The organism is Gammaproteobacteria bacterium (genome assembly GCA_029862005.1).
Lineage (GTDB): Bacteria > Pseudomonadota > Gammaproteobacteria.
The window spans coordinates 114,658-171,744 of the sequence record JAOTYD010000005.1; the positions used below are offsets into that span (position 1 = coordinate 114,658).

Here is a 57,087-nt window from a genome sequence, read left to right on the forward strand (position 1 = left end):
TATGCGGAGATACTATTGATTTGTATATTTAATTGATTTTATTATTTTAATATATTATATCTATCATTTAGTTGCGCTACGAGATAGCAACACTTCGGCATTGCGAAATGCTATGTTTTCGGCGATTTCTCGCGGCAGGTCTTGCAGCCAGCCGCGCGACCAGTCCGCATATTCACCCACGTAAAACCAGCGCTCCGGTGTGTAGGTATCGGTACCGAGTAAAAAACGGGTTGGAAACTGCTTAAACATCTCACGCCACTCGTCTTCGACTGTTCCCCGAAATGCGAATTCTTCTCGAAACGACAGATCGGCCCACAGGTTGGGATACTGTTGCAGCGTGTTAGCGATCACCTCGGGCGATTCGAATCCTGCATGCGCCCACAGCACCAGCGCATCCGGATTGGATTTAAAGATCCGATGCACTGCATCTACATCGACATGCGCATGCAGGAATAAATTGTACTGCTTTGCCAGCGCGATCACGTGCTGCAACACAGGCAAATCGATTTGCTCGCCGTTGGCGTGAAACTCGCCGATCCCGGCATAAAAATAAGTTGCCAGCCTGTCGGACAACATCGATTTTACCGATTCGTCATGCATCCAGCTCGAGAGCTCACCGCGCTTACGATAGGGTCGTAACACCGGCACAACCAGTTCGGGGGCAAGGCGGTATAATTTTTGTGTTCCTTCATCGCTGGAACTGGACACCAGCGCTTTTTTCAAGCCCGCTGTTTTCATAATTTCAATGGCCCTTTCCGGTGATAGCACATCCCAGGCATCGTGGCTGTAATGAATGTGCGCATCGACCAGCGGTATTTCTTCGGCTCCGGTCGGCAGACTTAATGCCAACAGTATTATGGCGTTAAAGAATTTCAAACAAGGCTTTTCAAGCACGCCCATTCTCCTCCCTTGTTTTACGTTCCCCGATCAGGTAAAGCGAGGTAACCAGCAGCAACGCGCTGATCCACATTAGCGGGCTCGGGCGCTCTGCGAAGATCAGCATTCCCCACATCACACCACTGATCACCATGAAGTAATTCGCGTGCGATGTATAAATCGGCCCTTTGAGCCGAATCAGTTCAAAATAGATATAAATATCGATCAGCGCAATCGTCGCCATGAACAGAATTGCGCTATGCCCCTGGTTCCAGGATTGCACGTCCTGCCACTGCCAATGAAACATTGAAAAAGCGACCATTAGCACGCTCGCGTATATCGCTTCACCACAGGCTACCTGGTAGGAATCAGAACCCGAAGGCCAGCAGCGCGCAGTAAAATTGTGGTGAATTGCATAACTGATCGGCACCGTCGTGGCCAGCAACAACCAGTACCAGGCAACGGCTTCGTTGATGTGGGTATCCGGCAACAGGATCGCAAAAATTGCAACCGCCCCAACCAGAACACCGACCACCCTTGGCATATTGATAGTGTCGGTTTTCATTATCCAGGCAATTAACAACGTAGCCAACGGCGAGATACTGACGATCAGGGTTAAAACACTGGCAGGCATGTGGGCAATCACCAATAGCTCGGCAATCATCGGCAACAGGTAACCGGTTAACGCGCAAACCAGGTAGAAGAGGTGATGCCTGGCGCTAAACTCGGGTTTGCGGCGACGCAGCAGTGCAATCGTGATCATCCCGGCGCCGACACCCAGGGTTGTCAGGGTAATAATCCCGATATAGGAGATTCCGGACAGCGCCGCGACCTTCAGCATGGAAAAGTACAAGCCCCAACTGCTGCCGAGGAACACCAGGTAGATAATCGGGCGTAGTTCTATCGTCGAGAGCATGGAGACGGGGTCATAGCGGCGCAGCGAGCAAGCCTAACGTAGTTCGAATTCGTTTGATACCCGTCACAGTTTCCAGAAGCAATGGTAATCTTCAGCTTAATTTCAGTTTGTTTTTCTAGGCTAGCTATTATTAGGGAAATGCTGCCCTCGGCAGATTACTTTGGTATGACGGGGAGGAGTATACTTAGACGGAGTTATAAAACGATCATGAAATTATTACTGGTAGAAGACTCGGAACGTTTGCAGCGCTCGCTCTCCACGGGACTTAAAAAGCATGGCTTCGCCGTGGACCAGGCCTTCGATGGTGAACAGGCGTTATCCTATATCGCGGTCAATCAATACGACTCCATCATCCTCGACCTGATGTTGCCCAAAATCGATGGTTTAACCGTACTCACCAAGCTGCGCAGTGACGGTAAAGACTGTCATGTGTTGATCCTGTCGGCCAACGACCAGACCGAAGACCGCGTGCGCGGTCTCGATCTTGGTGCGGACGATTACCTGGTGAAGCCATTCGCATTCGACGAGCTGGTGTCGCGCCTGCGTGCGTTGAATCGGCATCGTTCAGGTGTCAAGAATCCGGTGATCGAAATCGACGGCGTCAAGGTTGATTCGGTGACACGGCAGGTGCTGTTCGACGACAAAGAAATCGCGCTAACCCCGCATGAATACCAATTGCTTGAATTCCTGGCTCGTCGCAGAGGACGGGTGTTTTCGCATGACCAGCTGATCGATCAACTTTACGATGCGAGCAGCTATGTCACCCGCAATGCCGTTGAAGCACACGTCAGCGCATTGCGTAAGCGTCTAAGAATCGCGGGTGCTCCTAAACTGGTTCAAACCCGCCGCGGTTTTGGATACCTGATCAAGTAGCGTTCATGTATTCGATTCGCAACAAGCTCAATTTTACCATCATGGCCAGCATGATCGTGGTGTTGTCTGTAACCGCAGCGTTTCTCTACCTGCGCGTTGCAAGCCACGTCGAAGCGGTTTTTGATGGTGCCGTGCTTAACAAGGCCCACTCGCTAATTTCGTTGACCGAACTTGACGAGGAGGGACTCGAGTTCGATTTTGCCGAGGAAGGCGTGATGCTGGAATTTCAGCAAGGCGAAAACCTGGAGTACTACCAGCTATGGGAACAGGGAATTGATTTGCTGATTAAATCGCCATCACTGGAGGAAGCCGATCTGCCCCGCCTGTCAACCGTGCTCGGTCAACATCAGTTTGCGGATTTGCCATTACCCGATGGCCGTGCTGGCCGCTTGATCGAGATTAATTTCATGCCGCGCGTCGAGATCGAGGATGACCCGGATGATGAGGATTACGGGGCTGAAATCCCCCCGGCAAAACCGGTCACGATGGTATTTGCGCGCGAGCGCGAGTCACTGGACGATACGCTCTTTGTCATCGGCAGCACGATCTTCGGAGTAATATTGATCGTGCTTATGATCGTGGGACTGCTGGTCTGGCGACTGGTCGGCAGTGGCTTGTCACCGCTGTCGAACCTGGCAAAACAGGTCAGCGAGATCGATGAATCGAAACTCGACACCAGGCTTATCCACGAAGGCGATCAAAGTACCGAAATTGCACCGATCGAAAATCAGCTGAATCACCTGCTTGAACGTTTGCAGTCGGCGTTCGAGCGCGAAAAACGGTTTTCGTCTAACGCCGCACATGAATTGCGGACCCCGCTGGCCGAGCTGAAGACCCTGGCCGAAGTTGCCAAAATGGTGCCGGACGATCCGGAGCAGGTGACTTCATTTTTTAACGATGTCGGCGAAATTTCCGGGCAAATGGAAAAAGTGGTTACGACTTTGCTCGAGCTGGCTCGCTCCGAGGCGGGTCTGTTGCGGGTTGATCCTGAAGATATCGAGCTGTCGCGTTACTGCGATGAAATATGGCAACACACAGTCAATGGCGGCGCCGGCAACAGGTCACTGGTCAAACATATGCCCGAAGACCTGGTTATCAATACCGACCGCGATAAACTCGGCATGATACTGAGTAACCTGTTTGGCAACGCGGTCAGTTATAGCCCGGACAATGCCGAAATTGAAATTGCGGCAGAAATCCGCAACAACAATATCGTTCTCGAGGTTAAGAATGCTTCAACCGATTTAAAACCCGAGGATATCGTGCATATGAAAGATCGCTTCTGGCGCAAGCATAAAATACAGGGAGAAAACGGTCATTCGGGACTGGGGCTCACCCTGGTCGAAGCGCTCGCCAAAATCATGAAACTGGAGGTTAGCCTGCGACTCGACAACCAGCACACCTTTATGGTTACGATTTCGGGATTACACCCCGCGCTACAAAAGTAAGCCTTAGAATTCGTACTCGAGCTCGATCTTCCAGAATTGACTGGTTTCGCCATCGTAATTACGGCCGGGCTCAATATTATACGCTTTGCCCGCCTTAAATTCTGCCACGACTAGCCGCAGCTCCATACCGTCGAAAGCTTCCACCGTGAGTACCAGGTCGATTTCCTCGCCGATATCCTTGCTGGTGCCGTTAAGCTCAAAGTCGATAGCGGCATCTCTTAGCTCGTCGATGACGCGGTCTTGCGCGTACTCGAAAGCCAGTAACCCGATCTCAACATTCTCGTTGATCTCATATTCGACCCCGATGGTTTCGACAACCAGGTTGCCGAGTTCCGGCTGGAACAATTCGCCGAACACTTCGGAGTCACCTTGCAGTCCATTTTGTCTGTATTCACGCTCGCCCTCTGCCCGGCCGAGGATAAAAGACCAGTCATCCGCCTGTGCGGGTGACCAGTTGATCAGAAAGCCGCGCGCGGATCCCCTGACTCGACTTTTCAAGGGATCACCGTCGACATCGGAAGTCCCGCCGGGCATCGCTTCGAATTCGTAAACGGTTTCGTCACCGCTAACCCTGGCGTAATGTAACTCGACTTCAAGCTCACCCATCGTGTCGTCTTCGAACTCACCCAGATAACTGATTCCGGTCCAGGTCAGATCTGCATCCTCTTCATCTTCCTTATCCGTATCGATGGTTTCGCCGTCGATGAATGACGAGGAGTCGTCCTGTTGGTCCAGGTAATAAAAATGCAATGACTGATTATCGGCAATTTCCCAACCCAGGCTTGCGAGAATACGTTGAATTCCATCGGTCTCGGGGTCGATAAAATCCTGGTCGGTGTTTTCACGTGATTGTTCTTCAGCCAGGCCGATCAAGGCTTCGAAATTACCATAACTGGATTCCAGCTTGACGGCGTCGAGCTCTTCATCCCACCATAACCACCATTCACCGATACCGAGGAATTCAACCCGACCAATACTGAAATCCGAAGCGATTTCATCCCCGAATTCCACCCCGATTCCGATTTGCTTGCGTTCGAATCCAGAAATATCCTCTTCTTCCAGACCGGCAGGTTCGATGGTTTCGACTTCATCTTTCAGACTACCGGCGAAAAATGCGTACCAATGATCATCGATTTGATACAGGAGATCGAACTCGAATTCATACTCCTCGATTTCGAGCCGCTTTTCCGTAGGCTCGTCGCCAAGGGTCAAGTCATCCAGTTCGGATAATTCAGCACTGATCAGAAATTCGTATTCGAGCGGAAACCCTTCTTCGGCGCTCACTACAGAGCAAACCCAGATACTGGTAAAAATGATTAAAATAAGTTTTCGCATGGATCGATCCTCAGTTTTTCTTCAGATTGGCGGGCTAGCATCGTCCCTGAAGCTTGAGACTCGTGTGGACAGGTTTCGGCTTGCTGCTGGATTAATCCAGAATCAATAAAATTATAGCGGAGGAAGAATACAAAACCTGCGAAAAGCATAACAAACGAAAAAGTCTATTAGCAACTGCTATCTGCCTTGCCTTTGGCCGAATGATTCGCGGACCAGGGCACCGGGCATTATTGCCCATTTACCGGCAAGTAATGCCTAGTCGTCTATCCCAACCTTCACGATTTCGCCGTCAAGGCTAATGATGGCTTCGAGTTTCTGGCCTTCATGTTTGAAGTCGACCTCGTAGATTTTTTTGCCTTTGTAGGTCTCCTTTTCGATTTCGGTGATCTTCGCGCCAGGGTAGGCGGCTTCGATAATTTCCTTGACGTCCTTTTTACCAATCGCGGACGCTGGTCCGCATAACATCACCAGGCCAATGGCAATATAGAAGGCTTTATTCATATTTGTCGATTCCCTCTGCAACATTTAAGCTACGCCGATGTTACACGAATCAACCGAAGCTGCCACGCATTCGATCGATAGCCGGCACGGCTACGCGATGTTGCTGATGGTGATCGGTTCGATCGCGATCAGCTTCGGTGGCCTGGTGCAGCGTAACATTGAAGTAGCCGACCCCTGGCAAATCAATGTCTATCGGTCCCTGGGCATGCTCCTCGCGATTGCGCTAATTATCGCCATTCAAAACAAAGGCCGGATTATTCATACCCTGCGTGGGATTGGGCGCTTCGGCCTCCTCGCGGGAATCCTGCTTATGGTTGCCGGAATTTGCTTCATCCAGGCGTTGACCCACACCACGGTTGCGAACGCATTGTTCGTGCTCGGTGCAATACCCTTCTTTGCGGCTTTGCTGGCGCGCATATTTCTCGGCGAAAAACTGCGCAACGCAACCCTGGTGACGATGCTGTTTGCCGGCTGCGGGCTTGTTCTGATGATACTCAATGGCATCAGTGTCGGTTCGGGCTTCGGTAACCTGATGGCCCTGGTGACGGCGCTCAGTTTCGCCAGCTACGCGGTGGTGGTGCGATACCGGCGCAAGATTGAAATGTTGCCCACGCTACTGATCTCGTCGCTACTCATTATTATCATTTCATTGACGGTTAGCGGTGGCGACATGGATATTCCACTAAACGATATTTTGCTATCGCTATTCTGGGGCGGCTGCCTGTCGGGTTTCGTCAACTGGATGTTCATCTTCGCGTCGCGTCATCTCGCCGCCGCCGAAGTCACGCTTATCATGCTGCTCGAATTCGCGCTCGGGCCGATCTGGGTATGGCTGTTTGTCAACGAGGTTCCGACGCGCTGGACACTGATCGGTGGTGCGGTTGTCATTACCGCGGTGGCGGTGCGGGCCATCCTCGAGTTAATGCATAAATCGCGCCCCGAGCAAACCCCGAGCCAACCGGTCTAGGCGCTCAGACTGGCTACCATCGGATCGGAAAACACGGTGATTTCACCGGTCTCACGATCGTATAGGTTGATGTTGTCGAGGTAAGGCGAATAGATGTGCAGGGTGACGAGGTTGCCGTCACCGTTATTGCGAATTTCGTGAATGTCGTCGTCGAACGAACCACAGACTTCGCCGGCCCGCATCGTCGTCACCGATTTCTCGACCAATCGACTGTTCTCCCTGGCGAAACTGGTTTCCGTCGCGACACCCTCGATCACGCGCACCCCGCAGGAGGCGCCCTTATGATCATGAATCGGACTCGCCTGCCCCGGCTTCCAGCACAGCACCAGCGCATAAAATTGCGGCCCGTACGCCAGCAGGTTACGGCTGTAGCGCTCGTCTGAAAAATGAATATGATCCGCCAGCAGTTCAGCCGAAATAGAATCGTCTTGCAGGCGGTCTGTCAATTCATCCAGCGAAATCTGCTGCTCAAATGAACGCAGCCAGCCAGTCAATTCTTCGATATCGCGCATATCAATATCCCAGTTCCGGGCGCACCACGTTCAACAGTTCATCTCCTGCCAGGTAGCGCTGCAAATTTTTGAAAAACAACTCCAGCGTAATCGGTACGTAATTGTCGCCATCATCGGCCGATACGTGCGGCGTGACAACAAAATTCGGCGCAGACCACAGAGGAGAATCATGCGGCAATGGTTCTTCATCAAAAACATCGATGACAGCGCCCGATAAATCACCACTGGCCAGTAAATTAGCGAGTGCTTCGTAATCGAAGGTCGAACCTCGACCCACGTTGACAATACCGGCACCCGCTTTTAGTGATTGCAAGCGTTGCCGATCAAACAGGCCACGGGTCTCCGGCGTGGACGGCAGGGATACGAATATATAGTCCATCCGCGGTAATACCGCGTCCAGCTGATCCATTGCAACCATTTCATGCACGTGGGGATGAGGCTGGCCATGGCGACTGACACCGATAATATGCACTGGCATCTTGTCGAGCTGCTGGGCAGCACCACCACCGATACTGCCAACACCGATCAGGCCTACGGTCTTGCCCTCGATCGGCGTCGAAAACAGGGAATTCCAGGTCGCAGTGCGCTGGTTACTCAGGATCGCCGGCATTTTATTGTGCAGCATTAAAACCGCCATCAGGGCGTATTCACCAGCCTTGTCGGCATGCGCGCCCTTGTTATTGGTAATCGTTACACCTTCGGGGACCCAGTCCATCGGGCACAGGTGCTCGACCCCGGCACCGATGCAGTGAATCCATTTTAACCGTGGCGCGACTTCGGCAAGATTCTCAGTGGGCAAATCCCAGGTCAGCAATATCTCGGTGTCACGCATCGAATCGGCCCAGTGGTCGGTATCCCAGTCGACAAAAACCTCGAGTTGCGTCGCAAGCTCGGGGTAGCGCTGGGCAACCTGCTGATACCTGTCCATCGAGATCGTAAACACCGGTTCGCTTTCGGGTGTAGATGGAAAGGTATCCGGACCCGCATGATTGTTCTTGATATGCAGCTTGATGGTCATTCGCGGTATCCGGATTCAAGTGTTTTGAGTGCGTCGATGACGCTTTCAACCCGTGCTTCGCCAGTCAACGACTCGGCATCAAACTGGAAACGCATGACCTGCTCACCGATCGCGTTCAAGCGACTGCTATCATCATTCGCGTCCTCGTCTATATTCAGCACCGTATCACCACCATAGGTCGGCACCGGACTGGGCCAGAAATCAGTGACATGGCCAGGTTCGATGCCGCTTTCCAGGTCGCGACAAAGCTTACGCAGTTTCTTGCGGTACTGGATAATGCCCTTGTCACTCGACACCAGGTGTTCCATTTTCTGGTCGGCAATACGGCCCATACCCTCGACAGCCTCGGCATCACCGGGAAATCGTTGTCTCTGATCATAGCTGCGATCCATGCGTTCTCCCTGTTCAATCAGCTCCGGACCTTCGGGCGTATTGTATTCCTCCGGATCGGCCCGATCGCCAAAGATCGCCCATGCAAACGCGGTGCTGTTTTCATCATCGATCGGCACCACCCAGCGTGAAAAAGCAGTTCGACCATAATAGATTGGCCGAGTGCCGTCGGCTGAAAACGCCGCACCCGCTTGCGTGAAGTTGGGCAGCATCAACTCGTTGACCCGAACCCAGACATGATCGTTGACCCGGCGCACATTGGCGCCGAGGAAGGTCATTTCGCGCTCGTAAAACAATAGTTCGCCAAGTTCGCCCATGCCCTCAGAAAATTGCGGCCGACTCATGCGGGAATGCAGAAAACTGGTGTGGATCGGATCGAGAATCGCATCCAGTACTTGCAGCCAGTTGCAGCGGTAGTCGGCACGATAAGGTACCAGGGTCTGGCCTTCGATTTCGAAGGTATCGTAAAGCGGAAACTCCGGCATGCGCTCGATCGGTCCCAGGTAGGCAAACACCAGCCCCCGGTATTCCCTGACCGGGTAGGCACCGAGCCGTGTCTGCTGCTTGACCAGGTCGGATATTTTTTCCGGTTGCCCGGGTATCTCGATAATGCTGCCATCGATATCGAACAACCAGCCGTGGTAACAACACCGGATGCCTTCGTCCTCACAGATCCCGAACTCCATCGATGCCCGTCGATGCGGACATTGCCTGTGAACCAGGCCGTAGCGCCCGGTCTTATCGCGGAATAAAACCAGTTCCTCGCCGAGTAGTTTAATCAGGCGCGGAACCTCCTCGACTTCGCGGGTTAACGCAACCGGTTGCCAGTAGCGGCGCAAGTATTCGCCACAAGCACTACCCTTCGATGTCCTGACCAGGATTTCGTCGCTTTTACCATGCTGAATCTCGGTGTAACCCCGGTAGTCAAGCTTGTCAGACAATGTTTTGCATTTCCTCGTGCCGAGGCGAAAAAACTTACCCCATGCTTAAGCATGGCGCAACTACAGTTTGGATCTACCGCGCACCGTGGACCGTGGGCAAAGAAAATAGATTTGTCGAAAATGCGGTGCTCGCGACTACGCGTGTTTGTGGCGAGTATATTTACCGGACCTAGTTCCCGTCGACTATTCCAATGCTTTGTTTGACTTCGTCGGTCAGCCGCTGGCGACTCTCCTCCGAGGCAAAAAACCATGTCAGGATCCATCCGATCATAACCAGGACCACTAGAATCTTAAGGAAGGCTGCGACTTTCTGATTGGCCTTGAGCGCTGCAACACGGGCGCGATTGGCGGTGTAGGTACGGTAAAAAAATCCAATGACCTTGAAAAAGGGGCCATAAAGGAAGTCAAACCACTTGGCGTAGGATTTTTGCACATTTACAACCCGGGCTTGCGTGCAGCGATATTGCGAAACGGTATCTTACCTGCGATATGGCTTCATTGATAGAAAAGCCCGATAGCTCTTAATACGGTACCTTTGGTATTGAATTTCAATACATTCAATGAAAGGTATTGCCATAGGGCCTTCGACAGCTATGCTTGTAACGATTTATGCGGTTTATCTTTGTGGGCTTTTAATGATCAGTGACTTGCTTTCGTCAATACTGAGTTAGTGCCCGAATCCCTGGCTGTATAGTTGTGTAAACCTACTATAATCAGAAACTTATATGGACTTCTTCTCATTAATTATCCCTTCAGTCGTGCTGTTGTGGGTCGGACTGCCGGTCGCGGTAATCGTGCTGTTATGGATCACACGCAGCAAGACAAACCGCTTACAGCAGCAGATAGACGCCTTGCGTCATCAGGTTGCAGACCTGCAGATACAAACCGCACAAGGCCCCGAAGCCCATAGCGAAACAGTCGACGAACCGGCCGCAGACGAAAAAGTCGAAATCGAAGAACGGCTCGAGCCTGAAACGACCCAGGTCCCACCGGAAATCGAAGTTCCGCAAGAACCCCTACCTGCAGCAGCCGCAGCCATGGCACCCGCTGCTGCCAGCCCGGCGCACGATACGGGTACACGTGCCAGGAATCCGGTCGATCAATTCGAAGACTTTTTGCGGCGCATCGGTAACGCGGTGGCTTCCTATTTCACCGACGGCAACATTTTCGTACGCATCGGCATCCTGGTGTTATTTTTCGGTGTCGCCTTTTTGCTCAAGTACGCGGCCGAGAATTCGCGCATTCCACTCGAGTTTCGCTTCATGGGCGCCGCCTTCGGCGGGCTGGTGTTGCTGTTGCTTGGTTGGCGCCTGCGCCTAAGCAAAACCATTTACGCCCTGTTACTGCAGGGTGGTGGCATCGGCGTCATTTATATCACGATATTTGCCGCATTTCGACTTGCCGACCTGCTGCCGCCGGCGCTCACCTTCGCGTTACTGGTCTTCTTTTCGGCTTTCGCGGTTGCGCTGGCAATCCTGCAGGACTCGAAGGCGCTTGCAATTTACGCCGTGCTGGGTGGTTTCCTGGCACCATTCCTGGCGTCGACCGGTAGTGGAAACTACATCGGCCTGTTCAGTTATTACAGCGTTCTGAATGCGGCGGTGTTCGCAGTCGCGTGGTTTCGTGCCTGGCGTTCCCTTAACCTGCTGGGCTTTATTTTCACCTTCGGGGTGTTTGTCCTGTGGGTGGCATTCGACTACCGCACCGAACACTTGCTGCCGACCAGCGCGTTCCTGCTGCTGTTTTTCCTGATGTACAGCCTGATCGGCGTGCTCTACGCGCTGCGCCAGCCCGAGCACATGACCGGACTGGTCGACGGCACGCTCGTTTTCGGAACACCGGTAATCGTGTCCGGGCTGATGATGGTAATGCTGCGCGAATACGACTACGGTATCGCCGGGGCGTCGGCAGGCATGGGCTTTTACTATATTCTGCTGGCGCGTTACGCGTGGCGACACGTTGGTGAGGACTTTCGCATGCTGGCCGAAGCGATGCTCGCGATCGGCGTTGTTTTCGCAACCCTCGCAATCCCTTACGCACTCGACGGACACTGGAGCAGTGCAGCCTGGGCGCTGGAAGCCGCGGGTATTTTATGGGTATCGATTCGCCAGAACCGATTTTATGCGCAATGTTTCGCCATCGCACTGCAGGTCGGGTCCGGTATCTTGTTTTTTCTGCGCAACATTGACGACGTCGGCAACATGGCCTGGTTCAATCCGGCTTTTCTCGGAGGTATTTTCATCGCGCTCGGTGCATTTATATCCGCGCGTATGCTCTACCTTCAAGCACCCGGTTTTAAGCTGCGTCTGTTGCACATTCCGTTTTACATCTGGGCGATGGCCTGGTGGCTGATCAGCGCGCTGGTTCAGATCGACGAATATGCTCACCATGAGGTCAGCGCCTGGCTGCTATTGTTTGGCGCAACCGCGGCGTTACTGGTCTACCTTGACCGCCTGCGGGAGTGGAACTGGAGGCCGGCTGCAATCAATGCTGCGTTGTTGCTGCCCGTGTTACTCCTGATCGCACTCTATTCCCTGTTTGACAACGGACGCATCCTGACCACGCCGGACCTTTATTTCTGGATTGCGGTACTGGCGACGAACTACTGGATCATTGAAAAACTCGAAACCGTGGCCTGGCCTTCGTGGGTGAACATTGCTGCACATACCGGTCTCATTGTATTTACGTCGCTGATTCTGTCAGTGGAACTGGTCTGGTTGTTTGAAAACAGATTAGATGTCCCTGGCCAGGGATACTACGCCGTGTTTGCGGTGGTGCCGTTAATCGCTATGCGCGTTGCGCAAACTGAAATATTTCCCGCGATCAAACGCCTGGGTGTGACCCTGCAGCTGAGCATGATAGGCACACTGTCAGGTTTGCTGCTGCTGTGGAACCTCATCATCAACCTGACTAATAGCGGCGATCCAGCACCACTGCCCTATGTTCCGTTTATTAATCCGGTCGATCTCACGCACATTGTTTTCTTCGTGCTGGTTTTGGGCAGTTTGAAGCTGGTCAAGCCTCCGATGAAACTGCAGCGCGATCACATTGTAATCATCCTCGCTGGTTTGTGTTTCATCTGGCTGACTGCGGTATTGATCCGCAGCATGCATCACTATCTCGATATTCGCTTCGATCTGTCGGCGATGTCGGTTGATACCCGGGTGCAGTCCGCGATTTCAATCCTGTGGACCCTGATCGGTATGGGCGCTATGCTATTTGCGTCACGTCGCCAGTTGCGACCCTTGTGGATTGTCGGTGCCGGGTTAGTCGGTGCCGTGTTGATAAAAATGTTTTTCGTCGACTTTGGCGCCAGCGGCACGGTCGAACGTATCGTGTCATTTCTCGTGGTCGGCAGCCTGCTGGTGGCAACGGGATACTTTTCTCCGATTCCACATAGAACTTCGGAGCCTGACCGGGAATACAAAGAGTCTTCGCATGCGTAAATTACTTTACCCGTTGATCATACTGCTGTGGATTGGGTCGGCGCAGTCGCAGGCCATTCCTGAGGACTATGCCTACAAGGCACGACTTGGCGAATCCGAACAGACATTACAACGAGTCGAGTTACCGATTGATGTCATTCTCGCAGTGACGCGTTCCGATTTAGCCGACCTGGCTGTTTTTAATTTCCGCGACGAACCGATACCGCACGCGCTTACACACAGGCCTAAAACCGTTATCGAACACAGGCCCGAACTTCCATTTCATGAATTCGACCGCTACCTGCAGCAGAATTCAAAAACGGTCACCACGCGTCAGCAAAACCAGCAGGAAAATTCATTGTCTGAACTCGAGACTACGGAAACGGTCGCGGTGCAGTCGGTGCGCAAGGATTACCTGATTGAACTATCGGTCGACGGCGAGATTCCCAGGTTCGATCGCATCGAATTGACCTGGAACCACGAGCCCGCCGGCCAGCTGCTCGAAGTCAGGGTCGAGGCCGGCAACGAACTCGATAAACTGCGCGTTATCAAGTCCCGCAAGAGCCTGACCAACCAGGAATCCAAAGACCTCGACTGGCGCAGCATCAAGGGCATCCCCCGTAATAAAAAGTACCTGCGTCTGACCCCGGTAAACGAGGTCACCAGCTTCGAGCTGCAAAGCGTACGCGGGCATTACCGGGAAATCGAGGAAGCACCAGCGTTGACTTATCCAATAGAGCCTGGTGTGACCGAGGAAGACACGGGCCGATTTTACACCTTCGAATTTCCCTCGGTTGTCCGGGCGCAGGCGATGCGAATTGCGCCAACCGATGCCAACCGGGTTATCAAGGGTGATCTTTATGGGATCTGGGGTAAGAACGAGTCCAGGCAACCTATCCGAAGCGGCTACCGTCAGCACAATCTTCGCGCTGACGACGTCAAGCCCAGCAAACCGATCGGTCTGCCTAGCCGCGGCTATAAAAGTATCTGGTTTACCACCCAGGCAGATCTAATCGAAGCACCCCGGGTTGAGCTGATTTACCCCAAATACGAAGTGATATTCCTCGGTGATGACAATGGACCCTATACGCTTGCCTGGGGAAACCATGAAATCAAGGGCCCAACCACCGATTTGACTGGAATCCTCAAGGGCAGCCTGAAACAGGCACAGCATCAGAGCACGCTGGTGACCATTGACGCCATTCAGGAATCCGGTGGATCCTCACGCCTGGCGCCGCAGCCCGCTCTGCCGTGGAAAAAATGGCTACTCTGGACACTGCTGATCCTGGCCGCTATTGTTACCGGACGCATGGCGCTCAAACTTTATCATGAAATGATCTACGCCTAGTCAACCACGTCGCCGCGAGGAAATCAGTATGCGGGATAAACCAGTCGTTCTGGTAACGCGCAAATTACCCGATGCAGTCGAGCAAAAACTGGCGCAAAGCTTTACCACTATCCTGAATCCCGAAGACAGGCTTTTTGGCACCGAAGAATTACTGCAGGTGGCTGAAAACGCGGACGCCATTCTGCCCTGTCATACCGAAAAATTTAGCGCTGAAACCATCGCGCGATTGCCCGCACGGATAAAAGCGATCGCCAACTTTTCGGTCGGTGTCGACCACGTCGACCTCGAAGCCGCGAAGCAAAAACAGATCATCGTCACTAATACGCCCGATGTGCTCTCAGATGCCACCGCCGAAATCGCGATATTACTGATGCTGGGCGCTGCGCGGCGCGCCAGTGAGGGTGAACGCCTGGTGCGCTCCCAACAATGGAAAGACTGGAGCCCGGCTTTCATGGTGGGACGCCAGGTGACCGGTAAGCGTCTTGGCATCCTGGGCCTGGGTCGGGTTGGCCAGGTAGTGGCCCGACGCGGGCGCGGTTTTGACATGACGATCCACTATCACAATCGTAATCCGCTGGACTCGGACCAGGCTGATGATTCGATCTACCATGATAGCGTCGAAGCGCTGTTGACGAATATCGATGTATTGTCGATTCACTGCCCGGCGTCGGAGGCTACCCGTGGATTAATGAACCGCGAACGAATCGCATTAATGCATCGCGACGCTATTCTTGTGAACACCTCGCGTGGTGGGGTTATAGACGATGATGCCCTGGTTGCAGCATTGCAGTCGGGTGTGATTGCAGCCGCGGGGCTCGATGTCTTCAACGGCGAGCCCGATTCGATTCACCCCGGCTACCGGGAGCTCGACAACGTATTCCTGCTGCCGCATATTGGCAGCGCCACCCATGAAACCCGCGACGCAATGGGCTTCAGGGCAATCGACAACTTGATCGCAATATTTAACGGCGACGAGCCCGGCGACCGCGTGGCCTAGTCGCTATTCAGCAACGCTTGAAGAAAACAGTGATCCACCGAGTAAATAACGCTGTAAATCGAGCGTTGCTAACAATATACTCTAACCGCACAATAGATCTGCCCTGCGAGACGACAGCGGAGAGCAATCCTGAACAGGATAATCTGGTATACAATATACAGATATGCTTTAATCCCTTTTCAGTCACTCGCATAGCAACAATAACAGGCACTGGTGATTCGAAATATTGTTCTTCAGAACATGACCCTATGCGTAATCGACTCAATAATAACAATCGCCAGTTACAATTATTTCTAAAAAAATGAGGACACCAGCTATGACCGATAAAACGACATCTCGTCGCAAATTTTTAACCACCGGCGCCGCAACCATTGCAGGCGGAGCAGCGGCAGCTGCATTTCCCAATATTTCAGTTGGGCAAAGTCCCACAGTACTGAAAGTACAGGCTGCCTGGGGCGGCGGTATCTTTCTTGAGTTCGCCCAGGACTACGTTAAACGGGTCAACGAAATGTCGGGTGGTTCGCTAAAGATCGACTTACTCGGCGTGGGTGCGGTTGTCAAAACCGCCGAAATGCAGACCGCGGTTCACAAGGGCGTGCTCGATGGTGCGCACCTGGTAACTGCATACTGGTATTCAAAAAGCCCGGTTGCCTCACTGTTCGGCACCGGCCCCTGTTTCGGCTGGTCAGCTAACGAACTGATGGGCTGGATTCAGCACGGCGGCGGCAAAGACCTGTATTATGAACTAATGCATGACAAGCTGAGACTCGACCTGGTCGGTTTCTTCTCCGGCCCAATGCCAGCGCAACCACTGGGCTGGTTCAAGGAACACATCACCAAGAGCAGCCAGATGAAAGGCCTTAAGTATCGTACCGTGGGCCTCGCGGCTGACGTGCTGCAGGAAATGGGCATGTCGGTAGTGCAACTGCCCGGTGGTGAAATTCAGCCGGCGATGAAGAGTGGCCTGATCGATGCGGCCGAGTTCAACAACCCGACCTCCGACAAGGACTTCGGCATGCAGGATGTTTCCAAGCATTATCACCTGGGTAGTTTCCACCAGTCGCAGGAATGTTTTGAAATAATCTTCAACCAGACACGTTTCAAGAAGCTCGCCAAGGAACACCAGGCGATTCTGGAATACGCTTCCGAGGCGGCATCAGCGGATATGGCCTGGAAAGCGATGGAACGTTACTCGCAGGACCTGGTAGTGCTGAAAGAGAAGCACGGTGTCAACGTTTACAAGACTCCTGATGCGGTTATGGATGACCAGCTCAAAGCCTGGGATATTATCGTCAAGAAATTCAATAAGTCCGATCCGTTCTTCAAGAAGGTCATCGACTCGCAAATGGCCTGGGCGAAGCGGCACGGAGCCTACGCATTGAATAATTCGCCTAACTACCGGGGTGCCTACGAGCATTACTTTGGCAAGCTGTAACAGTCAGTAGAGCTAGTCAGCAGGGCGGTATTTTTAGTACCGCCCTCGCTTTTTCTGTATCAATCTTGATCAATTGACACTTTGGTGGCATGCAATGATGACTCGCATTCTTCACTTCATCGATAGCCTCAGCACGTGGACCGGGAAGGCTTTCGCGTGGTGCATCGTGATCCTGACCTTCTCCACCTGCTACGAAGTGTTCATGCGCTACGTCCTCAATGCACCAACTGTTTGGGCTTTCGATATGAGTGTACAAATGTACGGAGCGCTATTCATGATGGCCGGCGCCTACGCGCTGTCGCAGGACGCGCACGTGCGCGGTGACGTCGTCTATCGACTGTTGAAAATAAAAACACAGGCCAAGATCGACCTGGTGCTTTACATCCTGTTCCTGATGCCCGGTGCCCTGGCTTTGATTTACTACGGTTACGGTTTTGCTGCCGATTCGTGGTTTTACAAGGAGGTCAGCTGGAGCAGTCCATCGCGGATTCAAATCTATTTCTTCAAAACCCTGATACCCGTTTCCGGCACGCTGGTGTTACTGCAGGGTATTGCCGAGGCCGTGCGCTGCGTCATCTGCATCAAAACCGGGGCCTGGCCGCCACGCTTGCACGATGTGCAGGAAACCGAAACCATGCTGATGAATGAACAGGAAGATTTGCGCAAACTGGAGGAAGAAGGGCATGTCTGATCCAGTTGTCGCGGTTTTTATGCTCGGCCTGTTCATCTTCATGGTAATGCTGGGTTTTCCGATCGCTTTCACGCTGATCGCAATGGGCCTCGGCTTTGGCTACTACGCTTACTACGATGCCGAGCGCATGCAGACCATTTTCGACAACCGGATCTTCGATTTATTCGTACAGAATACCTTTTCGGTCATGTCCAACGACGTACTGGTGGCCGTCCCACTCTTCTTATTCATGGGCTACGTGGTCGAACGGGCCAACATAGTCAATCGCCTGTTTTTCAGTATTCAGCTGGCCGCGCGTCACTTACCTGGATCCATGGCGGTTGCGGCGCTGTTTACCTGCGCCATATTCGCAACCGCTTCAGGTATCATCGGCGCGGTCGTTACACTGATGGGTATGCTCGCGTTTCCGGCAATGTTGAAGGCAAACTACGACGAGAGTTTCGCCGCCGGTGTCATTTGTGCCGGGGGCTGCCTCGGTATCCTGATACCGCCGTCGATCATGCTGATCGTCTACTCGGCGATCGCGGAAATATCGCCGCTACGCCTCTATGCCGCGGCCATGTTTCCCGGCCTGCTGCTGGCCGGACTGTACATGGTCTACGTGGTTGGGAGAGCTACCTTAAACCCGGGCCTGGCGCCAAAGCCGAAAGAGGAGGAGGTTCCGTCCTTCGGCAGGATTGCCTGGGAACTAATCACCTCGTTTGTTCCCCTGGCGCTGTTGATCATGAGTGTGCTCGGCGCCATTTTGATGGGTTTGGCTACACCGGCAGAGGCTGCGGGTGTGGGTGCATTCGGTGGACTCTTCCTGGCGGTTTGCTATCGCGCGCTCAGCTGGGAACGCTTAAAGCAGGCGGTTTACTTGACCGCGAAAACCTCGGCTATGGTGTGCTGGCTATTCGTGGGTTCATGGACCTTCGCCTCGGTGTTCTCCTACCTCGGTGGTCACGAGTTGATCAACGAATGGGTACTCTCCCTGGATCTGGGAACGGTTGGATTCCTGATACTCGCGCAATCTATTATCTTTCTGCTCGGGTGGCCTCTGGAGTGGACCGAAATTATCATTATTTTCGTGCCGATCTTCCTGCCGATGCTGGAAACCTTCAATGTTGAACCGTTGTTTTTCGGTATTCTCGTGGCGCTCAACCTGCAAACCTCTTTCCTGACGCCACCGATGGCGATGGCAGCCTATTATCTGAAAGGCGTGGCACCGCCACATATTCAGTTGCTGGATATATTCCGCGGCATTATGCCGTACCTCGTGATCATCATTTTCTCGATGATACTGCTGTATAATTTCCCCGGAATCGCGCTGTGGCTGCCGGTCTACCTGTTTGGACCGGGATAGTCGGCGAACCAGGCTCTCGGTATGGATAAATTCGACCCGACCGTGGCAAACCTGCTCAGCGCCAGCGATGCGCGCGCAGCGATTGAAAGCGGGCTGCTAAGTTCACAGGAGTTGGTGGCAGCGTGCCTGGCGCGCATCGACGAACTCGAAGATTCGATCGGGGCCTGGGCGCACCTCGACCGAGACAAGGCGATGACGCGGGCACGCGAGGCCGACGAGTTTCGTCGTCTCGGACTGGAACTGGGACCACTTCACGGGCTGCCAATCGGAATCAAGGACATTATCGATACCGCCGACTACCCCACCGAGCGTGGCACGGTACTGCATCGAGGACGCCAACCAACGCAGGACGCGACCCTGGTGTCGCTGCTGAAAGAGGCCGGTGCCATCATACTCGGTAAAACCGTATCGACCGAAATGGCCGTTTACTCGCCCGGTAAAACCCGTAATCCACACAATCCCGATCATACCCCGGGTGGCTCATCGAGCGGCTCCGCGGCGGCGGTTTCAGCGGCCATGATCGCACTCTCTGTCGGCACCCAGACCAACGGATCGGTCATCCGACCGGCTTCCTACTGCGGCGTTTATGGTTTCAAGCCCAGTTTTGGGCGCATTTCGCGCCACGGCGTGCTGACGCAATCGCCGCCACTGGATACGGTTGGCGTGTTTGCGCGCAGCCTCGAAGACCTGGCATTAATCGCCGATGTATTGATGCGCTTCGATGGACAGGATCCCGCGATGGCCCCGATCGCCCCGCCCCGCATCGGCAAGGTCCTGGACCAGCAGGTCCCGGCAGATCAGCACTTCGCATTCGTACGCAGCCCGGTATGGGAACAGGTCGAGCAGGTAACCAAGGATGGCTTGCGCGAAATGATCGACGCGGTTAATGAACGCCAGGAAAAGACGATCGACATTCTCGACCTGCCCACCCCTTTCGCCGAATTACACGAGGATCATCGCAAGGTGATGGAAGCTGACCTGGCGCGCAATTTTGCCGATGAATATGAACGTGGCAAAGCGGAATTGAGCAAGGTACTGCGCGAAATGATCGAGCGTGGGCAACAGGTTAGCGCGGGCGACTACGACAATACGCTTGCCAAAATGCAGGATTACGATGCTTTTCTCGACGAGATTTTCGACGAATACGACGCCATCCTGACACCCGCCACTCCGGGCCCGGCCCCGGCCGGCCTTGATGCCACCGGCAGCCCGGTGATGAATACGATCTGGACATTCTGCGGCACACCCGCAATTAATGTTCCTTTACTGCAAAGCCCTGAAGGTTTGCCGATCGGTGTCCAGGTGGTTGGCGCGAAAGACGACGACGCACGTCTGTTTCGCAGCACGCGCTGGTTGCTGGATGTACTGAACAACTAATTTTCCCTATACTGCTGCGACTTACAGAGAGAAAACGACATGGACAACATCATTACCGGAGCAATCGGCGTCGCCATGTTCCTCGCTTTTACGCTCGGCCTGGCCGAATCGATTGGCACGATCCCGTTTGCGGTTATCGTGGTCTCGGTCTGTCTGATGCTGGTAACCGATTACTTCCAATCCGCAAAGGAAGGCCTCAAGGAAGAACGCCAGACGAAATCTAATCCACCGCGGTAAGTCTTAAGTAGTCCGAATCGAGGTCGTCTTCCCGCCGACACGTTGCCCGGGCAAACCCTAGCTCGGATTGAAACACTTTAACAACTGTTGTGCATACCAGTAGGCGAACTTGCCGACACTGGGCTCGAGCGCGCTAAACCTGCCCTGGCGTGCAAACTTCGAATTCAAGCCAACCTGCTGTTGTTCTAGAAACGGCAGGTCCTCATCAAGCGCGGCGTCGATGCGTTGGTAATAATGCACGGCGCGCTCGCTGAAATCGTCGAGCGCCACTGACTCGGCGGGAAAGCAGATGGTTTGAATGACCCGGCAGCAATCGGCTGAAACCGGAAACGCCTGGTAAATCCACATCGAGTCCTGTGACAATGCAAAAGTTAAATTGGGATAAATCCAGGTATAGCGCGTGCCTTTGGCTTCTCGACCCTTCAGCCCACGAGCGTTTGGTAATGCGTACTGCTGCGAATCTTCCATTAACGCAGCCGCCCCTTCGGTAGTGCCAAACTGGGTCGTGTACTGACCTTTTACGGTATCAACCGAGTCCGGCTCCGGGTAAAGCCAGTTAATCGAATCGGGATGCACCATCGGCAGGTGGTAGTACTCGTTAAACACCTCGATAAAGGTTTTCCAGTTACACTGCACCTCGAATTCCCGTATCCGCGTCATCTTCCAGTGACCAACCCCCCAGGACTGATGAAATTCGCCAAAATTTCCCAGCCATTCAACAATCGAAGCGGGGTGATCCTCGAAGCTGATAAAAGCAAATCCCTGTTCGACCGCTACCGTAAATTCGACCAGACCGAATTCGCCGGGATCGAAATCGACCGCGGTTTCCATACGAGGATAGACCTTGAGCCGCCCGTCGAGGTCATAGGTCCACCAGTGGAACGGGCACTTTATTTTCTTACAGTTGCCGTCACCATTCAGCATCTGGCTGCCACGATGCCGGCATGAATTGGCAAACGCTTTCAAAGCGCCCGACTGGTTACGCAGCACAATGAGCGGGACACCGCCAATATCCATGGCCGAGTAATCGCCCGCATTAGGCCAGCGATCGGCGCGCCCCAGGCCAATCCAGCCATGATGAAAAACAGCATCCTGTTCCAGCGCCAGTAGTCCTGCATCGGCGTAACAGGCAGGCGGAATTCCGAGCGAATGATTTTCGTCGGGCAATACTGCAGACAGTTGCTTCAGCAATGCTTCCCGGGAAACCAGGTTCGGCTCTACCGTCATCAAGATCCACTCGATTATTCGACCGCGCGAGTATCTCGATAAAATCAACGTGGCGCAAATGCTATGTATTGCCTAACAGCAGGGTCAATCAGTATGCTGTGCCAAAGGATCGATGGAGGTGCATATGCAGCCGGAAGTAAAGAAAGCTGATCAGGCTATCGAGTTCGAAACGGACGAACACTGCCATATTGCAGAGGTAGCCAATGATCCGGGGGACGAATTGGTTTCCATTGCACGCGCCCGGGTCGAACCGGGTGTGACCACGGCCTGGCACAAGCTAGATAACATATCGGAACGCTATATAATCGTTTCCGGACAAGGGTTGGTTGAAATAGGCGACCTGGAACCCATTGAAGTGCTCCAGGGGGACGTGGTGCGCATCCCGCCAGACATGCGGCAACGAATTACCAATACCGGTCATGGCGATCTTGTATTCTACGCGGTTTGCGCTCCGCCCTTTCGGCAAGACAATTATGTCGGCCTCGAGCAGTAAATTGACCGCTAAACAGGTAATTGAGGGAAATGATGGTACCGGTTGTGTAATAGATGGAATTCTGATGAAACTTAACGACATCCGGATCTGATATGGCCGTGCTCACCGATATCAGCTTGTGGGAGTTGATCAAGCATCTCAAGCAGTGGCTCACCAACCTTAACCGCGCCAGCAATGAACGCCAACGACAGTCCATCGAAGCATTACGCGCCGTCGTGATTGCTGCCAGGCATACGCAAGCCTATGTACGGCGCCTGGACGATACGGCCAGGCAAGATCATTCGCAGGAGGCAAAACTGTCGGAAATGTGGACCGAACTCGGATTCAGGCTGGATGACCTGGGATTGTCCAGACTCGCCAAGCGTTGTGATATCAAGGGCAGATACTGGGCTGATCCTGATCGATTCGACAAGGAGTTTCTGCACAAGGCCGACGTGGGGCTCGAACGCATGGAACAGTTAGCCCGGCAAATGCTGGTTCAATTTGAGCGTAATTAATTACCAGCCATGCTTCTTTGCAATGACAGGTTCTGACAATGATTGACTCAACCCGAAGATTTTCGGATCGCGTCGAAGCTTACATCAAGTTCCGACCCGGATATCCCCCGGCACTCGTCTCGACCCTGCTTGAGAAAACCGGGCTCGACGCAGATGCGGTTGTTGCCGATGTTGGTTCCGGTACCGGCATTTTTACCCGCCAATTACTCGACCAGGGTCTCCGGGTCAATGCGGTCGAACCCAATGCCAACATGCGCCGTGCAGCCGAAGCCCTGCTTTCAGAATATCCAAAGTTTATCAGCATCGATGCGCCGGCCGAACATACCGGCCTCGCGGATAATTCGATTGACCTGGTAACCGCTGCACAGGCATTTCACTGGTTTAACAACGAGGCGACGAAGGCAGAGCTCGAGCGTATTCTCAAACCCGGCGGTAAGCTTGCGCTCATCTGGAATAAACGAAAAATCAGCCAGCCGTTTCAGCAGGCATACCTCGGCATTCTCAACGAGTACGCACCCGAGTACGGTAAGGTTAATCACATGAACCTGAGTGAGGATGATATTGCCTATTATTTTGCCGACGCCAATATGGAATTACTGCATTTCGATAGTAACCAACGACTTGATTTTGCCGGGCTGATGGGCCGGTTGAAATCGGCTTCCTACTGTCCCGCTGAAGATTCACCGCAATATATTCCGCTGGTGACCGAGCTGGTCGCACTGTTTGACCAGTACGCAGCCGACGGTGTCGTTGATTTCGAGTACGATACGCAACTCTACCTCGGCGCGGTCGATTCCACCGAGGATTGTAAGTCATGAGGATAAATTAATGCCGGGACCCTATCGAGGCAGCTGCCTGTGCACCACGGTTCGATTTGAGGTTGATGAATTCGAGCCGCGTACCGGTAACTGCCATTGCTCGATGTGCCGCAAGTTTCACGGTGCGGCCTACGCCACCATCGCCGAGGCACGGCAGGGCCACTTTCGCTGGACTACCGGGGAGGATTCACTCAAAGGATTTACCGCAGACAATGGCACCACGCGGTCCTTCTGCGCGAACTGCGGATCAAGCCTGACTTTTTTCAGTCCTGGCGCGGATCCTGATTTGGTGGAAATTGCACTCGGCTGCTTTGACGATGAAGTTCCGGTACGCCCCGATGCACACATCTATGTTGCATCCGGTGCAAAATGGGCGCTTCCCGAAGACGATCTGCCCCAATACGAAGCCGGGCGTGATAGCACCAGGATCAAATAGTTGAGGCCAGGATGAAAATCTGGGTCGACGCCGATGCCTGCCCGAATCCGATCAAGGAGATCCTGTTTCGCGCGGCTGAACGTACCGGCATCACACTAACCCTGATTGCAAATCACGAGATTCGGATCAAACCTTCGCGTCACATCAGTTTTCTCAGGGTAAAATCGGGATTTGACGTGGCTGACAATGAAATCGTCAAGCGGCTCACCGCCGGGGACCTGGTGATTACGAGTGATATTCCGCTGGCGGCGGAGATCATCGCACACCAGGGGCAGGCGTTGAGTCCACGCGGGGAACTGTTTACCAGCGACAATATCAAGGCCCGCCTGACGATGCGTGATCTGATGGAATCACTGCGTGCCTGCGGCGTCGAATCAGGCGGCCAGGCACCGTTGAACCATGGCGACCGCAAGGCTTTTGCCGATCAGCTGGATAAAATAATTACGCACCAGGACTGATCCCGGAAAATAGATCGATGGCTACAACAATACAGGCGTTGCTGAATCTTGAACTACCGATCATCCAGGCGCCGATGGCCGGGGTCCAGGGCAGCGCACTCGCAATCGCGGTATCAAATGCTGGCGGTCTTGGCTCCTTGCCATGCGCAATGCTGGGCCTCGACGAAATCAGAGCAGAAATTGAGACCATTACGTCTGGCTGCGATAAACCTTTTAACGTCAATTTCTTTTGTCATAGTCCGCCCACCGTGGACGAAGCGCGCGAAGCTCAATGGCGGGCAACCCTTGCGCCCTACTACCGGGAACACGGTATAGGGGTCGACGACATTCCTGCCGGCGTGCGCAGAGAACCCTTTAATGCAGAGATGCTTGAAGTTTTACAGGATTTCAATCCCGCGGTGGTGAGCTTTCATTTCGGATTGCCCGACCAGGACTTACTCGTCGGAGTCAGGGCCATGGGCGCTAAAATACTATGCAGCGCCACCACGATTGAAGAAGCCAGGTGGCTAGAATCGCAGGGCGTCGATGCGATTATCGCGCAAGGCGTCGAGGCGGGTGGGCACCGGGGCATGTTCATGAGCGACGATATTACCAGGCAGATAGGTACCTTTGCGTTATTACCGCAAATCGTTCAAGCGGTAAACCTGCCGGTAATCGCCGCGGGTGGTATCGCCGATGCAGCGGGCGTTGCCGCGGTCATAGGCCTGGGTGCCGCCGCGGTGCAGGTCGGTACGGCCTACCTGTTATGTGATGAAGCAACCACCAGCCCGGTGCATCGTGCCGCATTGAAAGATCCGGGATCGATGCATACGGCACTAACCAACCGGTTTACAGGGAGACCGGCACGTAGCATCGTCAATCGCGTCATGCGAGAACTCGGGCCAATCGGCGAAGTGCCGCCGTTTCCGTTAGCGGCGACCTCGATCGGTCCATTGCGCAGCGCCGCCGAGGCCAAGGGACTGGGTGACTTTTCGCCGCTATGGTCGGGGCAAAACGCAAGCGGATGTCTTGAAATACCGGCCGCCGAGTTGACCCGGATGCTTGCTGGCAATTTACCCGCATAGCAGCAGTAATCGATTACCTGAACTGGTAAACTCTGGCTTTCAAACATTTGGAGGACCAAACGATGGCAGTTTACAAATGTGAAGCCTGTGGCATGACCATCGGCACCATGACTTGCGGCAGCTGTGACAAGGAACTCGAACACGGCAGCATCACGGCCGATAGCGGTGATGAAATCCAGGTATCGAAATGCCCTGACGGCCACGGCATGATCAAATCCCCGATGTGCTGCGGCCAGGATATGACCCGCCTCGACTAAGGGTTAACCGGGGAACAGCCGGCCGCAGAACGTATCGCACAGGAGCATCAAGCTGGAATCAACACTCTCGCTGGCCAGTGTCAGCGCTTTGCTCGGAACGCTAATCGTGCTGGCAATTATTCCAAGTATCAGCGTACTTGCCGTCACAGCGCGCGCAGTGGCCTTTGGTTTCACCCATGGCATGTTTACCGCGCTCGGTATTGTCGTAGCCGATATCATTTTCATTCTGATCGCGGTTTATGGCCTGGCACTGCTGGCCGGGCTGATGGGCGAACAGTTCACGTGGATTAAAACCATCGGCGGAATTTACCTGATCTGGCTGGGTATTTCCTTATGCCGTGCGGATGCAAAAACGCGCAATACCGATGAGATCAAACAGTCATCGTGGGGATCGAGTTTTCTGGCCGGGTTTCTGATCACGCTGGGTGATCAAAAGGCAATCCTGTTTTATCTCGGCTTTTTCCCGGCCTTTATCGACCTTTCGCGTATGACCCCGGCCGATACACTGGCCATTATCGTTATTGCGGTGGTCGGCGTCGGCGGCGCTAAACTGGTCTATGCCTACCTGGCCGATCGTGCCAGCCAGGCTTTTAAAAACACACGCGCAGTGCTTGCAATTAATACTCTCGCAGCCAGCGTGATGATTGTTGTCGGCCTTACCCTGCTGCTGAAAACACAGGCCTGGATATGAGTGTGCAAATTAAAGACCTGGAACTGCTAGACGTCGTGCGCGAGTTTACACTCGCGCATCCACATCCGGCGGTGCAAAGGTTCAGTGATTCAATGCGTGACTGGGGCGATGACTGGATTGCGGTTGAACCTGCCCATCTGCCCGCGGCAAATCTCCTGGCCGGGGCAATCGCCAGTACCGATCAGCATACCTGCCCACTGGTGGAGACCTTCGAACGGCATAAAAACCACCTGTGCTGGGAACAGAGTTATCGTAAAGAGGACGACGTCGTGCCGGATGCAATGCTCGAAGGCTACGCCTTTGCCGAAATTATCGGCAAGCAGGGTCCGTTCGTTAGCGACCGTATCCGTGCCGGTATCGGTATATGGGGACCGCGAATCGTATACCCCCGCCATCAACACCAGGCCGAGGAGATATATATCGTGCTGGCCGGGGCCGCCGAGTTTAAAATCGGCGAGGTAAAGGAAACCCGGTACCAAATCGGCGATGTGGTTTCGGTCGAATCCAATACCTGGCATGGTTTTCGTACCACCGATCAAATCCTCGTAGTTTACTATTTATGGCAGGCCGGCGACCTGCGTCAGACTTCCAGCTTCGGGTAGCCGAACCTTGAGGCGCAGCGGGATAGAAATCATTGCCGACAGTCCGGGTCAGGGAGCGCCCGTCGAACGACAGCATATTTACCACCTGCGTTTGAAAATGTGGCTGAACCGGGGCGAGCCGATTCGCTGGGAGCATCCCTGGGGCCTGATCGATCGCGCGCGGCTCGAAGACGATGGAGAAACGCTGTTTACCGATTTGCGTATCGATCGCGAAAACCTGTTTGTGGGATTGTTCCAGGGTATCGAAGGCATGCGTATCGGGGGTACGCGCAAGTTGAAAATTGCGCCGCACCTGGCTTACGGTAAAACCGGCATCCCCGGCAGGGTGCCCGCAAACGCGGTGATTATTGCCGAAATCGAATTTATCGAAGAAAGAAAACGGGGTATTGAGTAATGAATGATGCCGCAGTAAAGCCTAAGGTTATCGCCTTCGACGTGTTCGGCACCGTGGTCGACTGGCACGGTTCGGTTTCTCGCGAGGTCGCCGCGATGAACCTCGGAGTGGATGCAGATGAATTCGCGCTCGCCTGGCGTGCCGGTTACAAGCCTGCGATGCGCGCGGTCATGGACCAGGGCGAATGGGTGATTCTCGATGACTTACATCGCCGCATACTCGATCAGGTACTCGTTGACTTCAAACTCGACTCGCTGATCGAGGCCGACCGCGAACATCTGAACCTGGTATGGCATCGCCTCGATCCCTGGCCCGATTCGGTCGAGGGGCTTACCCGACTGAAAACGAAGTTTATCGTCTGCTCGCTATCGAACGGCAATATCGGGCTGTTAACCGAAATGGCCAAAAATGCCGGATTACCCTGGGATTGTATCTTGAGCGCAGAGAATTTTAACAAGTACAAACCCCATCCGGACACCTACCTCGGTGTGGTCCGCACCTTCGCCAGTGCCCCCGGCGAAGTCATGCTTGCCGCCGCGCATCACGGAGATCTCGAGGCGGCACGCAACTGCGGGCTTGAAACCGCCTACATTGAACGCCCGTTCGAATACGGCCACAAGCAACCCAAGAATATTGCCCCGTGGTCTTCGAATACGTTGCACGCTACCAGTATCGTTCATCTCGCCGAATTGCTGGATTGTTAAACCCCTGACCACCGGAATAATCATGAGCCTAATCGCCAATACGCCTGAACCACCCTACTACGCGGTAATATTTACCTCGCTGCGCAACGACGATATCGAGGGTTATGCCGAAACCGCCGCCCGCATGGTTGAACTGGCCGCGCAGCAACCCGGTTTTCTCGGGGTTGAATCAGCACGCGAGGAATTGGGTATCACGATTTCCTACTGGACCGATCTCGACTCGATCAGGAAATGGAAGGCTCAGGCCGAACACCGCGAGGCTCAGAAAATGGGGACGGAGAAATGGTATTCGACTTATATGACGCGCATTTCCCTGGTTGAAAGGGACTATGGAAAGTAAAAAAGCTGTCGAAAAAACCTTACAAATTGGTTGACTTTACTCGAATTACCTCTAAAGTTCGCATCAGCTTGAATCTAAGTCTAAAGTTTATTCCCTCTCCTCGAAGTATCTCAGTATTCTCTCGTTCTGCAGTCAATAAGTTATAGCTCTGGTTTCCGGCGACATCGCCTTGTTTAAGGTTTTATTTTTTATTTTCAAATAGGTACATATTATGTCTGAGAAGACTACCGGCAAAGTTAAATGGTTCAACGAAGCAAAAGGTTTTGGATTCATCGAGCGTGAATCGGGACCTGACGTATTTGCACACTTCAGCGCGATTCAGGGCACAGGTTTCAAAACCCTGACTGAAGGACAGCAGGTTGAGTTCACGGTTACCGACGGCCAGAAAGGCCCGCAGGCTGAGAACATCGTAGCCATCTGATGCTTTGCTGATGCCTGGTCAACAGTCGGGCATACAAAGTTTCAAAACTTGAAAGAGCACGGCCAACCGGCCGTGCTTTTTTTATACGCAATCCCCGATCATAAGGGCGATGACACACTGAGCCAACGGGGGACTGACCCGAGTGCTACGAGGTGAAGCATCCCTGTAAAATGACTTGCCTTGATTGCCACCCGAAGATATAAATCATTTGATTAAGCAATCTCTCGGGTAAGTCACCATGAAGCCAGAACGCTGGAAAATACTAAAGCACAAGTTGTTTACCTACCAGGTCGGCTTTACCTCACCACCGCATGACTTTGACGCGGCGCCAAGCGATTTTCTGCGCATCAGTGCGGACAACGTCGGTGCCCATGGACGCATGCTGCACGTGCCTGAATACGAGCATGAGCTAACCCAACGAGTCGATAACTTTCACCTACTTGAAGAATTCGTGCACTGCATGTCGAATAACGGTGCCGATGTCTGCGGACAGGTGGGCACCAACTGGGTACATTGCCAGGGCACGACTCCGGATGAAATCAACGATATCTGCAACCGCATCGGCGATACCTATGAAACCCCGTTCCATATGGCCGGTTACTGCGTAGTTGAAGCGTTGCGTGACATGGGCGCCGAAAGAATCGCGCTGAATTCGGTCTATTACTGGCCCGACTGGCGCGATGGCTATGCCCGATTCCTCAGGGAAGCCGGATTCGACCTGGTTTATTATGCCAATTTCACCGACATGGGCTTTTTTAAAACCCAGCGGGAATGCAACGAGTGCATCTGGATTTTCGACGGCGACCTCGCCTTGAAATCGATGCAATACGTCGTTGAACAGGCACCCGATGTTGATGCCATCGTCGTCAACGGCATGCCCAACTTCCGCCGTGCTGACGGTTTGCCGCAGCGCATCGTATCGCTGGATCGTGAACTCGAAGCCGCGGTCGGAAAACCGATCGTATCTTCGGATACCGCGCTTTACTGGCGCATCTTTAAATCGCTCAGTACCGCCCCGATCGGCAGTCACGGGCAATTGCTTACCTCGTTACAGTAGTAGTCCGCTTGATGCACAAGATACTGGTACTCTGGGCCACACCGCGTTCGACATCGACCGCGTTTGAATGGATGATGCGCATGCGCGGCGACATGACCTGTTTCCACGAACCTTTCGGTGAAGCCTGGTACCAGGGTGAAGACGCACGCTGGCCGCGTATTAAACCGGACACCCCTCGTACCCCGGGTCTCACTTTTGACAGCGTCTGGCAGGAATTGAAATTAGCGGCTGGTAAAGGCCCAACCTTTTCCAAAGATTTCCCACACTACATCGAGCACCTCTGGAGCGATGAATTTCTTGATCATTTCAACCACAGTTTCCTGATTCGTGACCCGGCCAAGGTCGCCACGTCGATGTACAAGCACTGGCCCGACTTCGTATTGAAGGAAATTGCCTTTGTCGAGCAACGCGCGTTGTTCGACCGGATGACCGATAAACTGGGCAGACCGCTCCCGATTATCGACAGCGATGATTTACTGGAAAATCCGCACGGCATCGTTAGAGCCTATTGCAACGCGGTCGGCATTACGTACATGGAGGAAGCGTTGAGTTGGGAACCCGGACAACGCGACGAGGTGAGTTGGTACGACGGCGGCTCGTGGCACGCCAACCTGCGTGATTCCACCGGATTGAAGCCACAGCCACGACAATACATCGATATTTCGGAAACGCCGGATCGGGTTCGGGAAATTTACGAAACCGTGTTGCCCCACTACCAGCATCTTTACCAATGCCGAATTACGGCCTGAATACAGCTCGCCTGAAGCTGATCAAACTGCCGCTATTCGATGCCGACAGTTTCGCCCGCAGAGGCGGATACGACTGGCAATACCCTTGTTCAGGCCAGCAACACGGCTACAATCCCGGTGAAGAAAATGCCATCAAAAGTGCCTGCACCGCCGATAGAGGCCACCGGTGTGCCGAGTTTACGGATATCGGGCAGGCGCATCAGATCCGCGCCGATCAATACTCCCAGCGTGCCGCAGATGTAAGCCATCGGGGCGCTGTTTTCCGGTGCCAGCAGCAATGCCGTCACCGCCGCCGTAACCGGCGCGATGAACACCGGGATACCGATACCGAGGCCGGGTATCGGTCGACTGAAAATCCGACAGCACAGGGTGACGATGGCAATCGCCGGGATCACCTGGATCAACGGCAGTTGATTAGTCATGACCAGGTAAACTGAAAAACTGACTGGAATCAGCGCTCCACCGACGTTAACGGCGATGATTGTCCTTCCCGTGAACGGCATCGGGCGGCCGAACAACAGACCACGAAACATTCGCCTGGCCTCGTCGGATGGCTCTTCTGCCTGTATCGAAAAAAGGGGCAGATTGATTGCGCTGCCCATCAGGGTACAGGCGAGTAACAGCATCGCCGAATGGGTTGACAGGCCCAGTTTGTCGAGCGCTATCGTAAATGCACCCACCTGGATGATGATCACTACCAGGATAAGAATAAAAAGCAGTAACAGAAACTGGTAAGCCGAGAAAGGTGTGCGCATTTACTTGGTTGCCGGTCAGGTGGACCTGGAGAGTATCCCAATGCCGCGCTATGAATAAAAGAACATTTCTGCGTTGATAATCTATAATGCTAAATAATTATTCATCGAATGAACCACATTACGAGTTTTATTATGAGATCAAACCCAGGCATCCCGGTTGCTGCAGTCCTCGCGTTAGTGTTTTCAGGCCCTGGACATGCGGACTTTGTCGGTTTCAGTATCGGAGCGTCCTATTGGTCGCCAGACCTGTCCGGAGAATTTAACAGCGCCGGCGAGGCCAGCATCGATCTGTCGGATGACCTCGACGTCGACGATCCGTCCCAGTCATCTGCGGTTTTAAGCCTAGAGCATCCGGTACCCTTTTTACCTAACATCAGGTATCAGGATATTGACCTTGATAGCGATGGCAGAAACACGCTTAGCGGCAATATTACCTTTGAGGGAGAAACCTACAGCGCGGGTGAAAGCGTTCGCACCACCTTCGATTTATCGCATAGCGACATCGTCCTGTATTACGAAGTACTGGATAACTGGGTAAACCTCGATATCGGTCTCGACCTGAAGCGTTTCGATGGCAAGGTGTCGATGGTCGGAAGCACCAATACCACCACCAGCAGCATCAACATCGACGAGACACTTCCGCTGCTTTACCTGTCAGCAAGATTTGATCTACCGTTTAGCGGCTTCTACATCGGGGCAGATATCAGCAGTTTTAGCATCGACGATAGCAGCGCCGAAGACGCCACCATTAAATTGGGTTATGAATCAGGCAGTGGGCTTGGTATCGAGGGCGGACTGAAGACCTTTTCCATCGAGCTAGACGATGCTGATGACCTCGATACCGATATCGAGTACGACGGTGCATTCATCAACGGATACTTCCACTTCTAGGGATAAAGTAAGACGCCGAATCAGTTTATCTACGGAGTTCGCTACCTCAAGCCCGGCAGCAGACCACTAACACCTGCACCGATAGCGACCAGCGCGAATGAGCCCAGATCGAGTCCCGGCAGTGGTCCTCCACCAACGCCATACAATGCCAGCAGCGCAACTCCAAGGCAAATCATCATCGCGCCCGTTACCTGGCGTAACGGCGATGCACTGGATAGATCGGTACTGCGTGACACTCGCTCCAACGGCGAAAGCAGCAAGGTTAACGGCAACAGCAACACAATTAAAGTCGCCATCCACAGCGGGCGGGAAAACCACCAGGCTAGAGTACCTGGCTCCAGGCCCAAACCCAATCCGTCCGCGAGGTAAAGCAAGCCGATTAACACGATCATTAGCGTGATGTGCCACAGGTACACAGTCATGATCATGCTGTTTATCAACACCGTAGCCGTCCAAAGCCGCAGGTTCATCAATGCCCGCCGCATTGGATTCTCCACCGCCAGCAACAGGCCAAACTGAAATATTCCAAGCGCCACCAGCGTGATTTTCGGCGGTGTGGTATTCGACAAAGCCTGGTCAGGTGAACCGACCATTGCCAATGGATAGGGACCCGGGAAAACCAGTACCCACATGGCCGATACCGCAACCAGCGAATACAGGATAAGCCGCCCCGGGCTACCCATGCGACCGTCCCGCCATGCATACCCCAGGTTGTGGATCGCGAGCCAGACCCAGAAGTAATTACTCCATCCTGCCCAACGCACGTCCGCGGCGAAGAAAGCGACGTCCATCACAACCGCGAGTGTTACCAGTAACCAGAATGACCCAAATCCCAGACGTCGCCAGAACGCGTAAGTGGTCGGTGCCAGTATGACCACCATGATATAGATCGCGAGAAACCAGGTGGGTATCAGGGAAGCCCGTGAAGCCAACTGAATCACTTTCGGGCTGACATCGAGGAAATGCATGATGACCGCGATCAGGGCCCAGACTGCGAGTAAAACCAGCAGTGGCGTGACAAGCCGGTGCAGGCGCCCGGCCAGCCATCCTCCATAGTTAATGCCCTTGCGCTGTGCGCTTTCGAGAGAAACGGCGTTGGCATAGCCGCCAACAATAAAGAATACCGGCATTACCTGGAACAACCAGGTAAGCCACTGGGTCTGGGGCTGAATTCTGAACAGATGCTCGCTCGTTAGTGTGCCGTCGACATAGTAAGCGGTCGTAATCAACCAATGCCCGAGAATGACGATAACGATCGAAACCGATCGCAGGAAATCAACATATCGATTTCTGTCCCGTGGTGTCTGTGCCGCTAAATCGGCCGCCTGAGCCCATATTCCCATTGATCCGCTCCACTTGCTGGATATCCGTGGGTATTGTTGTTGATCCATGATACCCCAGTAACCGCGGTCAGCAAGCTGGCATTGATTTTACAGGCCACAAGCGCTTTGCCCGGGCGCTACCCAAGCTGCTGCGATCATTTGTCATTAGTGAAATCGCAGCTTTCTCGGATATGATTGCCACGATAATCGATTTGATAAACATTGAAATGGCCAGTATCTGGAAACTGCTGCTCTTCGGCGCCGTAATTTATGTCGCAATCATGGCTCTTGTTTACTACAAGCAGTCAAGTCTGATTTATTATCCGAACATCCCGGGTCGGAATCTCGTTGCGACTCCGGAAAACATCGGCCTTGGCTACGAGGACGTCGAATTTACGACCCGGGACGGGATTACGCTGCATGGCTGGTTCATTGCGAATAAAGCCGCCAGGGGGACACTGCTGTTTTTTCATGGCAATGCCGGCAACATTTCCCACCGCCTCGAGTCAATCAATATCTTCCACGAACTCGGGCTTAGTGTTTTCATTATTGATTATCGCGGTTACGGGCAAAGCGAGGGTAAAGTTTCGGAACAGGGAACCTACCGCGACGCCGAGGCCGCCTGGGAATACCTGACCCAAACCCGGAACATTGCCGCCGATAAGGTCATTATCTTTGGTCGATCATTGGGAGCCTCGGTTGCAGCCTGGTTATCCGGCAAGCACACCCCCGCCGCATTGATTATAGAATCCGGCTTTTCCTCGGTTCCGTCCATGGCAAAACGGATTTACCCCTTCTTACCCGTCCACTGGCTCGCGAGTTTCAAATACGACACCGCCCGTTATATTGCGAAGATTTCCTGTCCGGTGCTGGTTGCACACAGCAAAAATGACGAGATCATTCCCTTTGCTGAAGGACTCGAAGTTTTCGAAGCTGCACCTGAAGCAAAGCAGTTTTTGGAAATGCGGGGCGGGCATAATGACGGATTCCTGGTGAGCCGATCAATCTATGTCGCCGGGCTGGGATCATTTATCCTGGAAAATCTAGAATAGACCGGAATTCACAGTTCCGGCTTTGGAAAATCGGTCTGCTTCGGAGGCATCACCTGTATCGCTATACTTTGTTTAATACCCCGATAGTAAGCCAGTTCTTTTACGGATTGTCGTGGCTGTGGTTGCGCGTGGCGGGCTGGAAAATCAAGGGCTCCCCGCCCCTTGAACCCAGGTTTGTCATAATCGCCTATCCCCATACCAGCAACTGGGATGTACCTTTCACGATTGCGATCTGCATGATGTACCGGTTGAAGATTTACTGGATGGGCAAAGCCAGTTTATTCAAGGGTCCAATGGAGCCCGTCATGAAATGGCTGGGAGGGATACCGGTAAACCTGGATCAATCACAAAACCTGGTGCAACAGACAATCGAGGCTTTTAACCGTTCAGACGAACTTGTCATCGCAATTGCACCGGAAGGAAACCGGTCTTACGTTGATCGATGGAAGACCGGTTTTTATCATATTGCTGCAGGCGCTGGGGTGCCGATCGCCCTTGGTTTTCTCGATTTCGGAAAAAAGGAAGGTGGTTACCTGGCAAGTTACTTTCCGACTGGCGACGTCGACGGGGATATTGCCTTAATCCAGGCGCGGTACGCGGGCATAGTGGGGAAGTACCCCGATCAATCGAGATAGCTGTAACCGTTATTTCAAGACCGTTTGATGTTCCAGGTTACGAAATGATAAGGTTTCGTCCTGCATTGCAACCCACAGCTTCTCCCGGAGTCAGGAAAATACAATGTTGAAGATGATTGCAATTATAACCATCGCCCTGATTCTGCTTATTATCGCGACCCTGTTTGTGCTTGGTTTCATGTCAAAATCCGACGAGGCAAATGGGTTGGTCGAGGGTCGACTGTCACAATGTCCAGACAAACCCAACTGCGTTTGCAGTGAATTCAAGGCGGATACTGATCACTTTATCGAACCACTGGCAATTTCGTCAGAAGATGCGGCCGATGTTATGTCCCGGCTTGTATCGGTCATTCGAGAAATGGGTGGCAACATCCGGCAGGAAAACGATGATTATCTCGCTGCCACTTTCACATCGGCAATTTTCAGATTCGTGGATGACCTTGAAATCAGGATCGACCGGGAAACTAACCTGATCCACTTGCGCTCGGCCTCGAGAGTGGGCCACGGTGATCGCGATGTCAATCGAAAGCGAATAGAGCAGCTTAAAAGATCCTTCCGCTAGATTTAACTTCAGTGATAGTGTGGATAGCGATAATGAGGCCAGTGATGGTAATACCGGAAATCATAATACCAGTAGGGTGGCGGATAGTAGTAAGGATCACGGATCTTGGACCTGGCTTTCCACAGGTAAGATCCCTCCACGGCCACAATCGGGAACAGGTATTCATGCTCACCGATCGGTCGCTCGGCTTTGCCTTCGATGGTACCGACTACGGTTAACGGTCGACCAACTTTGTACACCACCGGGTCGACGAATCCTTCGAAGCTTGCGATGAAGCGTCCATCGCTCTTGTCATTCGATCTGGGCTTGCCGTTATCGAACAGTTTATGACGCACCAGTTCGATCCAGGTTTGACTGGCCTTGTTCTCCACCTTGGTGATGACACCACCCCAGCGAACTTCGGCACCCAGGAAACTGTCTATGTCCATTCGTACCCGCGTCAGCGAGGGATTCTCGGCCGGAATCTTGCTGATCGCTGCCGGCGGCTTGCTCGCGCAACCCCCCAGCAGCACCAGCATGACAAGAGTTATGTTAAGTTTTCGCATCATTGTTTCATACAACCATGAATCCCGGCCTGCCGGGATGACTCATATCAAATTTGTGTGAAAGTCAGACCGGCAATCGGGATTTCAGTTCAAGTCGGCAAAAAACACCTTGGTCACCTCTTCGCTGATATCCCAGATAACGCGTTCTCCTTTGCGCGTGAAAACGCTGTCCCCGGGCCCACAGGAAAATGTTTCACCACCAGTCCGGGTCAGGGTCAGTCGACCGCGAATAATAGTTTGTAGCTCGTCACCGAGTTCCGTACATTCGAACGCGCCCTCGGTGCAGGACCAGATTCCGAGGCGATGCGGTCCACCGTTGGCACCGTGGTCGAGCCGACCCGAGGCGCGCGGGGTACCACGCAGAATCTTGTAATCCGAGGCCGGATTATCAAACGGCCAGGGCTCCAGGTCGTACTGTAATTCGTTCATTCCATACTTGTGCATGCTGCTTCGCTCCGGCTGACTCGAATGGATATTGCAGGGTCAGCAGTATAACGGATAGTGCGATTGTCGGGCTTGAAAATAAATGCGGCTGATACAATGCCTATGTTATTGTCACGGCTTCAGAATAAAATCAACAAGCCCGGGTTTTTCAGATTGTCCAGCCAATCCAACGCCGCCTCGCTTATGTCGCGCGACTCGATGGGGTACGTCTACATGATGTGCACCGCAACCGCGGTCATCTTTTTACCAACTTCGGCAAAACCGGTACGCCCCGCGTCATGACGACCTGGCAAAGCGCACTGCACGGAGTACGTACCTCCGGGGATTATTTCCTCTCGACTTTCATTTTCGGCGTCATGTTCGGCATTACCGCGGCTGCGATCGGCATCGAGAACTGGCACGCAATGTTAATGAGCGCGTCGGTATTCACCGCCTCCGGCCAGTTCGCGGCGCTGGAATTCTGGCAGGCACCTTTACCGTTCGGTACGATTGCGTTATCGGTGGCGCTGGTCAGTTCGCGTAACCTGCTGCTCGGCATGGCGATGACACATCATTTTGACGGGCATAGCCTGCGACGGCGTATCGTCTGGTTGTTCATGCTCAATGACCCGGGCGTGGTCAACAGCTTCCGCATGGACGATGACGTCGACCGCCTCGGCTACGTCACCGGCTACGGTGTGTCGATGATGACAAGCTGGCTCTGTTCCACCTTCATTGGACTCAACGCTGCACATTGGTTTGCAGCCATGGACCTGGGTGCAGTCGATTTCGCAGGGCCCCTGGTGATGGCGACCATGATGATGCTGTTTTTCAAGGGCTCCAAATCACGGCCGACACCGTGGATCGTGGCTGGCGTTGTCGCGCTCGTCCTGTTTGAACTGGGTGCCGCTGACTACCTGATTCTGCTGGGCTCGGTGTTTGCCGGTATGGGGGTCTCGATAGTGCAGGTGCGCCGCGCTTATGGTTGAAGCCAACGCAACCCTGGCTGCAATCGCGATGATTGCGGTTATCGTCTACCTGACCCGGATAACCGGCTATTTCATCGGTCTGCAGTTACGCCATATTCGAGGAATACAGCCGGTACTCGAGGCACTGCCCGGCTGCGCTTTCATGGCGATTCTGGCGCCTGCGGTCAGGCAGGGCAGCGTCAGCGAAATCGTGGCGATGACCTGCGTGGTATTAATCATGTGGCGCAGCAACAACGTTGTGATCGCAACCGCGACCGGCATGGCAGTTCTACTGCTTGGCGGCCCCTACCTCGACGCCGGTTGATTCCGGGATATCGAGGGTGGTGCTGGTATTGTTGGTGCCCACCCGGTGAACTTTCCAACAGACGCCGAACCAGAAATAATATCAATCCGATTGACTACCAAACTCTTTCGCCAGCGAATCGACAACACCCCTGATGATCTCAATAAACAGATCCGTCCCCGCCTGGTCATTGGCACGGCGACATGCATTTAATCCCGAAAGTGCGATATTGTAGGCCGCGTGATAATTGCCTCTGTCGACAAAATCATGAATCCGTTTCGTCTCTGTTTCGATGTTCATTTTAAAACCTGCAAACTCACCAAAAAAGCACGGGATTCGACACAATATACCAAACCGGTATTGCATCACAAACCCTGGCTGCCGGACTCCATGAGAAACGAGAAAATCTAATCGGCAAGCGGCAACACCGTTGAATACTTCACGCGTTTTAATACGAATGTTGAGCTGGCCGCACGCACTGCGTGATGCTTCAGTATTTCGGTGTTGAGGAAGTCCGTGTAGGAATCCATATCATGCGCGATGACTTGCAGCATGTAATCACGTTCACCCGACACTGAAAAACACTCGAGCACCTCGGGCAGGCGACGCACGTGGTTCTCGAATTCGCGGCGATTTTCATCGGTATGCTCGGTCATAGCGACCAGCAGTAACACCTCGATCCCGAAACCCGCCAGTTTCGGATCGAGCAATGCGACTTTCTCCCGAATCAGCCCGGCCTTCTCGAATTCCTGAATGCGCCGCCAACAGGTTGAGCGCGAAAGGCCGGCCTCCTCGGCCAGGTCGGCCTGGCTCCGCGTGACGTCGCTTTGCAGCACTTGCAGCAGGCGGCGATCACTTTTTGAGAGCTTCATGGGCGATTATCTCTAATTATTTTATAAACTGATCAATATGTTTCAAATTATAATATATTAAGTCACCATTTGGGCACAAATTTCATAAAAATTGGACATAATGTTGTAATTAAATTTGCGTTATGGAGCAAGTCGTGCCAGATGCCTTTGACAACCCCATGGGACTCGACGGTTTCGAGTTCGTCGAATTCGCCGCACCCGATCCGAAGCTGCTCGAGACAGTTTTCCATTTACTGGGTTTCGAGGCAGTTGCCCGCCATCGTTCAAAGGACGTTACGCTGTATCGCCAGGGCGGCATCAATTTCATCATCAATAACGAGCCGCAAAGCCACGCGGCCTATTTCGCACAGGAACACGGCCCTGCTGCCTGCGGCATGGCATTTCGCGTTAACAACGCGCACCACTCGTATGCGCGCGCACTCGAACTCGGCGCTCAGCCTATCGATGTTCCGACGGGACCGATGGAATTACGCCTGCCCGCGATCAAGGGTATCGGTGGTACACCGCTTTACCTGATTGACCGGTATAAACGGGGTAACACGATTTATGACATCGACTTCGAGTTTTTCGACGGCATCGAACGGCGTCCACAAGGCTGCGGCTTTATCGAGATCGATCATCTCACACATAATGTTTATCGCGGTCGCATGGATTACTGGGCCAGTTACTATGAAAACCTGTTCAACTTTCACGAGAGTCGTTACTTCGATATCAAGGGTGAATACACGGGCCTGTTTTCAAAGGCAATGGTGGCACCGGACGGTCGGATTCGCATCCCGCTCAACGAAGAGTCATCGAAAGGCACGGGGCAGATCGAGGAATACCTGATGGCGTTCAACGGCGAAGGTATCCAGCACATCGCGCTGTCCTGCGACAATCTCTACGAGTGCTGGGATCGGTTACAGTCCCGCGGCATGGAATTTATGACGTCACCACCGGATGTTTATTACGAAATGCTCGAACAGAGACTGCCCGGGCACGGCGAACCAGTCGATGAACTCAAGTCGCGCGGCATCCTGCTCGATGGTTCAACCGAGGACGACGATCCCCGCTTGCTACTGCAGATTTTTTCGACCAACATGATCGGTCCAACTTTCTTTGAATTCATTCAACGTAAAAAAGACGAAGGCTTCGGTGAAGGCAATTTTACAGCCCTGTTCGAGTCGATTGAGCGCGATCAGATCGCGCGCGGCGTAATTGACAAAGGGTAATATATAGCGAGGATTAACCAGTGGAATTGAAACGTATTCACCACGTGGCTTACCGCTGCAAAGACGCCAGGGAAACTGTCGAGTTTTACCAGCGTGTCCTCAACATGGACTTCCAGATCGCGTTTGCCGAAGACAGGGTACCCTCGACCAAGGAACCGGATCCATACATGCACGTGTTTCTCGACGCCGGGATGGGTAACGTACTCGCATTCTTCGAACTGCCAACGAAGAAACCAATGGATCGCGACCGCAATACGCCGGAGTGGGTGCAACACATCGCGTTTGAAGTCGAGGATTATGATGCACTGCTAACTGCCAAAACACATATCGAGTCTCAGGGTATCGAGGTCATCGGGCCAACCAACCACGGTATCTTTCAGTCGATCTACTTCTTTGATCCAAATGGTCATCGTCTCGAGCTCGTCGCCAACACACAGACGCAGGAGCAGATCGAGGAACTGAAGCGCATCGCACCGGCGATGCTCGAAGAGTGGAGCGAGACCAAAAAAGCACCCCGCCACGCGGCCTGGTTACATGAACTCGAGTTCACGGGCGACTAGCCATGAAGCTGGCCTCGTTGAAAAGTGGTCGGGACGGAGAACTCGTTGTCGTTTCACGAGACCTGAAAACCTGTCGCTCAGCAGGCAGTATTGCGCCAACGCTGCAGTATGCGCTCGACAACTGGGATGATCTTGCCCCCGCTCTTGAAAAGGTCGCCGTAAAAGTTGAACAGTGGGGAGATGAATTCGATCAGGCCGCCTGCGCGTCACCGTTACCGCGTGCTTACCAGTGGACCGACGGCTCCGCCTACGTCAATCATGTCGAGTTGGTGCGCAAGGCACGCGGGGTCGAGATGCCGGAAAGTTTCTGGACCGATCCGCTTGTTTACCAGGGTGGCTCGGATTCGTTTATCGGGCCTCGCGATGCAATTCTTGCCGCAAGCGAAGACTGGGGCATCGACTTCGAAGCCGAAGTCGCGGTGGTGACGGGTGACGTACCGATGGGTGTCAGTGCGGAAGACGCAGCGCAGTATATACGCCTGGTCATGATTGTGAACGATGTTTCATTGCGTAACCTTATCCCGGCAGAACTGGCCAAGGGATTCGGCTTTTTCCAATCGAAACCATCGAGTGCCTTCGCACCGGTCGCCGTCACGGTCGACGAACTGGGTGATGCGTGGCAGGACAACAAGCTGCATTTACCATTGTTGTCGTTCCTGAATGGCGAACGTTTTGGTAAACCCAATGCCGGCATCGATATGACGTTTGACTTTGGCCAGCTGATTGCACACGCGGCAAAATCGCGGCCGCTTACGGCAGGCTCGATCATTGGTTCGGGCACTGTGTCGAACAAGCTCGACGGTGAGCCTGGCAAACCGATTGCGGAGGGGGGTGTAGGTTACTCGTGTATTGCCGAGCTTCGCACTATCGAAGCAATCGACCTGGGCGCATCGAAAACCTCGTTTCTAAACTTTGGTGATCGTGTCCGCATCGAAATGCTCGACGCGACCGGTGCTTCGATCTTTGGCGCCATCGATCAGGTGGTCAAGCATCACGAGGTTTGACCGTGCATTAAACCGAGGTAACACCATCGGATCGATCCAGGCCAGGCTATTTGAATTTACTCAGATGGATGACGATTTTAATTCGGCTGGCCTTGCGCCGAATTTTTGTCAATCTCGCCTCAAGATTCGTTATTTCTTTCTTCAGGAAAAGCAATCTGTGCGAGGAAGGGTCATCCGCCTCCAGTTGCGCAAACACTTTTCTCGACTCATTTATCGATCTGATCAGCTTGGTTTCATCGATAGCGAGACCCAGACAGGTTAAAAGGCGACCTGTCGATGTTGGTTCAATTTGGGGGGAGATATCCATAAGCACCTCGTCCCTGTTCCTGATAACACCCCATACTACACAGGCCAATGAAACATCCACATCACCCATATGGGTTAAATTGACCGGAATACTGCATGGGCCTCTACTTGCGACCAGTGGTCATTATTCCGGCGAAAGCCGGAATCTATTAGTGGTGCTGCAGGAAACTCAGCCGGGCGTGGCCCGGGTATGTTTTGGCTAAGCCGTTGAATGGGATGCCGGCTCTGGGGTCGGTTCGGTGGCCTTGCCAATTTCGATGCGCTTGCGTGTGCCCTCGCGTTGAAACTGGTTGGCTTCATCGGGTAATTCCTGTGCGAGTTCGGCAATCCGCAAGCGTTCGGTTTGCGGTACGATACGCCCGGCATCCCTGAGGCCCTGGTGACGTGCCCAGGCCGCGTATTTCTTATTGACCTGGTGGGGTTGATAAACGCTGACGGTATCCGGAACGATATCGTATTCGAGCGTTAAAGCGCCAGCCGCCGCAGCGGCCGCGATCAACGCCTCGCCGGCCTGGGTGCGCGCGATGATCGCGTTGATCCCGGGATCGTCGACACTCCCCTCGCGCGTTGGCGAGCCACCGATCCAGGTATCCAGGGCGGCGATATCGGCCGCCTCGCCAATCGCATCCGGACAGATCTTGCAGCGGAACGGCAGCTGCCAGGAGGTCTCGTCTTCACCCCAGTAATCGATGTAATGAAATTCCTGTACCCTGTCTCCGCTCTCGACCCGCGTCGGTCCCGGACAACCGCGACCGCGATATCGCAATGCGGTGACCTTGTCCGGATCGATACCCATGCGCTTGTAAAACTCGATCGTTCCCCGGGGTGTACCGTAACCACCGCAGACCAGTGTCAGCCAGTACTTGACCTGTTGATCGACACGCTCATCGAGCCTGGCGTAATTCCTGAGTGCCGAGACATCGCAGGGTTTACCGATAAAGGCAAAAGACTGGTTACGATCAAGCACCTCACCGATGTCGATAAGCGGTGCGGCAGGGCCATAGCGTGAACCGGCCGCTTCTATTACATCGGCCTCGGTGAAGCTTAAAGTGCGATCACCAAAGCTCGGTTCGTACGCGGACGTCTTGACGTGCAGGATAAAATCCACCCGTTTTGATTCGAGCAGATAAATTCCTAACGCGGTCAACACACCCCCGGTGGAACCTTCGAAGCGCACTTCGGGATCACCCGCCCAGGCGCGTACCATGCGCCGCCATGGCCCCCAGACATTATCATGGCGCGTGTCCGGTTCGATCAATCGCTCAGGCAAACCTTCGACACGGGTGCCGGGACAAACCGCGTAGATACGATCGACAGTTTCATGGTCGAGCTCAGCTTCAATCACTGGCGTCAGGTAACCATTCAGCGTCTTGGTGACCCGAACCCGATCCCTGCCCGCCACCGACTGACATAGCCCGCAGCCGATACAAAGCCCCTGCTCGACGATCGCGTTCAGGCGTTCAACCGGAGTCTGGCTATCACTCATAACCCGCTCCCATGGCTTCGCGCCAGAGCTGTTGAATCGCAGCCACGGCATGTTCGGAATACTGAGATTTTACGGCATCGATCATTAACGGACCGGACTCGTAAGCGCGGCTACCCAGACCCTGTTGCACCTGCGCCATAACTGCACTGTCCTCGCTGAAGGTGGTTGCAGCGTGATGCCTGATTAACTCCCTTTCCCAATCGGCCAGCGTTGCGCTCGGGAAAAACCAGTCGACGGTAAGATGGGTGCGGTCGACACCCAGCGGCGTCCATTTCCAGCAATGCACCCGGCCGCCCGGGTAACTCTGGAAAGCGAAATTCGGCCATAGCCACCAGGCGACAAAGTCCGTCGCGTCCGAATCTTCGAACTGGTAAACCCTGCTGTCTCCGGGTTGGGAGCCTGACAGGTGTTTCTGGGATTGCGCGAAAATCCGGATGCGGTAGGAATTCATATCGAGTACCCCCGTGGTCAGTTCCTTGTGAATCAGCTCACAGTGATAGCACTCGGAATAATTTTCGATTGCGACCTTCCAGTTACAGTCGAGTAAAGCCTCGGTACGATGTACAAAAGTTAATTCAGGCAGCCTGGGCGCATAGGCACCGAGATCGACCAGCAATTCGGGCGCCAGTTCTTTCAGCGGTCGCGCATCATCATCCAGATTAATAAAGACCAGCCCGTGCATGATCTCTACCCGGCAAGCCCTGAGGGCGTAATTAGAGGTCTTAAATCCGGCGACATTTTGGGCATTGGGCGCGGAAACAAGCTCGCCACGGGTATTGAAGGTCCAGGCGTGATAAGGGCAGGCAAAGCGCTTTTTGCAGCCTTCCGCTTCAAGCAGGCGTGATGCACGGTGCGGACAAACATTGTAAAAAGCGTTGATCGTGATGTGGTCTTCACGTATCACGATAATGCTTTCCTTTGCCAGTTCACAGACGACGTAGTCACCCGGTCGAGCCAGCTTTTCGACGTGACAGGCATATTGCCAGGTCGATGCAAATATTAGCTGCTGTTCGGCATCGTATATCCCGGGATCGATATAAGCCTGTGCCGTCAGGGATTGAATTATTGCTGCTTGCTGCTTGCTCATATCCAGTCCCCCACAGGCTAATTATTACCGATTTGGTCTCGCAGTAAGCGTCGAGTCCAGCCATCTCCACGGCCTGTCCCATACCGGGTGATGCAGCGCTCAATCAACCATCGAGCCCAATTGTAAGCATAGTTAGCTCTCGATCAACAAGCTGTATATCAATCGAAACGGTAACACTCAGGAGACTGCTTTTTGCTGGTACAACAGACGACGCCTTTGCTTGATCCAGTCGTCACCCTGTGCGGTGCCATCGTGATAGGTTTTAAACCATTGATCCCACGGTGTTTCAAAGGTGCCGTAGTTACAGTCGAAATAGCGATGATGCAGCTGGTGGAAGAAATCGCCCATGCGAATTTTAATGTGTTTGCCAAGCACCAGGTTCTCGAACCCGGTATGCGAGGTTACCGCGGTCAAGGCATGGAACTGCAAAATGAAAATTGCATGAATCGGGTGAGAAAATATAAACAGGAAGATTAATACACTGGTCAGCCAGATCGAGTGCTCGATCGGGTGCATCGCCGGTCCCGACCAAGGACCGGTATTGGTGTTCTTGTGGTGCCAGCTGTGTGCAATCTTGTACAGGAAAGGCACGTGCAGCAGGCGATGTTGCCAATAGAAGTGAAAACCGGCCCACCAGGGGGTGACAAACAGCAGCAAGATAAACCAGGCGGGATTATCGCTGAATGCCAGGTAAGGCGCGATGCCGTTGGCGTAGGCCCACATCATTAAGACTTCGTAAGCAGTCCAGAAACCCACCGCGCTGGTCAGTACCCAGAACATGTTGTCCCAGACCTGGTTATTGAAATGAAACTGTTTCGAGTTACGCGCGAGGTCACGCGGATCATACTTGCCTTCATCGCCCTGCTTGCTGAAAGTGTACATATACAGGTGCAGGCCACCTGCAACCAGCAGCATCAGCAGGAAATTGCGCAGCCAGATTTGTGCAATCCAGTCGAAAGCGAATTCGCGGCAACGCTCCAGAGAAGGAGAAAAATAAAACCAGGTAAAAATCGAAAGTCCGAGTACGTAGATACGCACACTGAACGGACTCCAGGATGCCGCGATGTAACGCAGGATCTTACCGGGCTGCGGCGGCCAGTGATAAAACGGCGCCATCTGGTCGTCGAGGTCTGGATGAAAATGCCACTTCCGCTTGCCCTTTGGCTGGCCCGCCGTGGTTGTTTCAGTCATGCCTCACCTTCAATTATCACACAATTAACCTGCGCGGCAGTGTGTTGAAAACCCGGCCTTGAATCCAATGATATTTTTCGATTGCATGCCTTCGAAAATCAGATATCACGCGGTTGACATGTATGGCGCAGCCGGCTCGCCGGGTAGCAAATCGATCAACGCCATTTCCCAATCCAGGTAGGCGCGATTTTCGGCCATCAAGGCTTCATGATTACTATAGTCGCTGGGGTCCAGATCGCGAGTTTCAACTGGACTCGCAACACTACCCGGCCCGAATTCCAGATTCTCCTTGTCGTCGTCCAGGGAAAACACGAATACACGCCGCCAACCCATGCGTCTCAACCAGACCGCGGTCGTAATCGCTCTGACCCGATCACCATCGATCAGGATAACCGTGGCATTACGCACCACCAGGTAGCGATCAACATTCTGTACTAAATGTCCACCCGGCACATGGATCGAACCCTTGATATGCCCCGCCTCGTATTCTTCGCGACTGCGCACATCGATCAGGTAACGGCTGCGATGTGCCTGTACGGCAATCGAGCTGACACGATCGATGTACCAACGCGCTGCCATCTGCTTCGCGGTGGCGCGAATCGTCGGCAGCGCATCGGGCGCCGGTTCAGGAATTGACAACTGGTTGCCGTGTTCAAGCTCAAGGCCTTCGAACTGCCAGGCCATGGTGCCATTTTCGAGCGCGTAGACTCGTTTGCAGCCCGCATCAACCAATGTCTGTGCGCCGATAATACTGCGGGTTCGTCCGCCGCAATGCACCACGATCTCGGTTTCGGGATCGTCCAGTGGGAGCACCCGGTAAATCAGCTCGGCGCCCGGGCACAGCATCGCTCCCGGAATGCAATAGCTTTCGTGTTCCTCGGCAGTACGCGAATCGATCAGTAGCAGTTTGACGCCGTTTTTCTGTCGATGGCTTAACTCGGCCGCTGTCATCGCCGGTGTCCCACAAAACTTTTCGATAAATTCACCAAAAGCTTTCCCAGGCACGCTGACACCCGAAAACACGGCACCACCCCTCTCTTTCCAGGCGGGGATACCGCCATGGAGAACCGCGATATTCGAGTAGCCGCAGGACGCCAGTATTTGAGCCGCCCGTTCGGCTTCGCCGCCACCGGCGTCGCATAACACGCACAGGGTATGCGCAAGCGGTACCGCTGATTCAATCGATTGTTCGAGCTGGTTTACGGGAAGATTACTGGCAGCCAACAGGTGTCCCGACGCAAAATCCGCTGCATCACGCGGATCAATAACGGCGAACTCGGTATCGCCGCGAAACAGCATCCGAAACTTGTCGATTGATACTTGCTCTATCGTGTTTCCATCGTTTGTCATTCCGTCCAATCCTGTCATCGGGGCGGGCGGCACGACCGCAATACATCGATACCCGCCGGGGTGAGTTCCCGCTTTACCATGAATGCCGCAGTCCGACGTATCGGCTCCCGAACCCGGCCAACCGGCATTATAAACTTAGTGACTCTGAATTCACCTTTAAATACTATTCCTGCTTTCGGCGTGGATATCAAATATGACCGCTCCAGCTACGATGCGGGCAGTGGTGCTAACCGGGCACGGCGGTCTCGACAAACTCGAGTACCGTCAAGATTGGCCGATGCCGGTGCCCGCAGAGGGCGAGGTACTGGTCCGCGTTGCGGCCTGCGGCCTTAACAATACCGACATCAACACGCGCACCGCCTGGTATTCCAAAATGGTAACCGAGGGCATTACCGATGCTGCCGGCAAGGATGGATTTGCCGGCGCGGATACCGCTGCCGTCAGCTGGGGTAGCACCGCAATAAAATTTCCACGCATCCAGGGCGCCGACGTTGCCGGTAAAATTGTTGCGGTCGGGGACGGCGTCGAGATCTCACGCATCGACGAACGCGTCATTCTCGATCCCTGGATTCTCGACACCGGTGACTGGCTCGATGCATCACGTTCGCGTTATTTCGGTTCCGAGTGCGACGGCGGTTTTGCCGAGTACACGACGATACGCAGTGAAAACGCCATTCGTATCAACACCCGACAAAGCGATGCCGAACTGGCAACCTACCCTTGCGCATACACCACCGCCGAGAACCTGATCGCGCGTACCGGGTTGAAACCCGGCGAGACAGTCGTGGTTACCGGAGCTTCTGGCGGTGTCGGCTCCGCAGCAATCCAGCTATGCCGCCTGAGAGGGGCTCGAATCATTGCCATCGCATCTTCATCCAAGGCTGATTTGCTGAAAAAGCTCGGGACCGATCAGGTTATTGACCGGGATACCGACAACCTGGAGCAGGCGATTCGCGATGTGGCCGGGGGATCGGTCGATGTCGCGCTCGACGTGATCGGTGGTTCGACATTCACGCCGTTGATCAATGCGCTGCGCCAGGGCGGACGCTACTCCAGCTCGGGATCGATTGCCGGTCCGCTGGTCGAGTTCGATTTACGCCAGCTGGTTTACAAGGATCTGCAGCTGACCGGGGCTACCATCGTGCCGCCGGGTACAATGCAGCGACTGGTCAATTTAATCGAACAGGATTTACTCAAACCACTGCTGGCGCAAACCTTTCCGCTCAAGGAGCTGGCCAGGGCGCAAGAAACCTTCCTGCAGAAAAAGCATGTTGGTAACATTGTTGTTGAAATATGAAAATTACTGATAGCGGTACAGAATAAAGTGGAACAATTTGCAGCGATCGATCTGGGTTCTAACAGCTTTCACCTCGTCGTAGCGCGCGAGGAAGAGAACGCATTGACAATAATCGACCGCGAACGCGAAATGGTGCGACTTTCAGCCGGGCTGGATCAGGCCAACCTGTTGACCGACGAAGCCAGCGAACGGGCGCTCGACTGCCTGGCCCGTTTCGGCGAAAGACTACGCGGCCTCAAGTCCGATAACGTGCGCGTGGTCGGCACCAACGCATTGCGTAAAGCCAAGAACTCAAGGCAATTCATCGCAAAAGCGGAAAAGGCGATGGGATTTTCGATCGAAATAATTTCCGGGCTGGAAGAAGCGCGCCTGGTTTATCTCGGTGCAGCGCAAACGCTGCAGGGTGACCGGGGACGGCGCCTGGTGGTTGATATCGGTGGCGGTAGCACCGAGATTATCGTTGGCGACAAAAGCGAACCGGTATTTCTTGAAAGCGTGTACGTGGGTTGTGTCAGCAGTAGCGAACGATTTTTTCCCGATAACAAATACAACCACTCGAACATGAAGCAGGCAATACTGCGCGCAGAGCTCCAACTCGAAACCTGCCGTAAAAAATTGAAGTCGTTTGCGCCCGATGACTTTATCGGCACCTCGGGAACCGCCCGTGCCATTGACAACGTGTTGCGCGAAAATGGCTGGAGTGAAACCGGTATAACGCGCAAGGGTCTGGATAAGCTGGTCAATAAAATAATCAAGGCGGGCAAGCTCGAAAAACTCAAGATTGATGGCCTCAGCGAAGAACGCCGACCAGTATTCGCCGGTGGCGTTGCCGTGATGACAGCAATATTCAATTCCCTGGACCTAGAATTCATGAGAGTTTCCGAGGGTTCATTGCGGGAGGGTGTGTTGCATGACCTGATTGGCCGGGTGCTTTACGAAGACCGGCGCGCGATTACTGTATTTGACGTGATGAAGCGGCATCATATCGACATTGACCAGGGCGAGCGGGTTCGTCACACCACGCTGGCGCTATTCGACCAGATCCAGGAACATCAGGGCTTGTTAAATCGTGAGCGGCGGTTGCTGGGCTGGGCCGGGCAATTACATGAAATCGGTCTCATGATCGCCCACAGCCAGTATCACAAACACGGTGGCTACGTGCTGGCAAACATGGACCTGCCCGGATTCTCCCGCCAGGAACAGGGGGCCTTGTCAATCATGGTGCGACTGCATCGCCGCAAATTCCAGCCCGAGTTAATCGAAGATAGCGTCTACGTGCGCTCCGATGCCTTGAGCCTGATGACAAGACTCCTGCGCCTGGCCGTGTTACTCAATCGCGGGCGTGGCCCGATGGAGTTACCGCAACTGCGATTACAACTGAACGATGCCCAGGATATGACTTTTGAGATTCCGGAGCCCTGGCTGGAAAACCATCCCCTCACCAATGCCTACCTGGAGCAGGAAGTCGAGATGATGGCGGCAGTCGGCTACGAATTGCGCTTCATAAAGAGTTGATCCAGACCGCCTCCGCAAGATCGTTACTGCTGGCGGTCGCAATCATGTCCGGCGGCAAGTTTCTGTTTGCGATCCAGGATGCCATCATCAAGGAAATGAGCGGCGCTTACCCGGTTCATCAAATCCTGACCATCAGGGGCCTCGTCGCTGTCCCTTTGCTGCTGGTACTGATTCATTTCACCCACGGTATCGGCCTCCTGCGGCATCATCATCCCGGCCTCCACCTGGCCCGCGGGGTACTGATGCTGGCAGCGTTTATGAGCTTTTATATCGCTCTCGCCGGTACTTCATTGACGGTTGCGACGGCATTGTTTTTCACCGCGCCGTTTTTTATCACCTTGCTGTCGATTCCCCTGCTGGGTGAAAAGGTTGGCTTTCGTCGATTCGTAAGCATCACGATCGGTTTTGTCGGGGTGCTGATCGTGCTGCGACCCGATACCGAATCCTTTAATTTTTTCAGCCTGTTACCGGTCGTTTCGGCATTTTTTTATGCCTGCTGCCAACTCATGGTACGGGTCGCCAAAATGACCGATCCACCGGCGGTCATGTCACTGTATGCGAGCGTCGCATTTGTATTGCTGGGCAGTTTCACCGGGTTGCTGTTATCGGGCATCGAGCCAGCACAGGATGCTGGCGTCAGTGCGCAGTTTCTGCTGCGCGCCTGGTCGATGCCAGGTAGTTTTGACTTATTTTTGCTGACGCTGACCGGATTGACCAGCGCGCTGGGTTTCATGTGTACGAGTAGTGCCTATCAGCGTCAACCCGCTTCGCATATTGCACCTTTCGAATACATCATGATCGTCTGGGTGACGTTACTGAGTTACCTAATCTGGTCCGACGTCCCGGATTTACCCGGCATTACCGGTATCGCCCTGATCATCGGTTCGGGCATCTATGTGCTCAGACGCGAGGCAAAAGTGGAGGCAAGGCCGATTGCTTATTCGGGTTTAACCCGTCGATAAACCGCTTCGTAACCTCGATGTCCTGTCGATATGTCGGTCAGACAACAGTGAATATTATCAATAAGGGCCTTTATGCTGGCTGAAAACAATGCAGCATTTTATGGCCGAATCAATGTACCATTATTCAAGATACCGGTTTTCACTTAAATGTGGATAATCCCTAGATCGGGCAGACCAGGTTACCGAGTTTTTCGGTGAGCTTCATGTTTTCCGAGTAATCAACCGGGCAATCGATCAGCACCACGGTATCGTCGGCGATCGCCTGTCTCAACGTCGGTAACAAATCATCAGCCGACTCGACGCGATAGCCCGTGGCGCCAAAACTCTCGGCATATTGGACGAGATCCGGATTGTTGAACTCAATCTGGGTATCTCGACCGAAACGACGGTCCTGGTGCCATTTGATCAAGCCGTACTTACTGTCGTTCCAGACCAGGATGATAATCGCGGTACCGATGCGCAACGCGGTTTCGATCTCCTGCGAATTCATCAGGAAACCGGCATCACCGGTCACGGTTAATGCAGTCCGGTCAGGAAAGGCGAGCTTGGCAGCGATGGCACCCGGCAAACCTATGCCCATTGCCGCAAATCCATTGGAAATAATACAGGTATTGGGGCGCTCAGCCTGGTACATGCGGGCCATCCACATCTTGTGCGCACCGACATCGGAAACCACGATATCTTCCGGATTCAGGGCCTCGCGCAAATCAAGAATGATTCTCTGCGGCACCAGTGGAAAAGCGTCGTTATCGTTGTGCGCATTGAGTTCCTCGACAATCGTCTCACGCAGGACTTGCGCCTTTGAGTCAGCCTGGGATCTGGCTTCGTTCGCAATTGCGGTTAACGCTGCGCCGATATCGCCAACCACCCCACACTCGAGAATATAGTGTTCATCGACTTCGGCCGGGCTCATATCGATGTGGATAATTCTGGCTGATTTCTCGGCATTCCAAAGGTACGGGTGATATTCGATCATGTCGTAGCCGACACAAACCACGACATCGGCACGGTCGAAACCACAGGCAACATAATCGTGGGCCTGCAAGCCCACGGTGCCCAGCGACAGTTCATGAGAAAACGGAATGCTGCCCTTGGCCATGAATGTGGTTGCCACGGGAATCTTAAGCTTTTCGGCAAAACCGACCAGGGCATCGTTCGCATTGGCACGCACGACGCCGTTTCCCGCCATTACGATCGGGTAGCTCGCGTGCGAAATAATCTGCGCCGCCTGGCTGATCTTATCGGCCGGCGGCACGGGTGGTTTGGGGCTTTGAACCTTGAGCGGTGTCTTATCTTCAACCTCCATTTCGGCCACGTTTTCCGGAAAGTCGATAAAACTGCCGCCCGGTTTTTCGGCCTGGGCCGCCTTGAACGCCTTGCGCACGATTTCGGCGACGATTTCAGGCTCGCGAATCTGCACGCTGTACTTGGAAATCGGCGCGAACAGATTAACCAGGTCGAGCACCTGGTGACTTTCCTTGTGCATACGCGTGGTCGCGCCCTGGCCTGCGATGCCGATAATGGGAGCACGATCCATGTTCGCGTCGGCAAAACCGGTAACCAGATTAGTGGCACCCGGGCCGAGGGTGGAGAGACAGACACCCGCCTTGCCGGTCAGCCGTCCGTAAACGTCGGCCATGAACGCTGCACCCTGCTCGTGGCGCGTGGTGATAAACCGGATGTTACTGCCGATCATCGAGTCCATGACGTCAAGATTCTCTTCTCCCGGAATACCGAAAATATACTCGACGCCCTCGTTCTCGAGACAGCGCACAAACAAGTCACTCGCCTTCATAATAACTCCTTAAGCTGGTGCCGATTCTACCGAAATTTGATCGGGATAAATTTCGTCGAGCGGTACCGATCGCCCGTTATCCTGTACCACACGACAATGGAAACGGCGTAATTGACGCGGTTCGTGCACCCCGCAGGAATGTGCAATGATACCAACCTCGTGTTCGATTTGATCCTGAAAGCTGGCAACGCGCTGCGCCTTGTTTACCGGATCCAACCCGCGCTGTAACTTGACATCGTGCGTGGTGATTCCGGTTGGGCAGGTGTTCTTATTGCACTGCAGCGCCTGGATACAGCCCAGCGCAAACATGAAGCCGCGCGCCGAGGTACAGAAATCAGCACCCATACAGAGCGCCCAGGCAACTTTTGCCGGGTGCACCAGCTTGCCGGAAGCAATCACCTTGACCCGGTCTCGCAATCCATGCAGGTTCAGCTTGTCAACCACCAGCGGTAAACCCTCGCGCAGGGGCAGGCCTACTTCGTCAATCAGTGGCATCGGCGCGGCACCGGTGCCTCCCTCGGCACCGTCAACGGTGATGAAATCCGGTGCGCTTTCGATACCGCGCTCTTTAACTTCATCAAACAATTCATCCAACCAGCCACTGGCACCGATCACAGTTTTGAATCCAACCGGTCGGCCGGTGAGAATCCTGATGTGATTTATCATATTAAGCAGGTCATCGACCGAGTTTATGTCGGGGTGTCGATTCGGGCTGATCGAATCTTCGCCAACTCGAATACCTCGAATCTCGGCGATCTGCGGGCTGACCTTCGCACCGGGCAGGATGCCACCCTTCCCCGGCTTGGCGCCCTGGCTCAGCTTTATTTCGAACATACGGACTTGCTCGTGCCTGGCCAGTTCGACCAGCTTTTCATCGCTGAGGTTGCCGTCGAGATCACGCACCCCGTACTTGGCGGTGCCGATCTGTACCACCAGGTCGCAACCGGGTTCCAGGTGAAAGGGCGATACGCCGCCCTCACCGGTATTCATCCAGCACTGGGTTTTCTTGGCGCCATTGGCGAGTGCGGTAATCGCAGGTGCCGACAAGGCGCCGTAACTCATCCCTGAAATATTGTAAAGAGAACGCGTCACATAAGGCTTTTTGGCATAAGGGCCGATCGTAACTTCGCCCGGCGGTACTGCATCGGCACCGAGCGTCGGGAACGCACAGTTAACAAAAATTGTCGTCCCGGCGGGTTTCAAATCCCGGGTCGAACCAAACGCGACCGTGGTGTCGATGTGCTTGGCCGCACGGTAAACCCAGGAGCGCTCAGCCCGGTTAAACGGCAGCTCTTCCCGATCCATCGAAAAAAAATACTGTCGGAAAAACTCGCCGAGATGCTCGAAGAAATAGCGAAAGTGACCAACGACCGGGTAGTTGCGTCGAATTGCCTGCTTGGTCTGGGTCACGTCAGCAATATAAATGACAACCAGTGTAATCAATCCGATGCACACTGCCAGCACGAACAAAGTTGCGACAATGGACAGAAAACCGGACACAAAGTTATTAACAGTGTCACCGACAAAGGGCAATTCCATGGGGTATCCTCGCAGTTGTTATTAGAATCTTTCGACCCCAATCATAATAAAACATTCAGCGTTTAATCAGAATTTTATCGGCCGCAAATAAACTTCTTTAGTACGGACAAAAATGGCACAATCACGCCGCTTAAATTTATCATCCAAGTACAGGAGACATCATGGAAAATATAACAACCTGGATATCCGAAAACGCCTTCGACTGGGGCATCAAGATCGGAATTGCGATTGCGATCTTTATCGTCGGTAAGATCGTTGCACGAATATTGAGTAACCTGGTTAAAAAGGCAATGAGTCGAGCCGGTACCGATGCCATACTGGTTGGCTTTATCGGCAATATCACCTACGCCATATTGCTCATCGCAGTAGTGCTCGCGGCCATCGACTCGCTCGGTGTCAATGTGACCTCGCTGATGGCGATTGTTGCCGCTGCGGGACTCGCCGTCGGCCTCGCACTCAAGGATTCGCTGGGTAACTTTGCTGCCGGGGTCATGATCATCATCTTTCGGCCCTTCAAGATCGGTGATTTTATTACCGCGGGTGGTGCGGCAGGCGTCGTCGATGAAATCGGCCTGTTTGCAACGATGATGCACACGGGCGATAACCAGCGTCTCATCGTTCCCAACTCATCGATCATCGGTGGCAACATCGTCAACACCAGCGCGCTACCGACGCGCCGAATCGATCTCGTATTCGGTATCGGTTACGACGATAACATCGGCCAGGCACGCGACATCATCATGGCGGTGATGGAAGCCGATGAACGCATACTGAAAGATCCCGCTCCCGCGGTTGCGGTCGGGGAACTGGCTGATTCCAGTGTCAACCTGAATGTGCGCCCGTGGGTTGAATCAGGCGATTACTGGCCGGTTCGAGCCGATCTGCTGGAGGGCATCAAGGTGAAGTTTGACGAGGCGGGAATCAGTATTCCGTATCCGCAGCAGGATGTTTACATGCACGAAGTTAATGCAGCGAGTTAAGATTTCGCACGCGGCAGTCGTCAGGCTGCCGCTGATTTCAGTTCTACCCCATCGATGGTGATGCGATGCATCAGGCGACGCTCACCGTGATAGTCGTTCAGCGCGCTATGGTGCGTGGCACGATTGTCCCAGATTGCCATGGATCCTTTCTGCCACTGGAAACGGCAGGTAAATTCATTGCGGCGGGCATGCGCATACAGGTAATCGAGCAACGGTTGCGATTCCTCTTTAGTCCAGTTCTCGAATTTCACGGTAAAGTCACCGTTAACGTAAAGTGCGGGACGACCCGACAGCGGATGCTTAATGATGACAGGATGGATTGCGTCCTGCGTTGCCGCCCCGGTATTACCGAGCCTGTCGTTGAGATCGTCGGGGTCGGTGTCGATATAGGCAACCTCGCCGAAGGCATGCCGGCTGGAATGCTCGGCGTTCATCGTCGATAGCATCTGCTTGAGCCCATCGGAAAGGGCATCATAAGCCGCGTACATGCTGGCAAACAGGGTATCGCCACCCACCGATGGAACTTCGCGCGCATACAGTATCGATCCCAACGCCGGAATCTGGTCGTAAGAATGATCGGTGTGCCAGCTGGATCCGATATTTGCCTTCTGGTGTGCTTCCTTACGCACCTCGGCAATGACCGGGTGAGAGTCCACCGCCTGGAAAAAACGATTCACGTTGATCTTGCCCCAGCGCTGCGCGAACTCGATGTGTTGATCGGGGGTGAGCTGCTGATCACGCAAGAAAATGACGCTATAGTCGATAAATGCCTGGCGAATCTCGGCAAACTGCGCGTCGCTGATGCCTCCCGCTATATCGACTCCCGAGATAATCCCGCCCAGCGCCGGACTCAGGGGTGAGACTTCGATGGTCTTGTATCTGGCAGTCATGACTGTGGCTCCTGCCCTGCCCGCGGCATCACTTCTGCGCCAACGGCTTCGGGCTCGTGATCGGTAAGATACTCGGGGAAACCGGGGGCACGCAAGTCCTCGTTGCAGGCATCCTCGAGGCGTTTGACCACCATCGATGACCAGGCGCGCGGTCCGTACCTGGCGAGCCCATCGCGCATGATTTGCACCGCGAGCGGCGACATTTCGAGCGGTACGCCGAGCTTTTTGCCAAGATCATCGAACAAAGTCAGGTCCTTGACCTCGTGATCCATCGTGAAATTAATATTGTAACTGCCATTCAGAATCAACTGACCCTCGGTTTCGTGAACAAACGAATTACCCGATGAAATTCGGATTGCCTCGTAGGCGATACCGAGATCGATGCCTGCTTTCTTCGCGACCATGAAGGCTTCACCGGTTGAAATCAGCTGCACGCCGGCGAGATAGTTGGTTGCCACCTTCAGGATCGAAGCGCTGCCGAGCTCCCCGGTATGCAATATGTTGCGACCGACGGACGTCAACAGAGGTAACACCTGGTCAAACGCTTCACGCTTACCTCCGGCAAAGATCGCGATATTGCCGGTGGCGGCGCGATGGCAGCCACCCGATACCGGGCAATCGAGCGGTATCGCACCCCTGGCCTCGACCATGGCCCCGAGGCGCCGGACTTCATCAGCATCGGTGGAACTCATTTCCAGCCAGATCTTGCCGGGGCCCATTCCTGCCAGCACACCGTGGGATTCTT

At 53.8% G+C, this 57,087-nt stretch carries 63 protein-coding genes (1 of these 63 only partly in view); 39 read left to right on the forward strand and 24 right to left on the reverse strand.

From position 1 onward, the window contains the following. Positions 1–63: 63 nt before the first annotated feature. Complete coding sequence (locus OES20_05465) at positions 64–894, reverse strand: amidohydrolase family protein (protein MDH3634136.1); 831 nt, start codon at positions 892–894, stop codon at positions 64–66. Then, positions 887–1,792, reverse strand: a complete 906-nt coding sequence (locus OES20_05470; GenBank protein MDH3634137.1) for a DMT family transporter — start codon at positions 1,790–1,792, stop codon at positions 887–889. The genes OES20_05465 and OES20_05470 overlap by 8 nt, the downstream gene beginning before the upstream one ends. 207 nt (positions 1,793–1,999) lie before the next feature. Between OES20_05470 and OES20_05475 the strand changes: the two genes are divergently transcribed. Together OES20_05475 and OES20_05480 are read left to right on the forward strand one after the other, a co-directional pair. Continuing rightward, the gene (locus tag OES20_05475) at positions 2,000–2,665 is read left to right on the forward strand and encodes a response regulator transcription factor (GenBank protein MDH3634138.1); all 666 of its coding nucleotides are present in this window, start codon (positions 2,000–2,002) and stop codon (positions 2,663–2,665) included. 5 nt (positions 2,666–2,670) lie between these two features. Beyond that, the gene (locus OES20_05480; GenBank protein ID MDH3634139.1) at positions 2,671–4,113 is read left to right on the forward strand and encodes an ATP-binding protein; all 1,443 of its coding nucleotides are present in this window, start codon (positions 2,671–2,673) and stop codon (positions 4,111–4,113) included. A gap of 3 nt (positions 4,114–4,116) precedes the next feature. Here the strand turns inward: OES20_05480 and OES20_05485 are convergent, their stop codons facing one another. After that, positions 4,117–5,448 carry an alginate export family protein gene (locus tag OES20_05485; protein MDH3634140.1) on the reverse strand — a complete coding sequence of 444 codons (1,332 nt, stop codon included), beginning with the start codon at positions 5,446–5,448 and terminating at the stop codon, positions 4,117–4,119. A 255-nt stretch (positions 5,449–5,703) separates the two neighbouring features. Then, complete coding sequence (locus tag OES20_05490) at positions 5,704–5,949, reverse strand: hypothetical protein (protein ID MDH3634141.1); 246 nt, start codon at positions 5,947–5,949, stop codon at positions 5,704–5,706. 37 nt (positions 5,950–5,986) lie between these two features. Between OES20_05490 and OES20_05495 the strand changes: the two genes are divergently transcribed. Further along, positions 5,987–6,916, forward strand: a complete 930-nt coding sequence (locus OES20_05495; protein MDH3634142.1) for a DMT family transporter — start codon at positions 5,987–5,989, stop codon at positions 6,914–6,916. Here the strand turns inward: OES20_05495 and OES20_05500 are convergent. From OES20_05500 to OES20_05515, 4 genes are all read right to left on the reverse strand, one after another. Continuing rightward, positions 6,913–7,428: a cysteine dioxygenase family protein gene (locus tag OES20_05500; GenBank protein MDH3634143.1), complete on the reverse strand. Its 516-nt coding sequence runs from the start codon at positions 7,426–7,428 to the stop codon at positions 6,913–6,915. The two genes, OES20_05495 and OES20_05500, sit on opposite strands and share 4 nt — an antisense overlap. Before the next feature lies 1 nt (position 7,429). Continuing rightward, complete coding sequence (locus tag OES20_05505) at positions 7,430–8,446, reverse strand: D-2-hydroxyacid dehydrogenase (GenBank protein MDH3634144.1); 1,017 nt, start codon at positions 8,444–8,446, stop codon at positions 7,430–7,432. Further along, entirely contained in the window at positions 8,443–9,777 is a 1,335-nt protein-coding gene (locus OES20_05510; GenBank protein MDH3634145.1) for an aromatic ring-hydroxylating dioxygenase subunit alpha, read from the reverse strand. The genes OES20_05505 and OES20_05510 overlap by 4 nt, the downstream gene beginning before the upstream one ends. A gap of 169 nt (positions 9,778–9,946) precedes the next feature. Then, positions 9,947–10,210 (reverse strand): hypothetical protein, encoded by a 264-nt coding sequence (locus OES20_05515; protein MDH3634146.1) that lies wholly within the window; start codon positions 10,208–10,210, stop codon positions 9,947–9,949. A gap of 292 nt (positions 10,211–10,502) precedes the next feature. On the opposite strand from OES20_05515, the gene OES20_05520 reads away from it, so the two are divergent. The 8 genes from OES20_05520 to OES20_05555 all read left to right on the forward strand — a co-directional run bounded on the left by OES20_05520 (position 10,503) and on the right by OES20_05555 (position 20,632). Beyond that, positions 10,503–13,223 carry a DUF2339 domain-containing protein gene (locus OES20_05520; protein ID MDH3634147.1) on the forward strand — a complete coding sequence of 907 codons (2,721 nt, stop codon included), beginning with the start codon at positions 10,503–10,505 and terminating at the stop codon, positions 13,221–13,223. Continuing rightward, positions 13,216–14,550 (forward strand): DUF3999 domain-containing protein, encoded by a 1,335-nt coding sequence (locus OES20_05525; GenBank protein ID MDH3634148.1) that lies wholly within the window; start codon positions 13,216–13,218, stop codon positions 14,548–14,550. The genes OES20_05520 and OES20_05525 overlap by 8 nt, the downstream gene beginning before the upstream one ends. A gap of 28 nt (positions 14,551–14,578) precedes the next feature. Then, entirely contained in the window at positions 14,579–15,547 is a 969-nt protein-coding gene (locus OES20_05530; protein ID MDH3634149.1) for a D-glycerate dehydrogenase, read from the forward strand. A gap of 316 nt (positions 15,548–15,863) precedes the next feature. Beyond that, positions 15,864–16,982, forward strand: coding sequence for a TRAP transporter substrate-binding protein (locus OES20_05535; GenBank protein MDH3634150.1), 1,119 nt, complete (start codon positions 15,864–15,866; stop codon positions 16,980–16,982). A gap of 97 nt (positions 16,983–17,079) precedes the next feature. After that, positions 17,080–17,673 (forward strand): TRAP transporter small permease subunit, encoded by a 594-nt coding sequence (locus OES20_05540; protein MDH3634151.1) that lies wholly within the window; start codon positions 17,080–17,082, stop codon positions 17,671–17,673. After that, positions 17,666–19,018, forward strand: coding sequence for a TRAP transporter large permease subunit (locus tag OES20_05545; GenBank protein ID MDH3634152.1), 1,353 nt, complete (start codon positions 17,666–17,668; stop codon positions 19,016–19,018). The genes OES20_05540 and OES20_05545 overlap by 8 nt, the downstream gene beginning before the upstream one ends. 21 nt (positions 19,019–19,039) lie before the next feature. Continuing rightward, positions 19,040–20,395: an amidase gene (locus tag OES20_05550; protein ID MDH3634153.1), complete on the forward strand. Its 1,356-nt coding sequence runs from the start codon at positions 19,040–19,042 to the stop codon at positions 20,393–20,395. A 39-nt stretch (positions 20,396–20,434) separates the two neighbouring features. Then, positions 20,435–20,632 carry a hypothetical protein gene (locus tag OES20_05555; GenBank protein MDH3634154.1) on the forward strand — a complete coding sequence of 66 codons (198 nt, stop codon included), beginning with the start codon at positions 20,435–20,437 and terminating at the stop codon, positions 20,630–20,632. 57 nt (positions 20,633–20,689) lie between these two features. Here OES20_05555 and OES20_05560 read toward each other — a convergent pair whose 3' ends face one another. Then, a complete protein-coding gene (locus OES20_05560) occupies positions 20,690–21,859 on the reverse strand; it encodes an aromatic ring-hydroxylating dioxygenase subunit alpha (GenBank protein MDH3634155.1) in 1,170 nt (389 codons plus the stop codon). Positions 21,860–21,983: 124 nt separating this feature from the next. On the opposite strand from OES20_05560, the gene OES20_05565 reads away from it, so the two are divergent. From OES20_05565 to OES20_05635, 15 genes are all read left to right on the forward strand, one after another. Beyond that, complete coding sequence (locus OES20_05565; protein MDH3634156.1) at positions 21,984–22,352, forward strand: cupin domain-containing protein; 369 nt, start codon at positions 21,984–21,986, stop codon at positions 22,350–22,352. A gap of 92 nt (positions 22,353–22,444) precedes the next feature. Beyond that, entirely contained in the window at positions 22,445–22,849 is a 405-nt protein-coding gene (locus OES20_05570; GenBank protein ID MDH3634157.1) for a hypothetical protein, read from the forward strand. Between the two features lie 38 nt (positions 22,850–22,887). Continuing rightward, positions 22,888–23,667, forward strand: a complete 780-nt coding sequence (locus OES20_05575) for a class I SAM-dependent methyltransferase (GenBank protein ID MDH3634158.1) — start codon at positions 22,888–22,890, stop codon at positions 23,665–23,667. 10 nt (positions 23,668–23,677) lie between these two features. Further along, positions 23,678–24,103 carry a GFA family protein gene (locus OES20_05580; protein ID MDH3634159.1) on the forward strand — a complete coding sequence of 142 codons (426 nt, stop codon included), beginning with the start codon at positions 23,678–23,680 and terminating at the stop codon, positions 24,101–24,103. A gap of 11 nt (positions 24,104–24,114) precedes the next feature. Continuing rightward, the gene (locus OES20_05585; protein ID MDH3634160.1) at positions 24,115–24,561 is read left to right on the forward strand and encodes a YaiI/YqxD family protein; all 447 of its coding nucleotides are present in this window, start codon (positions 24,115–24,117) and stop codon (positions 24,559–24,561) included. Continuing rightward, the gene (locus tag OES20_05590) at positions 24,561–25,625 is read left to right on the forward strand and encodes a nitronate monooxygenase (GenBank protein ID MDH3634161.1); all 1,065 of its coding nucleotides are present in this window, start codon (positions 24,561–24,563) and stop codon (positions 25,623–25,625) included. The genes OES20_05585 and OES20_05590 overlap by 1 nt, the downstream gene beginning before the upstream one ends. Positions 25,626–25,687: 62 nt before the next feature. After that, positions 25,688–25,882 carry a hypothetical protein gene (locus tag OES20_05595; GenBank protein MDH3634162.1) on the forward strand — a complete coding sequence of 65 codons (195 nt, stop codon included), beginning with the start codon at positions 25,688–25,690 and terminating at the stop codon, positions 25,880–25,882. A 106-nt stretch (positions 25,883–25,988) separates the two neighbouring features. Continuing rightward, complete coding sequence (locus OES20_05600; GenBank protein ID MDH3634163.1) at positions 25,989–26,573, forward strand: LysE family translocator; 585 nt, start codon at positions 25,989–25,991, stop codon at positions 26,571–26,573. A gap of 2 nt (positions 26,574–26,575) precedes the next feature. Next, complete coding sequence (locus OES20_05605; GenBank protein MDH3634164.1) at positions 26,576–27,175, forward strand: dimethylsulfonioproprionate lyase family protein; 600 nt, start codon at positions 26,576–26,578, stop codon at positions 27,173–27,175. A gap of 7 nt (positions 27,176–27,182) precedes the next feature. After that, positions 27,183–27,569 (forward strand): FKBP-type peptidyl-prolyl cis-trans isomerase, encoded by a 387-nt coding sequence (locus OES20_05610; GenBank protein MDH3634165.1) that lies wholly within the window; start codon positions 27,183–27,185, stop codon positions 27,567–27,569. Then, entirely contained in the window at positions 27,569–28,273 is a 705-nt protein-coding gene (locus OES20_05615; GenBank protein ID MDH3634166.1) for a haloacid dehalogenase type II, read from the forward strand. Before OES20_05610 ends, OES20_05615 begins: the two co-directional genes overlap by 1 nt. Before the next feature lie 22 nt (positions 28,274–28,295). After that, positions 28,296–28,613: an antibiotic biosynthesis monooxygenase gene (locus OES20_05620; GenBank protein MDH3634167.1), complete on the forward strand. Its 318-nt coding sequence runs from the start codon at positions 28,296–28,298 to the stop codon at positions 28,611–28,613. Positions 28,614–28,824: 211 nt separating this feature from the next. Further along, entirely contained in the window at positions 28,825–29,034 is a 210-nt protein-coding gene (locus tag OES20_05625; GenBank protein ID MDH3634168.1) for a cold-shock protein, read from the forward strand. A 238-nt stretch (positions 29,035–29,272) separates the two neighbouring features. Then, positions 29,273–30,091, forward strand: coding sequence for a hypothetical protein (locus OES20_05630; protein ID MDH3634169.1), 819 nt, complete (start codon positions 29,273–29,275; stop codon positions 30,089–30,091). 11 nt (positions 30,092–30,102) lie between these two features. Next, positions 30,103–30,840 (forward strand): sulfotransferase family protein, encoded by a 738-nt coding sequence (locus OES20_05635; protein MDH3634170.1) that lies wholly within the window; start codon positions 30,103–30,105, stop codon positions 30,838–30,840. Positions 30,841–30,929: 89 nt separating this feature from the next. Here OES20_05635 and OES20_05640 read toward each other — a convergent pair whose 3' ends face one another. Continuing rightward, positions 30,930–31,595 (reverse strand): DUF1614 domain-containing protein, encoded by a 666-nt coding sequence (locus OES20_05640; GenBank protein MDH3634171.1) that lies wholly within the window; start codon positions 31,593–31,595, stop codon positions 30,930–30,932. Between the two features lie 132 nt (positions 31,596–31,727). Between OES20_05640 and OES20_05645 the strand changes: the two genes are divergently transcribed. Further along, positions 31,728–32,486 carry a TIGR04219 family outer membrane beta-barrel protein gene (locus OES20_05645; GenBank protein ID MDH3634172.1) on the forward strand — a complete coding sequence of 253 codons (759 nt, stop codon included), beginning with the start codon at positions 31,728–31,730 and terminating at the stop codon, positions 32,484–32,486. Positions 32,487–32,527: 41 nt separating this feature from the next. On the opposite strand, the gene OES20_05650 is transcribed toward OES20_05645, so the two are convergent. Continuing rightward, complete coding sequence (locus tag OES20_05650; protein ID MDH3634173.1) at positions 32,528–33,829, reverse strand: acyltransferase; 1,302 nt, start codon at positions 33,827–33,829, stop codon at positions 32,528–32,530. Positions 33,830–34,035: 206 nt separating this feature from the next. On the opposite strand from OES20_05650, the gene OES20_05655 reads away from it, so the two are divergent. From OES20_05655 to OES20_05665, 3 genes are all read left to right on the forward strand, one after another. Further along, complete coding sequence (locus OES20_05655) at positions 34,036–34,860, forward strand: alpha/beta hydrolase (protein ID MDH3634174.1); 825 nt, start codon at positions 34,036–34,038, stop codon at positions 34,858–34,860. Between the two features lie 68 nt (positions 34,861–34,928). Beyond that, on the forward strand, positions 34,929–35,495 hold the full coding sequence (locus OES20_05660; GenBank protein ID MDH3634175.1) for a lysophospholipid acyltransferase family protein: 567 nt from the start codon (positions 34,929–34,931) through the stop codon (positions 35,493–35,495). A 103-nt stretch (positions 35,496–35,598) separates the two neighbouring features. Then, a complete protein-coding gene (locus OES20_05665) occupies positions 35,599–36,057 on the forward strand; it encodes a DUF1499 domain-containing protein (protein ID MDH3634176.1) in 459 nt (152 codons plus the stop codon). An 8-nt stretch (positions 36,058–36,065) separates the two neighbouring features. Here the strand turns inward: OES20_05665 and OES20_05670 are convergent, their stop codons facing one another. Further along, entirely contained in the window at positions 36,066–36,605 is a 540-nt protein-coding gene (locus tag OES20_05670) for a Slp family lipoprotein (protein MDH3634177.1), read from the reverse strand. 81 nt (positions 36,606–36,686) lie between these two features. Next, on the reverse strand, positions 36,687–37,046 hold the full coding sequence (locus OES20_05675; GenBank protein MDH3634178.1) for a cupin domain-containing protein: 360 nt from the start codon (positions 37,044–37,046) through the stop codon (positions 36,687–36,689). A 218-nt stretch (positions 37,047–37,264) separates the two neighbouring features. On the opposite strand from OES20_05675, the gene OES20_05680 reads away from it, so the two are divergent. After that, the gene (locus tag OES20_05680) at positions 37,265–38,014 is read left to right on the forward strand and encodes an AzlC family ABC transporter permease (protein ID MDH3634179.1); all 750 of its coding nucleotides are present in this window, start codon (positions 37,265–37,267) and stop codon (positions 38,012–38,014) included. Continuing rightward, positions 38,007–38,318 (forward strand): AzlD domain-containing protein, encoded by a 312-nt coding sequence (locus tag OES20_05685; protein ID MDH3634180.1) that lies wholly within the window; start codon positions 38,007–38,009, stop codon positions 38,316–38,318. Before OES20_05680 ends, OES20_05685 begins: the two co-directional genes overlap by 8 nt. An 81-nt stretch (positions 38,319–38,399) precedes the next feature. On the opposite strand, the gene OES20_05690 is transcribed toward OES20_05685, so the two are convergent. Together OES20_05690 and OES20_05695 are read right to left on the reverse strand one after the other, a co-directional pair. After that, a complete protein-coding gene (locus OES20_05690) occupies positions 38,400–38,597 on the reverse strand; it encodes a hypothetical protein (protein ID MDH3634181.1) in 198 nt (65 codons plus the stop codon). Positions 38,598–38,704: 107 nt separating this feature from the next. Then, positions 38,705–39,169: an Lrp/AsnC family transcriptional regulator gene (locus tag OES20_05695; GenBank protein MDH3634182.1), complete on the reverse strand. Its 465-nt coding sequence runs from the start codon at positions 39,167–39,169 to the stop codon at positions 38,705–38,707. A 134-nt stretch (positions 39,170–39,303) separates the two neighbouring features. Here OES20_05695 and hppD point away from each other — a divergent pair, with 134 nt between their 5' ends. The 3 genes from hppD to OES20_05710 are packed head-to-tail and all read left to right on the forward strand — an operon-like array spanning position 39,304 to position 41,944. Beyond that, positions 39,304–40,380 (forward strand): 4-hydroxyphenylpyruvate dioxygenase, encoded by a 1,077-nt coding sequence (gene hppD / locus OES20_05700; protein ID MDH3634183.1) that lies wholly within the window; start codon positions 39,304–39,306, stop codon positions 40,378–40,380. A gap of 20 nt (positions 40,381–40,400) precedes the next feature. Beyond that, on the forward strand, positions 40,401–40,940 hold the full coding sequence (locus OES20_05705; GenBank protein ID MDH3634184.1) for a VOC family protein: 540 nt from the start codon (positions 40,401–40,403) through the stop codon (positions 40,938–40,940). A 2-nt stretch (positions 40,941–40,942) separates the two neighbouring features. Next, positions 40,943–41,944: a fumarylacetoacetate hydrolase family protein gene (locus tag OES20_05710; protein MDH3634185.1), complete on the forward strand. Its 1,002-nt coding sequence runs from the start codon at positions 40,943–40,945 to the stop codon at positions 41,942–41,944. A gap of 46 nt (positions 41,945–41,990) precedes the next feature. Here the strand turns inward: OES20_05710 and OES20_05715 are convergent, their stop codons facing one another. The 5 genes from OES20_05715 to OES20_05735 form a co-directional block, all read right to left on the reverse strand. Continuing rightward, complete coding sequence (locus tag OES20_05715) at positions 41,991–42,251, reverse strand: hypothetical protein (protein MDH3634186.1); 261 nt, start codon at positions 42,249–42,251, stop codon at positions 41,991–41,993. Positions 42,252–42,449: 198 nt separating this feature from the next. Next, positions 42,450–43,736: a Coenzyme F420 hydrogenase/dehydrogenase, beta subunit C-terminal domain gene (locus tag OES20_05720; protein MDH3634187.1), complete on the reverse strand. Its 1,287-nt coding sequence runs from the start codon at positions 43,734–43,736 to the stop codon at positions 42,450–42,452. Further along, on the reverse strand, positions 43,729–44,823 hold the full coding sequence (locus tag OES20_05725) for an aromatic ring-hydroxylating dioxygenase subunit alpha (protein MDH3634188.1): 1,095 nt from the start codon (positions 44,821–44,823) through the stop codon (positions 43,729–43,731). The genes OES20_05720 and OES20_05725 overlap by 8 nt, the downstream gene beginning before the upstream one ends. A gap of 177 nt (positions 44,824–45,000) precedes the next feature. Next, positions 45,001–46,014, reverse strand: coding sequence for a sterol desaturase family protein (locus OES20_05730; protein ID MDH3634189.1), 1,014 nt, complete (start codon positions 46,012–46,014; stop codon positions 45,001–45,003). A gap of 105 nt (positions 46,015–46,119) precedes the next feature. After that, positions 46,120–47,364 (reverse strand): rhodanese-like domain-containing protein, encoded by a 1,245-nt coding sequence (locus OES20_05735; protein ID MDH3634190.1) that lies wholly within the window; start codon positions 47,362–47,364, stop codon positions 46,120–46,122. Positions 47,365–47,557: 193 nt separating this feature from the next. On the opposite strand from OES20_05735, the gene OES20_05740 reads away from it, so the two are divergent. From OES20_05740 to OES20_05750, 3 genes are read left to right on the forward strand one after another with little or no spacing between them, the layout of a single operon-like run. Beyond that, a complete protein-coding gene (locus OES20_05740) occupies positions 47,558–48,661 on the forward strand; it encodes an alcohol dehydrogenase family protein (GenBank protein ID MDH3634191.1) in 1,104 nt (367 codons plus the stop codon). Between the two features lie 27 nt (positions 48,662–48,688). Continuing rightward, entirely contained in the window at positions 48,689–50,176 is a 1,488-nt protein-coding gene (gene ppx, locus OES20_05745) for an exopolyphosphatase (GenBank protein ID MDH3634192.1), read from the forward strand. Next, the gene (locus OES20_05750; GenBank protein ID MDH3634193.1) at positions 50,173–51,138 is read left to right on the forward strand and encodes a DMT family transporter; all 966 of its coding nucleotides are present in this window, start codon (positions 50,173–50,175) and stop codon (positions 51,136–51,138) included. Before ppx ends, OES20_05750 begins: the two co-directional genes overlap by 4 nt. Positions 51,139–51,298: 160 nt before the next feature. Here the strand turns inward: OES20_05750 and OES20_05755 are convergent, their stop codons facing one another. Together OES20_05755 and OES20_05760 are read right to left on the reverse strand one after the other, a co-directional pair. Beyond that, positions 51,299–52,933, reverse strand: coding sequence for an acetolactate synthase large subunit (locus OES20_05755; GenBank protein ID MDH3634194.1), 1,635 nt, complete (start codon positions 52,931–52,933; stop codon positions 51,299–51,301). A 9-nt stretch (positions 52,934–52,942) separates the two neighbouring features. Beyond that, positions 52,943–54,472, reverse strand: a complete 1,530-nt coding sequence (locus OES20_05760) for an FMN-binding glutamate synthase family protein (GenBank protein ID MDH3634195.1) — start codon at positions 54,470–54,472, stop codon at positions 52,943–52,945. 161 nt (positions 54,473–54,633) lie between these two features. Here OES20_05760 and OES20_05765 point away from each other — a divergent pair, with 161 nt between their 5' ends. Beyond that, entirely contained in the window at positions 54,634–55,452 is an 819-nt protein-coding gene (locus OES20_05765; protein ID MDH3634196.1) for a mechanosensitive ion channel, read from the forward strand. A 20-nt stretch (positions 55,453–55,472) separates the two neighbouring features. Here OES20_05765 and OES20_05770 read toward each other — a convergent pair whose 3' ends face one another. Together OES20_05770 and OES20_05775 are read right to left on the reverse strand one after the other, a co-directional pair. After that, on the reverse strand, positions 55,473–56,342 hold the full coding sequence (locus OES20_05770) for a TauD/TfdA family dioxygenase (protein ID MDH3634197.1): 870 nt from the start codon (positions 56,340–56,342) through the stop codon (positions 55,473–55,475). After that, positions 56,339–57,087: the 3' portion of an NAD(P)-dependent oxidoreductase gene (locus tag OES20_05775; GenBank protein MDH3634198.1), read on the reverse strand. It continues 223 nt past the right edge of the window; 749 of the gene's 972 nt are visible here — the last part of the coding sequence; the start codon falls outside the window, past its right edge; it ends in the stop codon at positions 56,339–56,341. The genes OES20_05770 and OES20_05775 overlap by 4 nt, the downstream gene beginning before the upstream one ends.

What these genes read in the sequence shown, in the direction of transcription:
- OES20_05710 (MDH3634185.1), top strand. Translation starts at nt 40,943, where the DNA reads ATGAAGCTGGCCTCGTTGAAAAGTGGTCGGGACGGAGAACTCGTTGTC.
- OES20_05505 (MDH3634144.1), bottom strand. Translation starts at nt 8,446, where the DNA reads ATGACCATCAAGCTGCATATCAAGAACAATCATGCGGGTCCGGATACC.
- OES20_05570 (MDH3634157.1), top strand. Translation starts at nt 22,445, where the DNA reads ATGGCCGTGCTCACCGATATCAGCTTGTGGGAGTTGATCAAGCATCTC.
- OES20_05500 (MDH3634143.1), bottom strand. Translation starts at nt 7,428, where the DNA reads ATGCGCGATATCGAAGAATTGACTGGCTGGCTGCGTTCATTTGAGCAG.
- OES20_05735 (MDH3634190.1), bottom strand. Translation starts at nt 47,364, where the DNA reads ATGACAAACGATGGAAACACGATAGAGCAAGTATCAATCGACAAGTTT.
- OES20_05630 (MDH3634169.1), top strand. Translation starts at nt 29,273, where the DNA reads ATGAAGCCAGAACGCTGGAAAATACTAAAGCACAAGTTGTTTACCTAC.
- OES20_05480 (MDH3634139.1), top strand. Translation starts at nt 2,671, where the DNA reads ATGTATTCGATTCGCAACAAGCTCAATTTTACCATCATGGCCAGCATG.
- OES20_05715 (MDH3634186.1), bottom strand. Translation starts at nt 42,251, where the DNA reads ATGGATATCTCCCCCCAAATTGAACCAACATCGACAGGTCGCCTTTTA.
- OES20_05575 (MDH3634158.1), top strand. Translation starts at nt 22,888, where the DNA reads ATGATTGACTCAACCCGAAGATTTTCGGATCGCGTCGAAGCTTACATC.
- OES20_05720 (MDH3634187.1), bottom strand. Translation starts at nt 43,736, where the DNA reads ATGAGTGATAGCCAGACTCCGGTTGAACGCCTGAACGCGATCGTCGAG.
- OES20_05620 (MDH3634167.1), top strand. Translation starts at nt 28,296, where the DNA reads ATGAGCCTAATCGCCAATACGCCTGAACCACCCTACTACGCGGTAATA.
- OES20_05665 (MDH3634176.1), top strand. Translation starts at nt 35,599, where the DNA reads ATGTTGAAGATGATTGCAATTATAACCATCGCCCTGATTCTGCTTATT.
- OES20_05675 (MDH3634178.1), bottom strand. Translation starts at nt 37,046, where the DNA reads ATGCACAAGTATGGAATGAACGAATTACAGTACGACCTGGAGCCCTGG.
- OES20_05560 (MDH3634155.1), bottom strand. Translation starts at nt 21,859, where the DNA reads ATGACGGTAGAGCCGAACCTGGTTTCCCGGGAAGCATTGCTGAAGCAA.
- OES20_05615 (MDH3634166.1), top strand. Translation starts at nt 27,569, where the DNA reads ATGAATGATGCCGCAGTAAAGCCTAAGGTTATCGCCTTCGACGTGTTC.
- OES20_05685 (MDH3634180.1), top strand. Translation starts at nt 38,007, where the DNA reads ATGGTTGAAGCCAACGCAACCCTGGCTGCAATCGCGATGATTGCGGTT.
- OES20_05490 (MDH3634141.1), bottom strand. Translation starts at nt 5,949, where the DNA reads ATGAATAAAGCCTTCTATATTGCCATTGGCCTGGTGATGTTATGCGGA.
- OES20_05770 (MDH3634197.1), bottom strand. Translation starts at nt 56,342, where the DNA reads ATGACTGCCAGATACAAGACCATCGAAGTCTCACCCCTGAGTCCGGCG.
- OES20_05545 (MDH3634152.1), top strand. Translation starts at nt 17,666, where the DNA reads ATGTCTGATCCAGTTGTCGCGGTTTTTATGCTCGGCCTGTTCATCTTC.
- OES20_05470 (MDH3634137.1), bottom strand. Translation starts at nt 1,792, where the DNA reads ATGCTCTCGACGATAGAACTACGCCCGATTATCTACCTGGTGTTCCTC.
- OES20_05530 (MDH3634149.1), top strand. Translation starts at nt 14,579, where the DNA reads ATGCGGGATAAACCAGTCGTTCTGGTAACGCGCAAATTACCCGATGCA.
- OES20_05580 (MDH3634159.1), top strand. Translation starts at nt 23,678, where the DNA reads ATGCCGGGACCCTATCGAGGCAGCTGCCTGTGCACCACGGTTCGATTT.
- OES20_05565 (MDH3634156.1), top strand. Translation starts at nt 21,984, where the DNA reads ATGCAGCCGGAAGTAAAGAAAGCTGATCAGGCTATCGAGTTCGAAACG.
- OES20_05695 (MDH3634182.1), bottom strand. Translation starts at nt 39,169, where the DNA reads ATGAAGCTCTCAAAAAGTGATCGCCGCCTGCTGCAAGTGCTGCAAAGC.
- OES20_05625 (MDH3634168.1), top strand. Translation starts at nt 28,825, where the DNA reads ATGTCTGAGAAGACTACCGGCAAAGTTAAATGGTTCAACGAAGCAAAA.
- OES20_05655 (MDH3634174.1), top strand. Translation starts at nt 34,036, where the DNA reads ATGGCCAGTATCTGGAAACTGCTGCTCTTCGGCGCCGTAATTTATGTC.
- OES20_05485 (MDH3634140.1), bottom strand. Translation starts at nt 5,448, where the DNA reads ATGCGAAAACTTATTTTAATCATTTTTACCAGTATCTGGGTTTGCTCT.
- OES20_05650 (MDH3634173.1), bottom strand. Translation starts at nt 33,829, where the DNA reads ATGGGAATATGGGCTCAGGCGGCCGATTTAGCGGCACAGACACCACGG.
- OES20_05525 (MDH3634148.1), top strand. Translation starts at nt 13,216, where the DNA reads ATGCGTAAATTACTTTACCCGTTGATCATACTGCTGTGGATTGGGTCG.
- OES20_05595 (MDH3634162.1), top strand. Translation starts at nt 25,688, where the DNA reads ATGGCAGTTTACAAATGTGAAGCCTGTGGCATGACCATCGGCACCATG.
- OES20_05640 (MDH3634171.1), bottom strand. Translation starts at nt 31,595, where the DNA reads ATGCGCACACCTTTCTCGGCTTACCAGTTTCTGTTACTGCTTTTTATT.
- OES20_05585 (MDH3634160.1), top strand. Translation starts at nt 24,115, where the DNA reads ATGAAAATCTGGGTCGACGCCGATGCCTGCCCGAATCCGATCAAGGAG.
- OES20_05475 (MDH3634138.1), top strand. Translation starts at nt 2,000, where the DNA reads ATGAAATTATTACTGGTAGAAGACTCGGAACGTTTGCAGCGCTCGCTC.
- OES20_05520 (MDH3634147.1), top strand. Translation starts at nt 10,503, where the DNA reads ATGGACTTCTTCTCATTAATTATCCCTTCAGTCGTGCTGTTGTGGGTC.
- OES20_05550 (MDH3634153.1), top strand. Translation starts at nt 19,040, where the DNA reads ATGGATAAATTCGACCCGACCGTGGCAAACCTGCTCAGCGCCAGCGAT.
- OES20_05755 (MDH3634194.1), bottom strand. Translation starts at nt 52,933, where the DNA reads ATGAAGGCGAGTGACTTGTTTGTGCGCTGTCTCGAGAACGAGGGCGTC.
- OES20_05730 (MDH3634189.1), bottom strand. Translation starts at nt 46,014, where the DNA reads ATGACTGAAACAACCACGGCGGGCCAGCCAAAGGGCAAGCGGAAGTGG.
- OES20_05690 (MDH3634181.1), bottom strand. Translation starts at nt 38,597, where the DNA reads ATGAACATCGAAACAGAGACGAAACGGATTCATGATTTTGTCGACAGA.
- OES20_05740 (MDH3634191.1), top strand. Translation starts at nt 47,558, where the DNA reads ATGACCGCTCCAGCTACGATGCGGGCAGTGGTGCTAACCGGGCACGGC.
- OES20_05535 (MDH3634150.1), top strand. Translation starts at nt 15,864, where the DNA reads ATGACCGATAAAACGACATCTCGTCGCAAATTTTTAACCACCGGCGCC.
- OES20_05670 (MDH3634177.1), bottom strand. Translation starts at nt 36,605, where the DNA reads ATGATGCGAAAACTTAACATAACTCTTGTCATGCTGGTGCTGCTGGGG.
- OES20_05765 (MDH3634196.1), top strand. Translation starts at nt 54,634, where the DNA reads ATGGAAAATATAACAACCTGGATATCCGAAAACGCCTTCGACTGGGGC.
- OES20_05725 (MDH3634188.1), bottom strand. Translation starts at nt 44,823, where the DNA reads ATGAGCAAGCAGCAAGCAGCAATAATTCAATCCCTGACGGCACAGGCT.
- OES20_05635 (MDH3634170.1), top strand. Translation starts at nt 30,103, where the DNA reads ATGCACAAGATACTGGTACTCTGGGCCACACCGCGTTCGACATCGACC.
- OES20_05555 (MDH3634154.1), top strand. Translation starts at nt 20,435, where the DNA reads ATGGACAACATCATTACCGGAGCAATCGGCGTCGCCATGTTCCTCGCT.
- OES20_05540 (MDH3634151.1), top strand. Translation starts at nt 17,080, where the DNA reads ATGACTCGCATTCTTCACTTCATCGATAGCCTCAGCACGTGGACCGGG.
- OES20_05645 (MDH3634172.1), top strand. Translation starts at nt 31,728, where the DNA reads ATGAGATCAAACCCAGGCATCCCGGTTGCTGCAGTCCTCGCGTTAGTG.
- OES20_05495 (MDH3634142.1), top strand. Translation starts at nt 5,987, where the DNA reads ATGTTACACGAATCAACCGAAGCTGCCACGCATTCGATCGATAGCCGG.
- OES20_05760 (MDH3634195.1), bottom strand. Translation starts at nt 54,472, where the DNA reads ATGGAATTGCCCTTTGTCGGTGACACTGTTAATAACTTTGTGTCCGGT.